We start from the raw sequence: 56922 nt of genomic DNA on the forward strand, positions 1-56922 counted from the left end.
GGTCTGGCCGAACTCGAAGGGCTGGCCCTCGACCGGGGTCACGAACTCCACCACCGGGGCGCGCGGTCCGACCAGCAGCGGCAGCGACGCCGCAGCCGACCGGCCGGTGCTGTCGGTGACCTTCAGCGTCGGCTGGTACGACCCGTTGCGCTGGTACGTCCAGGACGGGTTCGGGTCGGTGGAGTCGACCGTGCCGTCGGCGTCGAAGTCCCAGGCGTAGCGCAGCGGGTCACCGTCCGGGTCGGTGGTGCCGGCACTGGAGAAGCTGATGGTCAGCGGGGCCTGCCCGGCGGTCGGGTCGGCGCTGATCTTCGGGATCGGGGTCCGGTTGCCCCGGACGAAGTCGATCCGGGACAGCTGCGCGTCCGGGTTCTCCGCGAAGTACCCGTCGCCGTACTCCAGGACGTACAGCGCGCCGTCCGGGCCGAACTCCAGGTCCATCGGGTTGTCCACCCCCACCGAGGCGGCCACCTGCCGGATGTCGGTCACCTCGCCGCGCCGGTCGAGGCGGAACTCCTGGATGTAGTCGCGGGTCCACTCGTAGAACAGCGGCAGCCCGTCGTAGTAGGCCGGCCACTTCACCCGCGAGTCGCTGCGCCGGTCGTAGTCGTAGGCGGGCCCGCCCATCGGCCCGATCCCACCGGTGCCGAGCTGCGGGAACTGCTCGGACGGCCCGTAGCTGTACGCCACCTCCGCGGCCTTGACCGGGGGCAGCCGACGAAGGCCGGTGTTGCGCGGTGAGTCGTTCACCGGGCGGCGGCAGTCGAACGGCTCGCCGGACGTGCCGGTGGCGAAGTCGTGGTCGACGTACGGCTGGGTCGGTGACACGCAGTACGGCCAGCCGTAGTTGGCGGGCTCGTCGATGCGCATCCACCGGCCGTGCCCGGCGGGTCCGCGCTCCGGGTCGGGGTTGTTGGCGTCGGGCGAGTAGTCGGCCAGGTACACGTCGGCGGTACGCCGGTCGACCGCGAACCGGAACGCGTTGCGCAGCCCCATCGCGTAGATCTCGGCACGGGTGCCGGGGGTGCCCGGCCGGAACAGGTTGCCCTTCGGCACGGTGTACCCGCCGCCGTCGCGCGGCCGGATCCGCAGCAGCTTGCCGCGCAGGTCGTTGGTGTTGGCCGAGCTGCGCTGCGCGTCGAACGCCGGGTTCCGGTCGGCGCGCTCGTCGATCGGGGTGTACCCGTCGGAGAAGAACGGGTTGGTGTCGTCACCGGTGGACAGGTACAGGTTGCCCTTGCCGTCGAAGTCGATCTGTCCGCCGACGTGGCAGCAGATGCCCCGGTCGGTGGGCACGTCGATGATCTTCTGTTCGGTTTCCAGGTTCAGCCGCGCGCCCTCCAGCTTGAACCGGGACAGTCGCAACGCGCCCCGGAACCGGGCCCAGTCCGCCTCGGTGCCGACCAGCGGCGCGTCCCCCTCGTTGACGTCGGGGGTGTCCGGGTCGTCGACGGGGGTGTCCATCGGCGGTGAGTAGTACAGGTAGACCCACTTGTTGCGGGAGAAGTCCGGGTCGATGGCGACGCCCTGCAGACCCTCCTCGTCGTGTTCGTACACCGGCACGTCGGCGGCGAGGGTGTTGAGTCCGGTACGCGGGTCGTGGATGCGGACCTCCCCGGTGCGGGAGGTGTGCAGCACCCGCAGGTCGGGCAGGACGGCCAGGCTCATCGGCTCGCCGGGGTGGTCGTTGAGGGTGACCTTCTGGAAGCTGTCGTCCGGTGGTGGGGTGGGTGCCGGTGCGGCGGTCGCGGTGGTCGGCGCGCCGGCCAGACCCCCGACGGCCAGCACCAACGTGCACAGCAGTGCGGTCCTACGCATGGTGGTTCCCCCGTCGGTTCGGGTGTCAGTAGCGGAGGGTGTCGAGGTACGTGAAGCCGACCCGGGCGGTACGCAGGGCGTCGGCCGGGGCCCGGGGCGGGGTGCCGGCGTCGTCGCGTTCGACGATGTACTCGTCGATGCCGGCTTCCTTGGCGTGCGCGAAGATCCGTCCGAAGTCGACCAGGCCGTCTCCGAGGTCGGCGAAGCTGCCGTTGACGTCGAGGTCCTTCACGTGGACCTGCCGGATGCGGCCCCGGTGGGCCCGGATCACGTCGACCGGGTCGTGTGCGCCGCGCCAGGTCCAGAACAGGTCCAGTTCGAAGTGGACCAGCTTCGGGTCGGTCTGCTCGGCGAGGATCGCGAAGCCGGTCCGTCCGTCGGTGAGCGGGACGAACTCCAACTGGTGGTTGTGGTACCCGAAGCGGATACCGGCCCGGGTGGCCAGTTCGCCGGCCCGGTTCAGGTCGCGGGCCAGGTCGCGGTAGCGCTGCGGGTCCCGGATGGGGTTGCCGTCGGCGTCCAGTCCGAACCAGGGGTGGACCAGGTACCGGCAACCGACGACGGCGGTGTCGGCGAGGGTCTGCCGCCAGGCGTCGGCGTCGAACGGTTGGGGGATGCTGGCGTGCCCGGAGGTGGCCCGCAGTCCCGCCTGGTCGAGCGCGGCCCGGAACTCGGCTGCCGTCCGGCCGACGAACCCGGCGTGCTCGACCCGGCGGTAGCCGATCCGGCGCAGCTCGGCGAGGGTCCCGGGCAGGTCGACGGCGAGCTGGTCGCGGAGGGTGTAGAGCTGGATGCTGATCCGGTCCGACGGTACCCGTCGCCGTCCGGTCGGGCCGCCGGCGGGCGCGGCGGTGGCCGGCGTGCCCAGCAGCCCGGCCGTGCCGAGCGCACCGGCCGACACGCCGGCCGCCCGGAGCACGCCACGCCTGCTCAGCGACCCGGAGCGGCTGGCGTCGGGTGGGGTGGTGCCCTGCTCCATCGAGGTCCTTTCCCGCCGGACCGGGGGTCCGGCTGGTCTCGATCGATCCACGTCGGTGACCGGGCACGCGGCGGTCGCCGGTCCGGTCCTGCCGGTCGGCTGTCGGAGACGGGTGGCGTGCGGGGACGGGTCCCGGTCCGGCGGTCCCGCAGGGGCACGGGACAACTCGTCCGAAGATCGACCAATGGGCAAATGTCTATCTCATTGGCACCGTACCTTAGATCGCCGCGAGCGCAAGCTGGCTTCCGTCCGACGAAAGTTCGGTCCGCCAGGACAAAAGCCGGCCCCCGTCCGGCCGGTCCGGTGCGCCGGCCGTCCCGGCCGCCCGGCCGGTGCCGTGGTGGCCGGACGGTGTCGGGGTGGCCGGACGGTGTCGGGGTGGCCGGACGGTGTCGGGGTGGCCGGACGGTGTCGGGGTGGCCGGGCCAGGCGTGGCCCGCCGCCCGGGGCGAACCGCCCGGCGGGGGCCGTCGGGGGCGGGACGGTACGCGGACCCCGGTCGGGCGACGCCCGGACGAAGAGTGGGCCACCGGAAACTGCGCACCAAAACCGGAATTGCTCCGGGCAATTACCGGGCCGGATTCGCCGGAAATTGCGACAGTGCGCGGCAGGCGCTGGCGACAATGTGCCGGAGGGGAACCATAAACGGGGGGAGCATCATGGAGTTGAGGCGGCGGCTCACGCTGTCCGCGGCGACCATCGCGGCCACCGCGCTGGCGCTCGGCGGTTGCACGACGGATCGGACACCCGGGGAGGGGAAGGCGGCGGCCCAGACGCCCGTGGAGTTGACGGTGACCCCCGCCGACCGGGCCCGGGACGTGCCGGTCAGCGCCGAGGTCGGAGTGGCGGTACGCGGCGGAAAGGTCACCGACGTCCGGATCCGGGACGACAAGGGCGGTCAGGTCCGCGTGGAACCCCGCGAGGACGGCTCGGCGTGGGTTCCCGCCGAGCCGTTGGCGCACCGCAAGACGTACACCGCCGAGGTGACCGCGACGAACGACAAGGGAAAGACCGCCACCCGCAGGACGACCTTCACGACGGCGAACAAATCAGACGCCCCGACAATTACCAGCACGCTCTACTTCGGCGACAAGCGGACGTACGGAACCGCGATGCCGGTAACGGTGGCGTTCGACCCGCCTATTCCGAAAGAGGCCAGGGACGAGGTTCAGCGTCGATTGTTCGTCAAGACCGATCCGCCCCAGCCGGGCGTCTGGTCGTGGCTGGACGACGGCAGCCAGGTGTACTACCGGGCACCGGACTTCTGGCGGCCGGGCACCAGCATCAGCGTCCGCTCGGCGCTGGAGGGGCTGCCGATCGGTCGGGACCGGATCGGCGACGAGGACCGGCGGTCCACGTCGAAGATCGGCCGGCAGGTGTCGTTGGAGATCGACAACGCCACCAAGCAGATGTCGGTGTTCCAGGACGGCAAGCTGGTGCGCAAGATCCCGGTCAGCCTCGGCAAGCCGAGCACGCCCAGCTCCAGCGGCAAGATGGTGATCATGGAGAAGCACGAGCGGACCACCTTCGACACCCGGGGCGAGCCCGACGGCGGCTACGTGGTCGACGTGGACGACGCCCAGCGCTACACCTGGGGCGGCGAGTTCATCCACTCCGCACCCTGGTCGGAGGGGGACCAGGGCAACACCAACGTCTCGCACGGCTGCGCCAACGTCTCCGCCAGCGCCGCCGACTGGCTGATGGGCGTCACCCAGGTCGGTGACCTGATCACCGTCAAGGGCACCGAGGTGCCACTGCGGCCGGGCAACGGCTGGACCGCCTGGAACGTGAGCTGGGACGAGTTCGTCCGGGGCAGTGCCCTGCCGGTGCCGGCGAACCTCGCGCCCGCCCCCGCCTCCAGCCCGGCCGCGCCGGTCACCGGCGGCACGCCCGAGCCGGCCCGCTCCGGCGGTGGTGGCTGACCCCTCTCGTGCGGACGGCAGCGGCCGACCCTTCTCGTGTGGGGGTGGTAGCGGCTGCCCCTCCGCGCGCGGAGGGTGCGATCCGACCCGGCGGTCCACCACCCGGATCCGGCCCGCAGTGGCCCGACCGGGTGGTGGACTGCGGTGTTCCCGCTGGTCAGGCATGATGATCTCGTCGAGTGACCCCCGGGGGGAGCGAGTCATGAGTGTCCGTGCCGTCGGTGCCGTCGACCTGATCTGGGACGAACAGCCGCCCTACGACGACCGGCCGGGCGGCCGGCTGGCCCGGGTCGTGGTGACCAAGGAGTTCCAGGGTGATCTCCAGGCGTCCAGTGTGGCCCACCTGCTGACGGCGGAGTCGGCGCGGCCCGGCTCCGGCGGGTACGTCGGCCTGGAACGGGTGGTCGGCACGCTGCACGGCCGGCCCGGAAGCTTCGTCCTCCAGCACTGCGGGGTGATGAACCGGGGCGCTGGCGCGCTCACCATCGAGGTGGTGCCGGACACCGGGACGGGGGACCTGACCGGCCTCACCGGCACGATGGAGATCCGGCTGGTCGACGGGGAGCACGGTTTCACCTTCGACTACACCGTCGAGCGCTGACCCGCCGTCCGGTCCGGACCGGACGGCCCGGTCCGCTGTCGACTTTCCGCCGTACGGCTGCCGCCGGCCGCCGGACGTCCGCCCGGGGAGGGTCGGTGGTCGGTGCGGATCCACCCCTGGGCGTACCCGGGATCGGTCCTGGGCAGGACGAAAGTCTCACCCCCACCGCCTAGATTCGACGGTATGAGGCAGCACGGTGACCAGCTCCAGGTCGAGGTGCGCGTCGACGACCGGGCGGTCGACGTGCGGGTGACGGGCGAGATCGACATCGCCACCGTGGCGCAGTTCCGGTCGGTGCTCTGGGCGCAGCCGCCCCGGCCGCTGCTGCGGCTCGACCTCTCGGGCGTGTCGGTCTTCTCCGCCACCGCGATCCGTACCCTGGTCGCCGCGCACCTGGGCGTCCGGGCCCGGGGCGGTGAGCTGGTGCTGGTCGACCCGCATCCCATGATCATCCGCGTGTTGCGCGGCACCGGCCTGCACCGGGTCATCCCGATCCAGTCCGGGAGCACGCCCCGGGTCACGCTGCCGCCGGAGCGTCCGCTGACCGAGGTGGCGACCCCGCAGGGCGTGGTGACGGCACCAGCCACCCGGATCACCCTTCCGGCGGAGCGTCCGGTGACCGACGCCGGGGCGTGGGCGGGCAGCGCGTGGCACCGGCCGGGGACGCTGGCCGGCGTGCCGCGCGTCGGGTTGCCGACCCGTCCGGCCCAGCCCACCGCCGGGGTCGCACCCCGCCGTTTCGTGGCCGTCTGACCAGACCTGTCCCCGCCGGCGACCGGCCGTTGTGACCGGCCGCGCCACCCGCCGGACCGGCCGTCCTGACCCGCCGCGCCATCCGCCGGACCGGCCGTTCTGGCCGGCCGCGCCATCCGCCGGACCGCGTCCGGGCGGTGAGGGCCGCATCGGCTCCCACCGCCCGGACCGGATCGGCTCGGGTCAGCGGACGCCGAGCAGGTCGACGACGAAGACCAGCGTCTCGCCGGGCTTGATGACCCCGCCGGCACCCCGGCTGCCGTAGCCCAGGTGCGGCGGGATGGTCAGCTTGCGCCGACCGCCGACCCGCATCCCCACCACGCCCCGGTCCCACCCGGCGATGACCTGCCCGCCGCCGAGACGGAACTCGAAGGTCTCGCCCCGGTTCCAGGACGCGTCGAACTCGCGGCCGGTGGAGTGGGCCACGCCGACGTAGTGCACGCTGGCGAACTGGCCCGGCTCGGCCTCGGGGCCCTCGCCGACCGTGATGTCCTCGGTCACGAGGTCGGCGGGCGGGTCGCCCTCGATCGGGCCCACCTCGGGCTTGTTCATCTGGCTCTCCTGCCTCACGGGATCACTGTCCCGACCGATCCTGCCGGATCGTGGAACGCCGATGTCCGGCAGGACGGCCGTCGGCCCCCCCACCGGCCCCGGCACGGTGGCCGGACCGTTCGAGAGGGCGGACACGACGCGGCGGACGCCACCGGGTGGTGACGTCCGCCGTGGTGCCGGTCGCGGGTCAGCGCAGCCAGGGGAGACGCTGGACGATGGGGAGCTTCGCCCAGGCCCGGCCGAGGCCGAGGGTGTCCCCGGCGGCGACCAGCGCGAGACCGGCCAGCAGGGCCGCGTTGATCAGGTGCTCGTCCATGAAGGGGTTGTTCTCGGGAGGCAGCACGACCGTCCACATCATCACGTAGAGCAGGCCACCGGCCACCGCCGCGATCCGCATGCCGATGCCGAGCAGCAGGGCCACGCCGAGGCCGAGCAGTCCGGCCATGAACAGCCAGTCGGCCCAGGCCGCGCCGGCGATCCCCTGGTAGAAGCCCTGGAACGGACCTTCCGCGCCGAAGGCCAGGAAGCCCTTGGTCGGGCTGCCACCGTTGATCCAGGCGTTCTTCGCCTCGGTGGCGTGGCCGAGGCCGAACGTCTTGTCCAGGAAGGCCCAGAGGAACGTCCAGCCCAGCGCGATCCGGATGCCGGCGAAGACGTACCGGGCGGCGCGGGTCCGGGTGGTGCCGGTCACCGGGACCCCGTTGGTCCGGGTCGCGGTCGGCGCCGCCGGGGTGGTGGTCCGGGCGGTGTTCCGCTCGATCGTCGCGGTCATGATGTCCACGTCCTTCCTTCGTGCCTCGCACCGCTTCTCGGTGGCATCTCCATTCCACGCCGCCGGGGACGTCGGGAGCAGGGCCGACCGGTCCCACCGGGGCCGGGACCTTCGCCCCCTTCCGTCGGGACCTGAGGGGGCCGGAGGTCCCGACGCCCGACGGTCCGTTCGCCTCTGCCGGGGCCCGCGCGGCGGTCGTAGCGTCACCGGCGCACCCTCGGAACAGGAGGACGAGATGAGAACCTGGCAGGTGGGCGACGTGATGACCGTGGACGTCGTGACGGTCGGGGAACAGACCCCGTACCGGGACATCGTCGATCTGCTGCTGCGGCGGAGGGTCAGCGCGGTCCCGGTGGTGGACGGGTTCCGGCGGGTGCTCGGGGTGGTCTCCGAGGCGGACCTGCTGCACAAGGTCGAGCACTCCGGACACCCGGACGAGCGGCGGGTCTTCACCCGTCCGCGCCGGCGGGCCGCCCTGGCCAAGGCGGACGCGATGCTGGCCGGGGAGCTGATGACCGCGCCCGCGGTCACCACGTACCCGCAGGCGTCCCTGCCGGCGGCGGCCCGGCTGATGGACCGGGAGCAGGTCAAGCGGCTGCCGGTGCTCGACGACCTGGGCCGGCTGGTCGGCATCGTGACCCGCTCCGACCTGCTGCGGGTGCACCTGCGCAGTGACACCGAGATCCGTGAGGACGTGGTGGGGGAGGTGCTGCGCCGGGTGCTCGCCGTCCGGGACGGGCTGGTCACCGTGCAGGTCCGGCAGGGCGCGGTGACCCTGGACGGGCGGCTCGACCGTCGTACCTCGGCCGAGTTGGCGGCCCGGCTCGCCGGGCAGGTCAGCGGGGTGACCCGGGTGGTCAGCACCATCGGGTACGACGTGGACGACGTGGTCGCCCCGGTCCGGGGCCCGGGGGTGACCCCGGTGGCCTGAGCGGTCCGGTCAGCCGGGGTGGGTGAGCCGGCGGGCCAGTTGTGCCCCGAGCACCTCGGGGGCCTCGGCCAGCGACGGGCCGTACCAGGTCAGGTGCCGGCCGGAGAGCAGCGCGCAGGGCACCCCGGGGAAGGCGTCCGGCCCGTCGTCGGCGGTGAACCGGTACGGCTCGTCCGGCAGCACCACCAGGTCCGGTCGGCGTCCGCGCAGCTCGGCGAGGTCCGGGCGGGGGTAGCGGTCCGGGTGGTCGGCGTAGAGGTTGCGGACGCCGAGCCGGTGCAGCACGTCACCGGCGAAGGTGTCCCGACCGAGGACCACCCAGGGACGCCGCCAGACCGGGACGACCGCCCGGTGGGGGCCGGTCGGGGCGGGCGGTGCCGCCCAGGCCCGCCGGGCGGCGGTCAGCCAGTCCGGTTCCCGGTCCGCGCCGAGTTCGGTCAGCAGCGCGGCCAGTTCGTCGAGGGCCTGCGGCACGGTACGGGGGTAGGTGACCCGGACCGGCACCCCGGCGGCGGTGAGCGCGTCGGCGTCCTCCCGGCGGTTCTCCTCGACGTTGCACAGCACCACGTCCGGGCGGAGCGCGCGCACCCGGGCGAGGTCGGGGTACTTGCTCCCGCCGACCCGGGCCACGTCGAGATCCGCCGGGTGGGTGCACCAGTCGGTCGCGCCGACCAGTACGCCGGGCAGGGTGACCGCCACCGCCTCGGTCAGCGACGGCACCAGCGAGACCACCCGCACGTCGACCTCCTCTCCCGTTGCGCCGGACGGCACCGGTCGATGATGCCCGATCGCCGGTGGTAGCCGTTGCGCCGTCTCTACAACGTTGTAATACTCCCGGGTGTCACCCGAGGAGGCGGTATGGCACCCGACCACGACAGCCCGTTCACCACCACCCCGACCGGCGACTCCGACGACACGGCGGTCGGGGCGCTCGGTGACCTCTACCGGGACGGGATCACCGCCTGCCGGGGCGCGTTCGGCACCGACTGGGTCGACCGGGCCCGGGAGGACGTCGAGGCCGCGTACGCCGAGGCCCGGTCGCGTCCGGACGGCGCGGTCGGCCGGGGCCCGCAGCGCTGGTACGTGGAGATCCACCCCGAGCAGTTCCGGGGCTTCGTGGACCTGGTCACCCACCCCTGGGTGGTGTCCGTCTGCCGGGCGGTGCTCGGCCCCCGCTACGAGATCGTCGAGCTGGGCTTCGACACCCCGTTCCCCGGTGCCGCGTACCAGCCCTGGCACCGAGACTTCCCGATGCCCGACGAGACCCGGCAGCAGCGCCGGCTCACCTCCCTGGCGTTCAACCTGACCACGGTGGACACCGTCGAGGAGATGGGTCCGTTCGAGGTCGCCCCCGGCACCCAGTGGGACGACCACGCCGACTTCGACCACGGCATGTTCCCGCCGGCGTCCCGCCACCCCCGCTACCAGGAACGGGCGGTGCGGAAGTACCCGCAGCGCGGCGACATCTCGGCCCGCTCGGCGCTGACCATCCACCGGGGCACCCCGAACGTGTCGACGGTGGCCCGTCCGGTGCTGGTGCTCGGCGTCGACGCCCCCGGCGCGGGCAACGCCGATCGGCACGACATGGCGGTCACCCGCGCCTACTGGGAGAGCCTGCCGCCCCTGGTCCGGGACCATCTGCCCGTCCCGGTGGTGGACACCCTCACCCCCATCCGGCAGAAACACACCATCGAAGGGCTGGTGATGGGCGTCTGACCCACCCCGTCCGCCCGGCCGGGCGGCGCACCGGCACAGCAGGCACACCCGGCACAGCAGGCACACCCGGCGCAGCCGGTCGGGCGGCACAGCCGGCCGGCGGCAGGCTCCGCCCCGTCGGCCGGGGGTCGGCGCGCGGAGCGCAATCGGCCGGGTCGCGCGGCGCAGTCGGGCGGTGGTGCGGTCAGAGCAGCCGGCTGGGCGGTGGCGGGTCGCTCTCGTCGCCCAGCGCCGCGATCGGTACCCCCTCCCGGGCCGCCCAGCGCACCGCCGACCGCAGGTCCGCCAGCGGCAGCGGTCGCCGGGTGGTCACGGTGACCGCCGCGTGTACCGCGTACTCGACGAACGGGTAGGACCGGGCCAGCCCGGCGACCCCCTCGGTGACCCGCTGGGCGACCGCCACCGCCTGCTGTTCGGTCAGCGCGGGCAGCACCAGCAGGTACTCCTGCTCGTCGAGGCGTACCGCCCGGTCGACCGGGCGCAGGGGAGCGGTCACCGCCGCGAGCACCGCCTGCGTCTCCCGGGCGGCGGTCCGGCGACCGATGCGTTCCGGCGCGCCGGCCGGCTCCTCGAGGCGGACGCCGACCAGGGCCACCGGCAGGGTGCCCGAGGCGGTGACCCGGCCGGTCCACCCGCCCAGCGACGTCTCGTCGAGCACCGGCGGTTCGGCCGGGCCACCGTGTCGCCCCGGTGGCGTACCGCCGCGTTCCGCCCGGTCGGCCAGCAACCGCAGTGCGGCTTCCGCACGTGCCTCGCCGGGCGTGGCGGGCAGGTCCCGTACCCGGGCGACCACGTCGTCGATGACGGCCAGGGTGCCCGGGGCCAGCCGGTCGGCCAGCGCCGCGCGCAACCGGAGCACCTCGTGCAGCGCCTCGTCACGGCGGAACCCCCACCAGCCGTCGAACAGCCGGCCCGCCTCGAGGTCCGTCGCCGCCGGATCCACCTCGACCCGGTCGTGGGCCACCAGCGCCGCGCCGAAGCGGGGCGTCAGCACCACCACCGTCCACTCCCGGGCCAGCTCCTCGGCCTCGTCGAGTGGTACGCCCGCCAGCGTCGCCGGCAGGTCCGGTGCGGTGGGGGACACCACGCCTACCACGGTGGCGGCCGCCACCGCCGCGATCCGCTCGTAGAGCGCCCGTTCCCGCGCGAAGTACGGCATCCGCTGGAACAGCGCGACCACCACCAGCGGGCCGTCCTCGGCGGCGGCCAGCGCGGCCCGCTCCATCGCGTGCGACACGGTGACGAGGTTCCGCTTGGTCAACCGGTCGAGGGGGCGGCCACGGTGCAACATCCGCCGAGCCTAGAAGATCACCGACCGTGCCGGGTGGCGGGTGGGACCGGCGTCCTAGACTCTGGCCGGCACCGAAGGATGGAACACCGATGCTGACGATGACGACCACCGGACCCGACGACAGTTCCGGGCTGCGTCCGTTGCCCGCCGCCGGCCGTGCTCCGGTGCTGGAGCGCGCCGGTCACGTCGTGCACGCCGCCCGCCGGCTCGGCGAGCTGGTGTCGCGTCGTCCCGCCGGGATCACCGGTCACCAGTGGAGCACGGCCGGTCGGGCCACCCTGGACTTCGTGGTGTCCGTCGCGGACACCGGTCGGCCCGCGTTCGCCGTGGAGATCGGGCCGCCGGTGGTCACCCCGGAGGCCCGCCGCGAGGTACGGATGCGGGAGGCGGTCTGCGCGGCGGTCGGCCTGCCGGTGCTGCGGATCGAGTCGACGACGCTGCGGCCGGGCCCGCACGGGCGACGGGTGGTCGAGTACCTCGTCGACGCCCGCTGCTACGCCGCCGGCACCGTGGAGCGGCTCGATCCCACCGATCCGGAGGATCCGACGGCGGAGGCGCCGGTCGGGTTCCGGGACATCATCGGACGGCTCCCGGACGGTCGACGCGGTCAGGTCAACGACCTGGGCGCGATCGCCCGCGCCGCCGCCGTCGAGGCGTACGTGGCCCGCCAGCTCGTCGATCCGATCCTGCGTGGTCTGCACGTGCGCTGGACCGACGGCCCGGCCGAGGGGTGGGGCTGGGTGGAGGTACGCCCCGGCCACTGCCTGGTCGAGCGGGTCCAGCTGCGACAGCAGCGGTTCTCCTGCGGGGTCGACCCGGCCCGGCTGGCCCAGGACCTGGCCGCCGCCGCCGTCGGTGAGCGGCTACGGACGCTGGACGCGGAGGAGCCGACCCTGGTGCCCCGCGCCGAGCTGGGCCGGGACGTCGACCGGTTACGGGCCCGCCGGGACGAGATGGCGGACGGGTTCCCCTTCGACCACCTCACGTTCGACTGACCGGTCCCGGTCACCTTCTCCCACCGGGCCCCGCCCGTTCCCACCCGGCACCGTCGACCCGCCGTTGAACCTTCCGGGCCGTGGGTCCGTACTCACGCGGGAACGGACAGGATCAGCTCGCCCGTGGTGGGCGGGGGCACGGTGGACCGAAAGGGAGAACCCAGCCATGCGCAGGTTCACACGCGCGCGCCGGTCGACGGGCGGCGCACGGAGTACGAGAGTGGTGGCGGTGGTCGGCACGCTCGCGGTGTTCGGGGGCATCGTCGCGGTGACCCAGATCTCGTCGGCCGAGGACCGCCGGACCGTCCCGGCCGCCTCGGCCGCCTGCGTCCCCCCGGCTCCCGGCGCGACCGCTCCGGACGGCCGGGGGACCACGGTGACCCGGCAGAACGGCCGGGACGTCCGCAGCCACTGGGGGGACGGCCAGATGTCGGTGCCGGAGTGCCGGTCCGGCGGTACCGCCTCGACCCGCGTGGTGAGCTGCCCGGACGTGGCCGCCGAGCTGCCCGGGGTGCCGGAGCGGGCACGGGCCGAGGTGGACCGGAACCTGGCCCTGCTCCAGACGCAGATCGCCGAGGCGGACCGGCGGCTGGCCGCCGACGGCGACCGGGGGGAGGAGTTCGTCCGGAACGCCGTCCTGCGGCCACTGGCCGACAAACGTCGGGCCACCCTGGACCGGATCGCCCTGGCCATCGCCCGGGAGGCCGCCCGGCCGGAGGGGCTGGACCGGCTGGCCGAGTGCCGGGTCACCACGGCCGGCGGTGACGGCAGCACCGGCGGCGACAACGGCAGCGGCGACGACGGTGGGGGCACCGACAACGGGCTGGACGTGCTCGCCGACGACTGCGACGACAGCCGGCTCCAGCCGCACGACGGTTTCCAGAACGGCCGGCGGTGCGTCAGCACGGCGTTCGGTGAGGTGGGCAGCGCGGCCGACAACCCGTCGCTGCTGATCACCCGGTTCCCCGACCGGGTCCGCGCCGGCCAGGCGTTCAGCCTGCGGGTGTCCACCCGGAACCTGGTCCGGGACCGGTTCCTCGCCGCCGGGCAGGGCGGCTACTACGTGGAGAGTTCCCTGCTCAACGAGGCGGGGCTGGTCCGGGGCCACTTCCACACCGCGTGCCGGATGCTCGGCAGCACCCGGACGCCGCCGGACCCGGCGGCCGTACCGGCGTTCTTCGTGGCGACCGAGGACGGTGGCGGCGGTGCCCAACCGGACGAGGTCACCATCCAGGTGCCGGGCCTGCCGGAAGCGGGCATCGCCCAGTGCGCGGTCTGGGCCGGTGACGGATCGCACCGGCTGCCGATGATGGAGCGGGCCAACCAGACCCCGGCGTTCGACGTGGTGCGGATCCGGGTCGGTCGCTGAACACCACCCGTGCCCCGGTCGGGTCGCCGTGCTCCCCGGCGGCCCGACCGGACCACCGCCGCGCGGATCCGCACCGACGCTGGTCCCGGTGCCGACGGGCCACCGGGGGAGCCCGTCGAGCATCGGATTCGGCCGTGGTCGCCGCCGGGCGCGGCGTGGAAGCAGGCGTGCGGGCCGTGGTGGGGGGTAAAGAGTGGCCCGACCGGCGTGGCCGATTTCCCAGCGTGACGCGCGGGCTCCCGTTGGTAATCCCGGCAGGCTGGTCAGCGGTTCTTGTACGCCTCGACGACCGACACCGGGATGCGGCCGCGCTCGGAAATCTCGTAGCCGTTCTTGGTGGCCCATTCGCGGATGGCCCGGTTCTGCTCACGATCCATTCCGGAGGTTGCCGGACGGCTGGGGCGACGGGCCCCCCGGTTGCTCTCGACCACGCCACGACCGATGCGCCGGCCAGCGTTGATGTACGGGTCCAGGGCCTTGCGGAGGACCCCGGCGTTTTCGTCCGACACATCGATGGTGTACATGACGCCGTCGAGCCCGAACTCGACCGTCCGGTCGGCCTTTCCGCCGTCGAGGTCGTCCGTGAGAACTGTGATTACTTTCCTGGCCATCGTCGATTACTCCTTGTGTGGCGCGGGGTGTGGCTAAGAGTTTGACGTATGGCACCGCAAATCCGCAACAATACGCGGCGATCGGCAATGTGTCGGCGCGCCGGAGGGCGGCGGAATCCGCCCACGGGCGGGAAATCGCCGGTCACGGCCATGCTCCGAAGGTGGGCCGACCAGCGCGGCGAGTGGGTGGCGTCGGGTCGCTTCGTGCTCCGGAGTTTACGCAACAAGGAAGACGTGATCCCCTTCACGTTCCCGTTATGCAAAACGTGCCACTCCCGTCACCTGTCGCGGTGTCGGTCACTCCGTCGGGTGCCGGTGCGGCGGGAACGCCGGCCGGGCCGCACCCGACGGGGTGGTATACGTGTCCTGGGTCACAGCCCGGAACAACGCGCCCCGTCCGGGACTTGAGTCAGGCACGCTCAAGTCAACCTGATGGCAGGTGTTCGATGGCAACCCTTCCGGTACTTCCCCTGACCGACGCCGTGCTGCTGCCCGGCATGGTCATCCCGGTGACCCTCGACCCGACCACCCAGGCCGCGGTCGACGCGGCCCGCGCCACCGGCGACCAGAAACTGCTCGCCGTGCCCCGCATCGACGGCGAGTACGGTCCCGTCGGCGCGGTCGCCACCATCGAGAAGGTCGGTCGGCTGCCCAGCGGCGAACCGGCCGCCGTCATCCGGGGGCTGGCCCGCGCCCGGATCGGTTCCGGTGTGCCCGGTCCCGGAGCGGCCCTCTGGGTCGAGGCGACCGAACTGCCCGAGCCCGAGCCGGCCGGCCGGGCCCGGGACCTCGCCCGCGAGTACCGCGCCCTGATGACGTCCGTCCTCCAGCAGCGCGGCGCCTGGCAGGTCATCGACGCGATCGAACGGATGACCGACCTCTCCGAACTGGCCGACTCCGCCGGATACGTCTCCTGGCTCACCCTGGGTCAGAAAGCCCAACTGCTCGCCGCCCCGGACGTCACCGCCCGGCTCGAACTCCTGGTCAACTGGGTCCGGGACCACCTGGCCGAGCAGGAGGTCAGCGAACGCATCAACAGCGACGTCCGGGAGGGGCTGGAGAAGTCCCAGCGGGAGTTCCTGCTCCGCCAGCAGCTCGCCGCGATCCGCAAGGAACTCGGCGAGGACGAGCCGGACGGCTCCGCCGACTACCGGGCCCGCGTCGAGGCCGCCGACCTGCCGGAGCCGGTCCGCGAGGCGGCGCTGCGCGAGGTGGGCCGGCTGGAACGGGCCAGCGACGCCTCCCCGGAGGCGGGCTGGATCCGTACCTGGCTGGACACCGTGCTGGAGATGCCGTGGAGCACCCGTACCGAGGACAACACCGACCTGGCGGCGGCCCGCGCGGTGCTCGACGCCGACCACGCCGGCCTGGCCGACGTCAAGGACCGCATCCTGGAGTACCTGGCGGTCCGCAACCGCCGGGCCGAACGTAACCTCGGCGCGGTCGGCGGACGCGGCTCCGGTGCCGTCCTCGCCCTCGCCGGCCCGCCCGGCGTCGGCAAGACCAGCCTCGGCGAGTCGGTGGCCCGCGCACTGGGCCGGACGTTCGTCCGGGTCTCCCTCGGTGGCGTCCGCGACGAGGCGGAGATCCGCGGCCACCGCCGCACCTACGTCGGCGCGCTGCCCGGCCGGATCGTCCGCGCCCTGCGCGAGGCCGGCTCGATGAACCCGGTGGTGCTGCTCGACGAGGTCGACAAGCTCGGCGTCGGGTACGCCGGCGACCCGGCCGCCGCGCTGCTGGAGGTGCTCGACCCGGCGCAGAACCACACCTTCCGGGACCACTACCTCGAGGTCGACCTGGACCTGTCCGACGTGCTGTTCCTGGCCACCGCCAACGTGGTGGAGACCATCCCCGGACCGCTGCTGGACCGGATGGAACTGGTCACCCTGGACGGCTACACCGAGGAGGAGAAGGTCGCCATCGGCCGGGACCACCTGTGGCCGCGCCAACGGGACCGGGCCGGACTCACCGCCGACGAGGTGACCGTCACCGACGCCGCGCTGGCCCGGATCGCCGGCGAACACACCCGGGAGGCCGGGGTACGGCAGCTCGAACGGGCCCTGGCGAAGATCCTCCGCAAGGTCGCCGTGGCGCTCGCCACCGACCCGACCCCGGTCCGGGTCGACGTCGACGACCTGGCCCGCTACCTGGGCCGGCCGAGGTTCACGCCCGAGTCGGCGGAACGCACCGCCGTACCGGGGGTGGCGACCGGCCTGGCGGTCACCGGGGCCGGCGGCGACGTGCTGTTCGTCGAGGCGACGGCGATGGACGGCGAGCCGGGGCTGACCCTCACCGGCCAGCTCGGCGACGTGATGAAGGAGTCCGCGCACATCGCGCTGTCGTACCTGCGCTCGCACGGCCGCAAACTGGGGCTGGACCCGAACGCCCTCGCCGGACGGCGGATCCACCTGCACGTGCCGGCCGGCGCGGTACCCAAGGACGGCCCGAGCGCCGGCATCACCATGGTCACCGCGCTCGCCTCGCTGGCCAGCGGTCGGCCGGTACGCCCCGAGTTCGGGATGACCGGCGAGGTGACCCTCTCCGGCCGGGTGCTGCCCATCGGTGGGGTGAAGCAGAAGCTGCTCGCCGCGCACCGGGCCGGTCTGACCGAGGTGATCGTCCCGGCCCGCAACGAGCCGGACCTGGACGACCTGCCGGCCGAGGTACGCGAGGCGCTCACCGTGCACACCCTCGCCGACGTCGCGGACGTGCTCGCCCTGGCGCTGCGCCCCGCCGACGCCGACACCCTCACCGGCCCGACCCTCACCGCCGCCTAGGAACCGTGGACGGGCACCCCGCACGAGCCGGGGTGCCCGTCCACGCGTCGGCGCGGCACCGTCAGCGCCGGTCGCGGTGACCCCGCCGGCAAGCGCCGGTCGATGCCGACCCGCCGGTCAGCGGCAACCCCGCCGACGCCGCTGGTCAGCGGCGGTCGCGGCGGTCCCGCCGGTCGCCGCCGTCGAACCGGCGTTCGGTACCACCGTCGAAGCGGCGTTCGCCGCCGCCGTCGTACCGGCGCTCGGGAGTGCCGCCGTCACCGTCGCGGTCCCGGCGTACCGTCGCCTTGCGGCCCTTGATGGTGCTGTTGCGCAGCCCGGCGATCACCTCGTCGGCGACCGCCTGCGGCACCTCCACCAGCGAGAACCGGTCCGCGATCTCGATCGAGCCGATGTCCCGCCCGTTGACCCGGGTCTCGCCGGTGATCGCCCCCACCAGGTCCTGCGGGCGTACCCCGGCCCGCCGGCCCAGCCCGATGAACACCTGGGTGGTGCCCCCGGTGCGGGGCCGGGCCGGACGACGCTCCCCACCGCGTCCCTCGTACCCGGGCCGCCCCTCGCGGGGGGCCCGGACCGGGACCTGCGGGATCTCCTCGACGTCGTCGGCGCCGGGCGAGGTGGCCTCGTGGGCGAGCTTCACCGCGGCCAGGGCCACCTCCATCATGTCGAACTCGTCGGAGAGCGACTCGACGATCACCCGGAACGGCTCCAGGTCGTCCTCGAGGAGACTCTCCCGCAGTGCGGCCTGGGTCAGCTCCAGCCGCCGGGTGCGCAGGTCCGCCACCGTCGGGATCTTGTCGATGGTGATCCGCTGCCCGGTGACCCGCTCGATGGTCTTGAGCATCCGGTGCTCGCGCGGCTCGGCGAGGGTGATCGCCACCCCCTCCCGCCCGGCCCGGCCGACCCGGCCGATGCGGTGCACGTACGACTCCGGGGCCGACGGCACGTCGTAGTTGACCACGTGGGTGAGCTGCTCGACGTCCAGCCCTCGGGCGGCCACGTCGGTGGCGACCAGCAGGTCGGCGGTGCCGGCACGCAGCCGCCCCATCACCCGGTCCCGCTGTTCCTGGCTCATCCCGCCGTGCAGCGCCTCGGCCCGGTAGCCCCGGCCGTTCATCGTCTCGGTCAGCCGGTCGACCTCCTCCCGGCTGCGGCAGAACACGATCGCCGCGGTCGGCGACTCGACGTCCAGCACCCGGCCCAGCGCCGCCGGCTTGTGGGCGCGCGCCACGATGTACGCGCTCTGCCGGACCTTCGGCGACTCCCCGGCCACCGCCGGCTCCCGGGCGATCAGGATGCGCACCGGGTCGGTCAGGTGCTGGCGGGCCATCCCGTCGATCCGGGACGGCATCGTCGCCGAGAACAGCACGGTCTGCCGGTCGGCCGGGGCGTGCTCCAGGATCGCCTCGATGTCCTCGGCGAAACCCATGTCGAGCATCTCGTCCGCCTCGTCGAGCACCACGGTGGCGAGGCCGCCGAGGCGCAGGGTGCCCCGGGCGATGTGGTCCAGCGCCCGCCCCGGCGTGGCCACCACGATGTCCACCCCGGTGTCCAGGGCCCGCAGCTGCCGGCCGATGGGCTGGCCGCCGTAGATGGGCAGCACCCGTACGCCCAGTTCCCGGCCGTACCGGTGCAGCGCCTCGGAGACCTGGACGGCCAGTTCCCGGGTCGGGGTGAGCACCAACGCCACCGGGTCACCCGACTCGCGGTCGACGGGCAGCCGGTGCAGCAGGGGCAGCGCGAACGCGGCCGTCTTGCCGGTACCGGTCGCGGCCTGGCCCAGCAGGTCACGGCCGGTCAGCAGGGGCGGGATCGCCTCGCGCTGGATCGGGGTGGGCTCCTCGTAGCCGAGCGACGACAACGCGCCCAGCAGCTCGGGACGCAGCCCGAGATCCGTGAAGGCGACCGCCTGGTCGAGGTCGTCCGGAACGGTCGGTGCGGAGGTTGGTTCTGGCCGTACAGGTGCGGAACTCATGGGACAAGCCTTCCATCACCCTGCCGGAGCCGTCGCGGCGACCGGGCACATCGGCTCTGCCGAATGTCCCGGGCCGGCGGCGCTGCGGTCAGAGCAGCGTCAGCAGGACGGTGACGCCGACGGCGATGTCGAACACGATGCACCATTCGGCGTACCCGCGCGGCACCACCCGGTCCCGCCGGTGGTGCCACCCGTCCCAGGCCGCGTGCGCCAGCCAGCCGGCGGCCACCAGAACGGTGGCCAGCGGGTCGGCCACGTGCGCCGCGACCGCGGCCAGCGCGGTCCAGCCGACCGCGTGGGCCAGTTGCGCGGCCAGCACCCGTCGGTCGGCGAACTGCCGCCGGTACGCGCCGATCAGCAGGTAGCCGGCCGGCAGGACCAGCAGGAACCACGGGTCCGGCACGGTCGGGGCGAACCACAGGTCGGCCGTCACCAGTACGGCCAGCAGGGTCGGCCAGCGCTTCCGCAGCAGCGTGCCCAGTCGGCCCGCCGGCGCGTCGTGGCGCACGTCGGCATCCCGCCGTCGCCAGGCCACGGCGACCATCGCGGGCACCATCAGCAGGTGCGCGCCCAGGGTGAGGGCGTCCGCGTCGATCAGGCCGGCCCACCACGGTACGACCAGCAGCACCAGCGGCACCGCCATCGCGGCGTTCATCTCGGCGACCCCGGTCCACGGGTGGCCCCGGTACCGCATCCACACCGTCATGCCGACCGCCATGTCGACGGCCATCACCAGCGCGCCCACCCCGGGGCGGGCCAGCACGTCGGACCGGCCGAGGCGGTCGGCGGCCACCGTCCACAGCGGGTCGAGCAGCAGCATCCCGGCCACCATGGCGGCGAGCATCTCCAGTACGTGCCGGAGCAGCCGGCGGCGGTCGGTCGGTGGGTTCCTCACGAGCGTCGTGTCGGTCATGCCGTCGAGCGTCCGGCGTACCCGCGCCCGGACGGCACCCGTACCCGGTCACCGGTCGACCGTGCACAACGCCCGGCGTACCCGTGCGTTCCGGGGTACGCCGGGCGGCGCGGGGCTTGCCTACCATCGGGACCGTGCCCACCGACCCCACCACCGCCGACCCGGACCGGTGGCTGCGCCGGGCCCGCACGGTCACCCTGCTCTCCCTGGCCAGCGGCCTGTGGGCGAGCCTGTTCCTGCCCGGCGTCGGGCTGCTGCGGGAACCCGACCCGCTGCGGCTGGTCGCCGGCGCGGTCGGCATCGTGCTGTTCGCCGCCACCCAGGGCGCGGCGGTGCACGCGGCCGTCACCCCCTGGCTGGCCGACCGGGTCCGCCGTCGCCGCCGGCTCGCCTTCGTCGGCGCGGCGGTGCTCAGCGTTCCGCTGGTGGCGCCGCTGGCCGCCGCCCCGCCGTCGGCGACGACCGGTCCGGGCTGGCCGAGCTGGGCGTGGCTGGGGGCCAGCGTGGTCGGGACCGCGCCCCTGCTGGGGCCGGTACGTGCCCTGCTGCCGGTCACCGCCGTGACGGTGGCCGTGGCGGCGGGGGTGGCCACCTGGACGGGTGGTTCGGTGGGCCGGCAGGTGGCCGTCGCGGGAGGTGTGGGGCTGGGCATCGCCGCCGTCAACGGTCTCCAGTTCTGGTTCTGGGACCTGCTGGTGCGGGTCCGGCAGGGACAGGAGGCCCGGGACCGGCTGGCCGCCGCCGAGGAGCGGCTGCGGCTCGCCCGGGACGTGCACGACGTGCTCGGCCACGCGTTGACCGTCATCGCCCTCAAGGCCGAGCTGGCCGCCCGGCTGGCCCCGGTGGACGCGGTGCGGGCCGGCCGGGAGGCCGACGAGGTACGCCGGCTGGCCGCCGCCGCCCTGACCGAGGTACGGGAGGCGGTGCACGGGTACCGCGCCGTCGACCTCGCCGACCAGGTGGAGGCGGTGGGGCAGGTGCTGCGGTCGTGCGGCGTACGGCCGACCGTCGTCCTGCCGGACGGGGACCTGCCGCCGGGTTCGGCGGTGCCGTTCGCCGCGGTGCTGCGGGAGGCCAGCACCAACGTGCTGCGGCACAGCCGGGCCGGCTGGTGCCGGATCGAGGTGACCGTGACCGGCGGCACGGCCCGGATGACCGTCGCCAACGACGGCGTCGTCAGCGGTGGCCGGACGTCGACCGGCGGCCCGGCCTCCAGCGCCCGGACGCCGACCGGCGGCCCGGCCTCCGGTGGCCGTACCGTGGCCGGCGGCCCGCACCGGCTCGGGTCCGTTGACGGCCCGCACCGGCTCGACTCCGGCGGCGGCCCGGACCGGCGCGGCCACGGCCTGACCGGGCTGGCCGAACGACTGGCGACGGTGGGTGGGAGCCTCGCCGTCCGGCACACCGACGACGTCTTCACCGTGGAGGCGACGGTGCCGGTGGCCGCCGCGTGAGCCCGGTGAGCCCGGTGACCTCCGCGATCCGGGTCCTGCTCGCCGACGACGAGGACCTGATCCGGGCCGCGCTCGCCGCTTTGCTGGACCTGGAACCGGACCTGACGGTGGTGGCCCAGGCCGCCGACGGCCGTACCGCCGTGGACAGCGCGCTGGCGCACCGGCCGGACGTGGCCGTGGTGGACCTGGAGATGCCCGGCCTGGACGGTTTCGGCGTCACCACCGAACTGGCCCGGCTGCTGCCGGACTGTGCGGTGGTGATCCTCACCGGCCACGGCCGCCCCGCCCACCTGCCCCGGGCGTTGACCGCCGGGGCGCGGGGCTTTCTGCCGAAGGGTTCACCGGCCGGGGCGCTGGCCGACGTGATCCGGCGGGTGCACGCCGGTGGCCGGTACGTCGACCCGGCGCTGGCCGCCGACGCGCTGAGCATCCCGCCGTGCCCGTTGACGCCCCGGGAACTGGAGACGCTGCGGCTGGCCGAGTACGGTGCGCCGGTCGCGGTGGTGGCCCGGCGCGCCCACCTGTCCACCGGTACGGTGCGCAACTACCTGGCCTCGGCGGTGCAGAAACTGGGCGCGGACAGCCGCGCCGAGGCGGTCCGGATCGCCCGGGACAACGGCTGGCTGTGACGAGGCGCGCACCGTGATCAACACCGTTTGCGGCATATCGGGCCTTCACCCTGGCCGGGGACACCCGGATGCCGCACATCGGGCCGGGCACCCCGCGCGGGGACCGCACTAACCTGGACCGGGTGCGGACCGTCGAGCTGCTCTGCTCCCCGCCCCTGGAGAACGGCGTCCGGGATGCCTGGCAGCGCCTCGCCGCCGTGGGGCTGCCCAGCCTGGCCGGCAACGTCCATCCCACGAACCGGCCGCATCTGACGCTCGCCTCGGTGGACGGGTTCCCGCCGGGTGTCGAGGGTCGGTTGTCCGCCCTGGTCGACGCCGCGTTGCCGGTGCCGGTGCGGGTGGACCGGGTCACCGTTCTGGACGGTAGCGCCCCGCTGGTCTGGCTGTTGCGTCCCGAGCCCGCGCTCACCGCGCTGCACGCCGCCGTCTGGGAGACGCTGGTGGACGCCGGTACCGACGGGCTGCTGCCCTGGCACGCGCCGGGACACTGGATCCCGCACCTGAGCCTGGCGTTGCGGTTCCGGGACGCCGACCGGCGGCTGGCCCGCGCGGTGGCCGCCGTGGACCGGCCGTCCGGCGCGTTCGTCGCCGCCCGCAGCTACGACAGCACCACCCGTACGGTCACCGCGCTGGGGCGCATGGCGCACTGATCCGGTGTGCTCCTCAGCGGTGCGGGGTGCGGTGGGGGCGGCGGGCCCAGGTCAGGAAGCGGTCGGTCAGGTCCACGTCGGCCGGTAGCTCCCTGGCGGCCTGCTGCATCAGCCCGCCGAGGTACATCAGCAGCGCCAACCGGTCGTCGGCGTGCAGCCTGAGCAGGCGGGACCGGGCCGGCTGACACGGCCACGGCGCGCCGTCGATCCGGCACCGCCACACCGGCCGGATCGGCAGGTGCGCCCGGGAGGCGGGAACCCGGGTCCAGTGGCCGGCGTTGCGGCCGGGGCGCGGCGGCCGGTACGCCGGGGACGGCAGCACCCGCCGCTCGGCGCAGGTACCGGTCGGGGCGGCGAGCGGGCCGGGCGGGGTGGGCGTGCGGCGGTCCGGGCAGCGCCACCAGGACGACAGGCCGCACGAGCAGGCCAACCGCCAGCGCCGCAGCACCGGCCGATGACGGGGAGCGAACGGAACCGGCGTGAACTTCCGTGACCAGAACATGACTCCACGTTGCCGGGCGGCGCTGTGCTTGTCAAGGTGGCAGTGCCACTTGGTAAAGTTCATAAAAAGGCACTGCCGGTTTGTCAAGTGTTCACACGGCTAGCCTAACGCCGTGCCACGACACCTGTACGGAAGTGGTGAACTCCAGCGCCGGTTGGGCGTCTCGCGCCAGCGGGTACGCCAACTCGTCGCGCGTCCGGAGTTCCCCAAGCCGTACGACGTCCTCGGGATGGGTGCGGTGTGGCGGATCGACGAGGTGGAGGCGTGGATCCGGCAGTACCGGCCGCACCTGGACGCCCCCGACGACCCGGAGTGACCCGGGTCCCGTCCCGCCCGAAACGGCTCCCCGGATTGCGGCCACCGAGCACCAGGCGTAGAAGTTAACCAATTGATCCGTCCGTAACCGGATGCGCGCGGGGCGTGGTGATCCGTGCTGCCTCCGGGCCGAAACGGGGGTGGGATCCGTGGTGCTACGCCGAACCGTCCGGGCCGTCGCCGGCCTCACCCTGACCGTCCTGGCCGCCGGTTGTGCGCTCACCGGGGGGCCGTCCGACGGGGGCCGGACCACTCTCGACTTCTTCCAGTTCAAGCCGGAGGCGATCGCCACCTTCGACCGGATCATCGCCGGCTTCGAGCGGGAACGCCCGGACATCCGGGTCCGCCAGAACCACGTACCGGACGCGGAGACCGCGCTGCGTACCCGGCTGGTCCGCGACGACGTGCCGGACGTGCTGGCCCTCAACGGGGACGGTGACTTCGGTGAGCTGGCGAAGGCGGGCATCTTCCACGACTTCGCCGACGACCCGGTGGTGGACACCATCGACCCGGGTGTTCTGGAGATCCAGCAGGCCCTCGGCGTGCGGGCCGACGGCGAGGTCAACGGCCTGCCGTTCGCCGCCAACGCCAACGGCATGCTCTACAACCGGCGACTGTTCGCCGAACACGGGGTCGCCGTGCCGACCACCTGGGCGGAGCTGATCGCCGCCGCGCGCACCCTGAAAGCGGCCGGGGTGACGCCGTTCTACTTCACGCTCCAGGAGGCGTGGACCGCGATGCCGGTGTTCAACGCCATCGCCGCCAACACCGCGCCGGCCGACTTCTTCGACCGGCTCCGCGCCGACCGGACCACCTTCGCCGACGGGTACGCCGAGACCGGTCGTCGGCTGCGGCAGCTCACCGAGCTGGGCCAGCCGGACCGGTTCGCCCGCGACTACGCGGCCGGCAACCAGGCGTTCGGCCGGGGCGAGGTGGCCATGTACGCGCAGGGGAGCTGGACGCTGCCGCCGATCCGGGACGTCGGCCCGGACCTCGACATCGGGGTCTTCCCGATCCCGGCCGACACGCCGGAGGCGACCCGGCTGGTGTCCGGGGTGGACGTGACCATCACCGTCGGCCGGCAGACCGACCGCCGGCCCGAGGCGTTGGCGTTCGCCCGGTACCTGCTGCGGCCCGAGGTGGTGGCGGCGTACGCGAAGGAGCAGAGCGCGGTGCCGACGTTGCGCGGCAGCGAACCCACCGATCCGGTGCTGCGCGAGGTGCTGCCCTGGTTCCGCCAGGGCCGGGTGGCCGGCTTCGTCGACCACCAGGTCCCGCTGGCCGTGCCGCTCGCGCCGGTCACCCAGCAGTACCTGATCGACGGCGACCTGGCCCGCTGGCTGCGCACCCTCGACCGGGAGTGGGAGAAGGTGGCCCGCCGTCGCTGAGCCGCCCGTACCAGCAGAAAGGGTCGCCGCCCGTCCCGCCCCGAGGAGGTACGCCATGGCCGTCCGCACCGCCCATCCGCCGGACACCGTCGCGGCCCGGCGGCCCCGGCGGGTCCGGCGACGACGGAGGGTGCCGGCGGCCTTCTACGCGATGGTGCTGCCGGCGTTCCTGCTGTTCTTCGTCTTCCACACCGTCCCGGTGCTCCAGGGCGTGTTCTACAGCTTCACCAACTACGCCGGTTACGGCGAGTGGGACTTCGTCGGGCTGGACAACTACGCCGCCATGCTGCTCGACGACCGGATCCGGGCGTCGTACCTGTTCACGTTCCGGTTCGCGATCGTGGCGACGATCCTGGTCAACGTCCTGGCATTGGCGATCGCGCTGGGGCTGCACGCCCGGATCCGGTTCCGGACCACTCTGCGGGCGGTGTTCTTCCTGCCCAACGTGCTCGCCGTGCTGGTGGTCGGGTACATCTTCAAGTACCTGTTCGGCACCTCGCTGCCGGCGCTCGGCGAATCCCTGGGGATCGACGCGCTGTCCACCAGCATTCTCGCCGACCCGGAACTGGCCTGGCTCGGCGTGGTGGTGCTCGGGGTGTGGCAGGCCACCGCGTTCGCGGTCATCCTCTACCTGGCCGGTCTCCAGACCATTCCCGGCGACCTGTACGAGGCCGCCGCGATCGACGGTGCCGGGCGCTGGCGGCAGTTCCGCAGCATCACGTTTCCGCTGATCGCGGCGTTCTTCACGATCAACATGGTGTTGTCGCTGAAGAACTTCCTGATGGTCTTCGACCACGTGGTCGCGCTCACCGAGGGAGGTCCGGGCACCAGCACCGAGTCGGTGTCGATGGTGATCTACCGGGGTGGCTTCCAGGGCGGCGAGTTCGCGTACCAGACCGCCAACGCGGTGGCGTACTTCGTGGTGATCGTGGTCGTCTCCGTGCTCCAACTGCGCGTGCTGCGCCGTCGGGAGGTGTCGCTGTGACCGCCGTACCGTCGATGCCGCCGACCCCGGTGCCGCCATCGCCGACCGGCGCTGCCCCGGGCGGCGGCCCCGACCGGGCCGGGTCGCCTGGACGCCGACGGAGGTCGGGGGTCAACTGGTGGCTCACCGCGTTGATGGTGGTCTGCTCGCTGACCGTGCTGGTGCCGCTGTACTTCACCGTGGTCACCGCGCTGAAGTCGCCGGAGGACCTGGGCGGGGCCGGGTTCGCCCCGCCGACCGACCCGCGCTGGGCGAACTTCGCCGACGCCTGGCGGCTGACCGACTTCCCGCACGCCGCGCTGAACAGCGCGCTGATCACCGTCGGGGCGGTGCTGCTGACCCTGCTGACCAACTCGATGGTCGCGTACGCGATCGCCCGGAACATGCACCGGCGGATGTTCCGGTGGCTGTACTACTACTTCGTCTCGGCGCTGTTCGTGCCGTTCCCGATCATCATGCTGCCGGTGGTGAAGCAGACCGCCTGGCTGAACCTGGACAACCAGCTCGGCCTGATCTTCCTGTACGTCGTCTACGGGTTGGCGTTCAACATCTTCGTCTACGTCGGGTACCTGCGGTCGGTGCCGCGTGAGCTGGAGGAGGCGGCGCTGACCGACGGGGCCGGGATCTGGACGACGTTCTGGCGGATCGTGTTCCCGCTGCTCGCCCCGATGAACGCCACCGTCGGCATTCTGACCTGCCTGTGGGCCTGGAACGACTTCCTGCTGCCGCTGGTGATCCTGTCCAGCCCGGACGCGCAGACGCTGCCGCTGGTGCAGTACGTCTTCCAGGGCCAGTTCGACACCAACTACACCGTCGCGTTCGCCTCTTACCTGATGGCGTTGAGTCCGCTGGTGGTGGTGTACCTGCTGGCCCAACGCTGGGTGATCTCCGGCGTGATGCGCGGCTCGGTGAAGTGACCACCGGGCCCTCACGCGGCCTGCGTGAGGGCCCGGTGGCCGGTCCGCGTCGCACCCTCGCGGACCGGCCACCGGCGGTACGGACCGGCCGTGTCGCGCCCCGCGCGGACCGGCCGTCAGCGGGTCAGCGGTGGAAGCGCAGGTAGTCGAAGCGGGCGGTGACCGCCGGCTCCGCGCCGCCGTGCGCGACCAGCCCGATGCGGGGCGTGGTGTCGGCCGGGAAGGTCCACACTCCGCCCCAGGTCCAGGTGCGACCGTCCCGGCTGGAGCCGGCCCGGAACTCGTGCTCACCGGTGGCCGGGTCGACCCGGTGCGCCAGCCGCAGCCAGGTGGTGGTGGCCGGGGTGCCGACGATGTTCCCGCCGTACACCGGCTGACCGGCGAACGGCAGCTCGTAGCCGTACTCGACCTGCCGGGTATTCCAGATCGCCACCTGGCTCAGCCGGGCGAACCGGTCGTCGTCCACGTACGCCACCAGACCGGCCTGCTGGTAGTTACGGACGGTCTCCTCGCCCAGGTCCAGGGTCACCTTCGTCTCGACCACGTAGTTGCCGGTCGGGGCGTCGCGCAGCAGCACCCCGGCGGTGTTGCCGGTGCCGGTCAGGTCGGCCGACTGCACCGGCCAGTGCAGCGCCCCGTCGCGTACGGTGGCCGCCGGGTCGGCGCGGACCCACTCCCAGCCGGCGTCGAGGCCATCGCTGAACTCGTCGGAGTACCGCTTCAGCAGTCCACCGGCCCGGGGCTCGGGAACGGTCTGCCGGACCGGCCGGTGCAGCCGGGCCACGCTGACGTTGTCGAACCCGGCGGTCCCGCCGGTGGCGGCCAGCCCGAGCGGGCCGGTGACCGGCCGGTCCAGCCGCAGGCTCACCTCGGCGAGCTGGTCGCCCAGCCGGGCCGGGCTCAGGTCGGCGGTCAGCCGGTCACCGCGTACCTCGACGGCGAGGTGGTGCCGGTGGGTGGGGTCGAAGCCGGCCGGCAGCGGCGCGACCGCCGTCCGGCCGCCGGCGGTCCGGGCCACCAGCCGCCCGGCGGTCACGTCGACGCGTACGTCGGCCCGGTCGCCGAGGGTGAGACCGGCGGTGTCGGCGTCGGCCGGGCGCAGGTCGGTCTCGACGCGCACGTCCCCGCCGAGGACCGGGCGGCTGGTCAGCGTGCCGCTGCCGGTCGCCGCGCCGCCGGTGACCCGCCAGTCGCCGGTACGCCGCCAGTCGGCCGGCAGGGCCCGGTCGAAGCGCTCGTCCAGCTTTCCGGTGGTGACCGGGGCGGGACGGTCGCCGTCGGACGGGCCGGCCCCGGCGTTCACCACCGGCCAGCCGCCGACCCAGTCGAGCCGGTCGATCAGCATGGGTCGCTCGTTGATGCCGAACGGCTCGTCCAGGTACGGGTCGGCGCGGTCGATGCCGTGGTAGACGATCCAGTCCTGCCCGGACAGGTCGGTGAGGAAGCCGTTGTGCCCGACGCCGATCCAGCGGTTGCCGTTCTGGGTGAGCACCGGTGTGCCGCCGGCCCGGGACGCGGTCAGCGAGATCCCGTCGGCGTCGACGAACGGCCCGCGTGGGCTGCGGGACCGGCCGACGTGCACGGAGTAGCCGGTGGCCGGCCCGGCGCAGCAGTTCGCGGTGGAGGCGAAGAGGTAGTACCAGCCGTCGTGGCGCAGCACGTAGCTGCCCTCGAACTTGTTGTCGATCGCCACCGGGGTCGGTTCGCCGACCGCGCGCAGCCCGTCGGCGGTGAGCTCGGTGACCGAGACGCCGCCGTAGTAGCTGCCGTAGTAGAGGTAGTGGCGTCCGTCCACGTCGGTGAACTGGCTGGGGTCGATGGTCCACAGCCAGCCGCCACCGCCGCCGGGGCGGGGCGCGACGACCGGCTCGTCGACGAACGTCCACGGGCCGGTGGGGGAGGGGGCGGTGGCCGCGCCGACGGCGAAGTCACCGCCGTCGGGGGAGACGGTGGTGTCGGTGACCGTCACGTACATCACCCAGCGGCCGTCGACCCAGCGCACGTCGGGGGCCCAGAAGCCGGCCCCCTCGGCGGCGTACGCCGGGCGCTGGCCGGGGGTGAACGCGTCCCCGACGTACGTCCAGTCGACCAGGTCGGCGGAGCGGGCCATCGGGATGCCGTGGAACGTCTTCTCGCCCTCGCGGAGCGGGTCGGTGGTGCCGTAGGCGTACCAGAGGCCGTCGGGGCCGCGGACGATCACCGGGTCGGCGAAGGTGTCCGCGAAGGACGCGGAGAGCGGGTTGGCGTAGCGGGCCGGCTGGCCGCCGGACGCGGTCGGCGTGTCGGCGGGGCGGAGCGGACGGTCGTCCGGCGCGGCGAGGGCCGGCGCGGACGCGGTGGTGGCGAGAAGAAGCCCGAGTACGGCGCTGCACGCGCCGCCGCGGCGGAGGTGTCCCATCGGACCTGCCTTGGGGGTCTTGGCGATGTGTCGAGGGTGGTCGCTGCGGTGCGGTGCCTTTCTACAACGTTGGATACAACGTTGTAAAGCCTCCGGCCGCGTGCCCCCGCAGGTCCGACGCATCGGCTCGGGAGGTGCCGAACCGCCGACCGGGCTGGGCCGTGGTCCACCTTCCGCCCGCTTTACCGGCAAATCGGAGCGATCCTCGCACAAACCACCGAAATGGCCGTTACCGTCGGAATCAGGCTCGGCCTGCCGGCCCATGGGTCGACAGCGCACCTGGATCAGCGCGACGTCCGTCCCGTCGTCGTACCGGGAGAGAGGACCGCCCATGCGAACGCCCAGTCGAGGTTCCGGCCCGCGCCTGGCCGCCGCCCCCGGCCCGGCCCGCGTCCCGGACGAACCGGTGCCGCCGGGGCGTAGAGACGAACCGGTGCCGCCGGGCCACCGGGCCGAACCGGTGCCGCCGGGGCGCAGACCGGCCGAAGCCCTCCCACCGGCCCGCCCGGTGCCGGCCCGACCCGACCTGGACGCCTACCGACCCGACCTGGACGCCTACCGACCCGACCTGGATGCGTACCGGGCCGCCGTGGCCGACCTGCTGGTGGAGGTGGGCGCGCTCGCCGACCGGCACTGCGTCCAGGCCCGCCAGGCGCTGCTCACCGACCGGCTCGGCGAGCCGGCGCTGGCCGACGTGCTCACGGCCACCCCGCACGGGCTGGTCAGCGCCCGGGAGACCCTGCTGCTGGAGGTGGCCCGGCACCGGCCCGACCCCCGCCGTCGCGGTGCCGACCTCACCGCGCTGGTGCGGTTCTTCCTGCTCACCCGGATCGACGTGGCATGGTGGGCGCGGAGCGCCGCCTACCGCACCGACGACCAGGTGCGGCACGACGCCGACCTGGTCGACCTCGACGCGCTGCGGCGTCGCGGGCTGCTGCGCTTCCGGTACCGGGCCCGGCCCGCCGGCCCGGCCGGTCGGTTCGCGCACGCCGTCCGGCGGCGGATCGACCCGCACCGGACGCCGCACCCCGCCGGGATGCCGCTGCCACGGGCCCGTCCCGAGGTGGTGGCGCTGCTCAACCAGGTCGCCGCCGAGTTCGCGCTCGCCGCCCCGGCCGGTACGCCCCCGCTGCGGGTCACCGGCCTGACCCGCAGCCTGGAGGCCCAGCACCGGCTGCGCCGGCTCGGGGACGCGGCGATCGGGCCCGGCGCGCACTGTCTGGGCTGGGCGGTGGACGTGGCGGTGCCCCGGTCCCGCCACGACGGTGCCGGGGCGGTGCTGACCACCGTGCTGCTCGGTCGGCAGCACGCCGGTGAGATCAACGTCGTCGCGCAGGGGCCGGGGTGGCACCTGTGCGTCGCCCCGGCTGCCGTACCCCGGCTGCGCCGGGCGTACGAGGCCGGTCGGGGTCACTGACCGGCGACGGTGGGCGGGGCACCCTGCGTCACGCAGCGTGCCCCGCCCGACGCTGTCTAGCGCAGGTACGGGCCGGTGGCGCCGACCTTGCCCGGGGCCGGGTTGCCCGGCAGGGCGAGGACGTAGACCCGCAGGTTCCCCTGGCCGCTGACGCTGGCGGTCAACGTGCCGTTGCCGACCGTCTTCACGTCACCGGTGACCACGTCGGTGTACGTGCCGTTCGGGATGCCGGTGAACGTCGCCCCGGCGGAGACGGTGACCAGCGCGAAACTGTCCACGCCGCCGGCGGTGTACCGGCGCTTGAAGGCCATGTTGCCGCTGACCCCCTCGGTGGAGTACTGCCCCTTCTGCAGGGCCGGCACCGCCCGGCGGATCTGGTTGAGCCGCTGCACGTGCTTGACCAGCGGCTTGTCCAGGGTGGCCGCGACCGGGCCGGTGGCCGAGCCGACCACCCCGAAGTCGGTGGCGGTGACGCTGCCCTCCAGGTGCGCGCCGTAGTAGGCGCGTCCGGTGGTGGCCAGCGGGCAGGTCGGCCCGCAGTCGATCTTCGCGCCCTTCTGGAACTCGATCTCCGAGCCGTAGTAGAGCGTCGGGATGCCGCGGAACGTCCACATCAGGCTCATGTTCTCGGCCCACGCGTCGGTGCCGCCGGTGTACCGGGTGTTCGACTTGTTCGGCCCGTAGTCGTGGCTGTCGACGTAGACCACGTTGTAGGTGGCGTCGTTGTAGCTGTCGTCGGAGTCCTTTCCGTTGTGGAAGGCGTTCGACGCGTCGCCGAAGTTCATGTGCATCCGCATGTCGATGACGTTCATGCCGGAGAACTTCGAATGGTCCGGGGCGTGGTAGGTGTTGCCGCGTAGGAAGGCGTTGTCGCTGGTCGGCTGGTTGCCGGTGCCGAGGAGCTGCTCGTAGTCGTACTGCTCGATCGCGGCGCGGACGTCGTCCGGGCTGTACTCCTTGCGTTCCTTCCAGGTGAAGAACTGCGCGGAGTGGTTCACCGAGCCCCGGTTCCACTTGTCGTTGACGAACGCGGCCACCTCGCCGAAGACGTAGAAGTCCCTACCCTTCTCGCCGTGTTTCGCCACCGCGTGCGCCTGCAACGCCGGCAGGAACCGGCGGTTCCAGGTGACCCGGGGAATGTGCACGGCGGTGTCGACCCGGAAGCCGTCCACGCCCATGTCGATGAACCGGTTGTACGCGTCGATCAGGTACTTCTGCACCGTCGGGTTCTCGGTGTTGAAGTCGGCCAGGTCCTCGTGCAGCCAGCAGCTCCGCGAGTCCTCACCCTCCCAGTTGCCGATCCAGCACTGGTGGTACAGGTCGGCCGGGAAGAGTTTGTTCGTCGGGGACGGCCACTGGCAGTCGTAGAGGGTGAAGCCCTCCGGGCTCCGCCCGTTGGGGGTGCCCCAGCGCGGGCACTGGTTGCCGGCCGGCGCGGCGGTCGACCAGACGTCGCCGTTGTACGGGCGGCCCTTGGCGAGCGCGTTCTGCGCCGGGGTCAGCTCCGGGTCGTTCCCGGCGTGCTCGACCATCGGGTCGTACGACCGGCCCGGCTCCTGCCGGCTGTACATCCACTTCCACTGCTCGTCCCGTACGCCGTAGACGGTGGGGGTGAACAGGCCCTTCGCGCCCCACCGGGAGCTGTGGTTGTAGACCACGTCCTGGAAGATCTTGATGCCCTTGGCGTGCGCGGCGTTGATCAGCTCCTGGTAGTCGGCCCCGGGGCTCTCCAGTCGCGGGTCGACCCGGAAGAAGTCCCAGCCGTGGTAGCCGTGGAAGTCGTAGTCGGAGCGGTTCAGCACCACCGGGGTGATCCAGATGGCGGAGAAGCCCAGCCCCTTGATGTAGTCCAGCTTGTCGACGAGTCCCTGGAAGTCGCCCCGGAACATCGGGTCGTCGTTGGCCGCGTTGCCGGACTTGACGTGCTGGCTGCCGCCCCGGTTGTTGCTGCTGTCGCCGTCGGCGAACCGGGCGGTCATCACGAAGTAGATGGTGTCCTCGCGCGGATCGCCGCCGAGCGGGCTGCCGCCGGGCGGGGCCGGGGGAGCGGTGCCGGTGGTGGCCGCCGCCGGGGCGCTCGCCGCCGAGGTGTTGCCGGCCGCGTCGTACGCCCGGACGGTGTACTCGTACCGGGTGGTCGGGCTGAGGTTGCCGTCGACCAGGCCGGTGCCGGTGGTGGTCAGTGTGACGGTGCCCTGGCTGCCCCCGGTCCGGGTGACCCGGTAGCCGGTCACGCCCCGGTCGTCGGTGGACGCGCCCCAGGCCAGGGTGACCCGTACCCCGTCGGCGGTGGCGGTCAGGCCGGTCGGGACGCTCGGCGCGGTGGTGTCCGGGGTCGGCGCGGCGCACGGGGCGGTGGCGTTCGGGGTGACCACGCCGGCCCGTACGGTGCTGATCCCGGCGCCGATGCCGTAGTCCGCGCCGTTGTTGTTGTCCCACTGTCCGGAGCCGTTGTTGAACGCCGCCCGCAGCCCGGTGGCGGTGCCCAGGTCGACGGTCCTGCGGGCCCAGCCGGCGCAGACGGTCTCCATCGGCACGCCGGGCACGGCGGTCCAGCTTCCGCCGGTGGGCTGGTAGTGCAGGTTGGCGGTGGTCCAGCCCCGGGTGCCGGTGTGGTACCAGACCTCGGCCGACCGGGCGGCCGGTGGCTCGGTCGCGACGCACGGGTCGCCGGTGCCGATCACGCCACCGGAGACGGTCACCACGCCGGTGCCGAGCCGGTAGTTGGCCCCGTTGTTGTTGTCCCAGGTGCCGGTGGTGTTGGTGAAGACGACCTGCGCGCCGGTGGCCGCGCCGAGGTCGATGGTCCGTTTGCGCCAGCCGGTGCAGGCGGTGTCCATCGGTACGCCGGGCACGGTGGTCCACGCGCCGCCGGTCGGGGCGTAGTGGATGTTGACGGTGCTGCCCCAGGCGGTCGGGGGCCGGTAGTAGACGGTGACGCTCTGGGCTGCCGACGCGGCGGTCGGCGGAGCCAGGCCGGCGACCAGGCCGGCCGCGACGGCCAGGGCGGTCCACCGTCGTCGGGGGTGGTGGGTCCTGCTGCTCATCGACTCTCCTCGGGGGAGGCTCCCGCCCGGCGGGGGACGCGCGGGATGAACGTTCTTGCGGAGGCTGACGCCATGCGCCTGCTTCTTGCTGCAAGAACTTGAAAGGTTGCAGGGAAGTTACCAGTATCGACGTTTGGACACCAGATGTTCGACCGGCGGACCGGCGGTTACGTCCGGGGACGTCCGGTGTGTCCCCGCCGCCGTCGGGTAAGTCCTCTCGGCGTCCGGGTAGGGCTGCTCGCGGTGGTCGGCGACGACGAGGTGGGCCGACGGCTGGTCGCCTGCGCCCGTGCCGACGGCATCGACGTCGACCCGGTGATCCACCGGGCCGGCGCGACGACCGGCCTGATCGTGGACGTGGTCGACGCCGCGGCCCACTGGCGGTACCTGGAGGACCTACCGGAGGCGACCCTGCTCACCGGTGAGCGGCCCGCCGACCCCGCCGCCGGGCTGCTGCGCGACGAACCGTACGAGCGGGTGGCCCGGCAGGCGGTGGCGGCGGCCGGCGCGACCGTGGGCCGGCCCGGCGGACGACCGGAACTCACCGCGACGGCGGTCGCCGAGCAGCTCGACCGCATCCCGTCCCGCTGACCCGCCACGACGACCGGCGGCCTGCCGAGACCATCGACGCTGATGGCTTCGGCAGGCCGCCGGAGTTCGGGGCGGGATCAGCCCGCCGGAGGGTACGGGTCGTCCCGGTAGGTGTACTCGGTCTCGATCCGGCCGTCGGCGGTGTGCACGACGAGCTGGCTCGGCTCGTTGCCGTGCGCCACCTTGCGTCCGGCGTCGACCGCGTTCTGCTTGGTGTCGTACGTGCCGATCTGGTTGCCGCCCTGCTCGACCTTCCAGCCCTCACCGCTGGGCACCACGTGGTACTCGTTGCGCGTCATCGTCACCCACCTTCCCTTCGGTCGTCGTGGTACCCCGACCCGGGCGGGTGGAAACGGTCGCCATCGGCCACCATGGACAACCCGCCGCCGCTGACCTAGCGTCTTGCAGCTATGCGGAAACCTGCGCTCGTCCTCGGCCTGGCCGTGCTGCTCACGCTGACCGGCTGCGCGACCTCGACGCCGGCCGGCGGGGACCCGGCCCCGGACCCGACGGCCACCCCGCTGTCCTCGCGGCAGAGCCCCGCCGAGGCCGAGCGCACCCTGGCGAGCCTGCGTCGCGTCGACGACCTGCCGCTGTACGAGATGACCTACGTCGGCGCGTACGACGCGCAGGCCGGCCTGGACCGGCCCACCCCCAGCCCGGTCGGCTGCTCGCTGTTCGCCGCCCTCGGCGACCCGGACCGGCCGCTGTTCGCCCGCAACTTCGACTGGGAACCCAACCCGGCGATGGTGCTGCGCACCGACCCGCCCGACGGGTACGCCTCGATCTCCCTGGTCGACATCTCGTACCTGGGTGTGGGTCCGGACCCGGCCGGCGACCCCCGGCTGCTGGACGCGCCGCTGCTGCCCTTCGACGGCATGAACGAGCGGGGCCTGGCGGTGGGCCTGGCCGCCGACGACAACGCCCGCGCCGAACCGGTGCCCGGCCGGCCCCGGGTGGGCAGCGTCCGCATCCTGCGCCTGGTGCTCGACCAGGCGGCCACCGTCGCCGAGGCGGTCCGGGTGTTCGAGCGCTACAACCTCGACTTCGAGGGCGGCCCGCCGCTGCACTACCTGCTCGCCGACGCGACCGGCGCGTCCGCGGTGGTGGAGTTCGTCGACGGCCGGATGCGGGTGCAGTCCGGCCGGGAGAGCTGGCGGGCGCTGACCAACGTGCCGGTGATCGACGTGCCGGAGCAGCGTCGCCGCGACGACCACCGGTACGGCGTGCTGGCCGAGGCGCTGACGAAGGCCGGCGGGACGGTGGACGCGCCGGCCGCCCTGGAACTGCTCGACCGGGTCCGCCAGGGCCACACCCGCTGGTCGGTGACGTACGGGCTGCGCAGCGGCGAGGTCCGGGTGGTCACCGCCGGCGGCGGGCGGCGGGAGTACCGGCTGCCGGTGGCCTGACCTGCTCCGGCCCGGCCTCCCGCGTACCGGGACCTGGCCCGGCCCCCGCGTACGCTGTGGCCCGGCCCCCGAACACGGGGGCCGGGCCGATGACGCCGGCGGCTACCGGCTGCGGTAGCTGGGCTGGGTCTGCGGGTTGAGTTCCTGGTACCGGGTCAGGTTCGCCGACCAGGTGCGCGGGTCCTTCAGCTCCAGCACGTCCAGCCCCTTGATGGTGTCGCTGGAGTAGATGTAGCCGTTGTACCAGTACGCCGACCAGGTGCCACCGAAGGTGAGCTGGTCGGTCGCCAGCGGCCCCCGCTCCCAGTAGGCGATCTCCTTCGGTTTCGCCGAGTCGGTGAAGTCCCAGACCGACACGCCGCCCTGGTACCAGGACTGGACCATCACGTCGCGGCCCTTCACCGGGATCAGCGAGCCGTTGTGCGCCACGCAGTTCTCGGTGTCGGCGTTGGCCCGGGGGATCTTGTAGTAGCTGCGGAAGGCCAACAAGCGGGCGTCCCCGGCCCCGGTGACGTCGTAGATGGCGTTCGCGCCCCGGTTCGGCCCGACGGTCGCGTTGCAGGTCGCCGCGCCACCCCCGCCCAGCTCGTCGACGAAGACGACCTTGGTGCCGGCGTTGTTGAACGTGGCCGAGTGCCAGAACGAGAAGTTCTCCGTGTCCCGGACCCGGTTGATCACCCGGGGGGCCTCCCGGTCGGCGATGTCCAGCAGGATCCCGTCACCCATGCAGGCGCCGGCCGCCAGGTCCTTCGTCGGGTACACGGTGATGTCGTGGCAGCCGCTGGTGGCCGAGCCGCCCGGACGACCCGGGTAGCCGCCGTCGGGGAACAGGTTGGGCGTGGCGATCACGGCCGCGTCGGTGGGGGTCCGCAACGGCACCTTGACGATGGAGATGGAGTCGTGCGGCGGGGGACAGCCGAGGTACGTGCTGGACGGGCCGTACGAGGAGATGTAGAGGTAGACGGTGCCGCGCTTCTTGGCCGGCACCAGGGTGTGGGTGTGCGAGCCGCAGGCGGTCTGGACCGCCTTGATGTAGCGCGGGTTGGCCTTGTCGCTGATGTCGAAGATCTTGATGCCCTCCCACGCGGTCGCCTGCGGGTCGACCCGGGTGCTCGTGCACGAGTCGTCGCTGCGGGGCGTGTCGGTGGAGAGGAACAGCAGGTCACCGTGGACGGAGATGTCGTTCTGTGACCCGGTGCAGAACACCTGCGACACCAGCTTCGGCCGTTCCGGTTTCGCGATGTCGTAGATCTGGAAACCGTCGTAGTTGCCGACGAAGGCGTACCTGCCCTGGAAGGCCAGGTCGCTGTTGATACCGACGTCCAGGGGCGCGGACCGGGGCAGGTGCGCGACCTGCCGGAGGTTGGGGCTGCTGACGATCTCGTCGATGCCCGGGATGCCCTGGTCCACGGTGGCCGCCGGCCCGCTGGCCGTGACCTGCGCGATACCGGGCGTCGCCGGTGCGAGGGTGGCCAGGAGGAGGCCGGCGGCGGCCAGGCCCAGGTATCGGAGTTGGCGGGCGGCGGGAAGTCTGCTCATCGGCGACGTCCTTCGCGTGGTGAGGCTGGTACCGGAAGAGGCGCTCCATGACGATAGCAGTCGATGTGATCGGAGTCGGGGCAGTTAATCTCCTGGATACGATCTGCCGGACCGCGAGAGAGGAGGGGCCACCGATGACCATCCTGCGTGGACGCATCCTGGCCGTGGCCACGGTGCTGCTTCTGGTGGTGGTGGTCGTCGTGGTGCTCAGGACGCCCCGGGAGCGTCCCGCCCCGTCGGTCGCCCCGACCCCCGCCGCCGCCACCTCGGACGGGCCTGCGGTGATCGTGCCGGGGCGTCCCGGCGAACCGGCGGTGACCCGCCCCGCCGACCAGGTGCGCCCGGACCCCTCGCCCCGGTACAACAGCCCGGACGTCTGGTTCGTACGGATGATGATCCCGCACCACCAGCAGGCGCTGGAGATGGCGGCCCTCGCCCCGGACCGGGCCGGTGACCGGGCCGTCCGGGCCCTCGCCGACCGGATCCGGGCCAGCCAGGCCCCGGAGGTCGGGGTGCTGCGCGCCTGGCTCGACACCCGGGGGCTCCCGTTGGAGGCGGCCGGCCACGACCACGCCACCATGCCGGGCATGCAGTCCCCGGCGGCGCTACAGCGGCTCGCCGCCGCCCGGGGAGCCGACTTCGACCGGCTTTTCGTGACGATGATGACCGCGCACCACGAGGGCGCGGTCAGGATGGCCACGGACCTGCTCAGGGCCGGTGCCGATCCCACCCTGTCGGACTTCGCGAACGCGGTCGCGGTCGAGCAGAACGTCGAGATCGACCGGATGCGCGCCCTGGTCGACGGGTGACCCCCGCGCCGTCCCCGCCGGGTCGGTCAGCCGCCGGCGGTGCCGGTGTCGGTACCACCGCCCCCGCCGGCCGGCGCGGTCGTGGTGCCCGGCTCGGTCGGGGCGGCGGTGGTCGGTTCCACCGGCGGGGTGGTGGTCGGCGCGGTCGGCGGGGTGGTGGTCGGCGCGCCGGTCGGGTCGTCGGTCGGCACGGGGTCCGCCGTGGGGCTCGGACCGGGGCTCGGCGTCGCGGTGACGTCGGTCGAGGGCCGCCCGGTGGGCTGACCGCCCCGGTTGGGTCGGGTCGGACCCGCCGCCGACTCCTCGACCGTGGCCGACTCCTCGGGCGCCTGGCTGGGCACCGCCGCCGACGTGGACGGCGTCAGGTCGGGAGCCCGCGCGGCGTCGTCGTTGGTGAAGCCGAGCGCGGCGACCAGGCCGGTCAGGGCCACCAGTACCGCCGCGACCGCGCCGACCAGCGTTCCCCGCCGGCGGTTGGCGGCACCGCCGCCCGGGGCGGCCGGCACGGCGGGCAGATCGGTGCGGGTGTCCGGTCCGGAGGACCGCAGCGCACCCGGGACCACCACGGTGGGCGTGCCGCCGGCCGTGGTGGTGACGCCCGAGTCGGTCGCCTCGCGGGCCGCCTCGGCCATCGCCGCACCGGTCGGGTACCGGTCGGCGGGGTCCTTGACCAGTGCCCGGGAGACCAGCTCACGGACCGGTTGGGGGATCTCGGCGGGCAGCGGCGGCGGCTCGTCGTCCAGGTGCCGGACCGCCACCTGGAGCGGGTTGTCGCCGGTGAACGGGGGGCCACCGGTGAGGCAGCAGTAGGCCACCGCGCCGAGGGCGTAGATGTCGGTCGCTGCCGAGACCGGCTTGCCGGACGCCTGCTCGGGTGCCATGTAGAGGGCGGTACCCGGCACCGCGTTGGTGCTGGTGATGCTGGTCACATTGGTGGACCGGGCGACCCCGAAGTCGACCAGGACGACCGCGCCGCTCTCCTGCACCATCAGGTTGCTCGGCTTCACGTCGCGGTGCACGATCCCGCCGCTGTGCGCCGCATGCAGCGCCTCGGCGGCCTGGGCCACCACCGACATCGTCCGGGCCACGTCGAGCCGGCCCTCGGCCTCGATCAGTTTGGACAGCGGCTGGCCCTGGACGAACTCCATCACCAGGTAGTCGGCCTTGCCGCCGTCGGGCAGCTCGTCCTCGCCGCAGTCGTAGACCTGCACGATGCCGGGATGCCGCAACGCGGCCATCATCCGGGCCTCGGCCCGGAACCGGGCGATGAAGTCGGGGTCGGACACCAGCGCGGGCAGCAGGATCTTCACTGCCACCTGGCGGCCCAGCACCACGTCAGACGCGCGCCAGACCTCGCCCATGCCGCCGGTGGCGACACGTTCGTCCAAGCGGTACCGACCGCTGAGTACGACTCCCGAAGACAACACAGCAATACCGTACCCACCGGGGCGTAAGGCTATCCGGGCGCGATCCCCCGCCGCCGTGGGCGCCTCGCAGTGGTGCCGGCACGATGCGTGACCCTCGACCGGTGGTGGCGACGGGCAATGGACCGGGGTTGGGCCGGCGCTGCCGGAGCCGGTTCCGGGCCGTCGGTCGTACGCTGGGGGAATGCCACCGTCGACGGCGGTGGCCGTGACGGCCCCGCGAATCGAGAGCGTCCGTCGGCCCGGCGGCGTTACGGCGACTCGCCGCAGCGCCAGGTTGATTTAAGTCACTTGTTTCTTCAGTGTTGCCGCCTTGTCGCTACGTAGCTTCACTCCTACCGTTACCCCGACTCGGGCTGGCCCCGACAAAAGGGGTGGTAACCCGCCAAACCGGGCGGTCCCGTCCCGGTGCGTCGTCCGGCCGCTCCGGCACGGACACGATCGAGCTCAGCGGGGGGCTGATGGCGCGGGTGGAGGTCCGGTCGGGTGGCGACGTCCCCGACCCCGACGGATCGGACCGGGGCGGGCGCGTGGCAGGATCGACGACCCGATGACCGGAGAACTGAACGCGGCGGTGAGCGCCGCGCAGGACGGAGACGAGGATGCCTTCCGCTTCCTCTACCGCACCCTGCAACCAGGTCTGCTGCGCTACCTCACCGCGCTGGTGGGCGCGGACGCCGAGGACGTCGCCTCGGAGACCTGGTTGCAGGTCTCCCGGGACCTGCCCGGCTTCACCGGCGGGGAGTTCCGGGCCTGGACGGTCACCATCGCCCGTAACCGGGCCATGGACCACCTGCGTCGCCAGCGTCGCCGCCCCACCGTGCCGGTGCCCGTGCAGTCCCTGAGCGAGCTGCCCGGCGACAGCGACACCGCCGAACGGGCCAGCGAGACCCTGGGCACCGAGGCGGCGATCGCGCTGATCGCCACACTTCCACCCCGGGAGGCGGAAGCGGTCCTGCTGCGGGCCGTGATCGGGCTGGACGCGGAGACCGCCGCCCGGGTGCTCGGCAAGCGCTCCGGCGCGGTCCGCACCGCCGCGCACCGGGGGCTGCGCCGGCTCGCCGCGCTCCTCGACCAGAGCGCGGACGCCCGGCCCGCGGCCACCGACACCGCCGCCACCGGCACCGGGCCCACCCCGCCCCGGCCCCGGACCGGCCGCGGTCGCCCCGCCCCGGCCCCGCCCCACGCCGAACCGGCGGACGGTTGACGTGAGGGAGTTCTGGATGCGCTTCCGTCGATCCCGCCGCCCGGACGAGCAGGCCACCGAACGGCTCCTCGCGGCGGCGGCCGCGCCGCACGCCGACGAGTCGCCCGACCCGGTCGTCCGCCTCCTCGCCGCCGCCTCGGCTCCGGCCGGCCCCGGTGACCTCGCCGGCGAGGAGGCGGCCCTCGCCGCCTTCCGGGCGGCCCGGACCGAGCGGCCGGCCCCCACCGCCGGTCGGCCCCGCCGCCGACGCACCGTCGGCACCCTGGCCTGGGTGGCCGGTGTCGCGGTGACCGCGACCGCCGGGGTCGCCGTCGCCACCGTCGGACTGGACCGGCCCGACCCCGCCTCCACCCCGCCACCGGCCACCGGCACCCCGGGCACCCCGCCGACCGGACAGTCCACCGACCCGTCCGGTCCCTCGCCGTCGGCCGGAACCGCCGCCCCCACCCCGACGCCGACCTCCGGAACCGCCGGGCCGGGCCGTGACGCCGGCCGGGCCACCAGCGCCGTACCGGCGTCCCTGCCCGGCCTCTGCAACGCCTACCTGGCGCAACCCGACCGGGCGGAACGCGGCCGTTCCCTGCGGAGCCCGGCGTTCCGCGCCCTGGTCGACGCGGCCGGTGGCCCGGCACAGGTCGAGGAGTACTGCCGGGACCTCGCGTCCGAGCGGACCCCGCCGGCGGCCCCACCATCGGCCGGGCCACCCACCCGCCCGTCGACCGTGCCGTCCGCCCACCCCTCGGCACCGGGCCGGCCCACCGGGCCGCCAGGTTCCACCCACGGGCCCGCCGGTCGCCCGTAACCTGCGCGCCCACCGATGTTGCCTCGCGCCGGCCGGGCCGCTCTGCTAGGAAGGAGACGAAGGGGCACACCGGAGCCCGACCCGGCTCCGGTGTCCGCCGGAGCGCGCAGGAGGAGGCCACCTGTGGTGACGTCGCCGGAACTGGACCGGGGGGCGATCCTCGGGGAGGCGGAGGCCGCCGCCGGGCACATCGCCCGGATCTGCTTCAAGACCGGCCCACCCCGGTTCACCGGTGTCGAGCTGGAATGGACCGTGCACGACGCCGCCGATCCGGCCCGTCCCGTCGACCGGGACCGGCTGCGCGCGGCACTGGGGCGCCACGCCCCCACCACCCTGGACCACACCAGCCCGGCCGAGCGGCTCCCGCACGGCGGTACCGTGACGGTGGAGCCCGGCGGGCAGATCGAACTCTCCACCGCGCCGCGACGCTCGTTCGTCGCGCTGCACACCGACACGGACGCCGACATCGGCGAGTTGACCCGGCTGCTCGCCCCCGCCGGGCTCGTCCTGGGCGGCAGCGGCATCGATCCGTACCGGCCGCCCGGCCCGGTCGTCGACACCCCGCGGTACCGGGCCATGCGGCACTCCTTCGACCGGGGCGGGCCGGCCGGGCGCACCATGATGTACAGCACCGCCGGCCTCCAGATCTGCCTGGACGCCGGTTACCCGGACGACCTGCCGGCCCGGTGGGCGGCGGCGCACGCGGTGGGCCCGCCGCTGCTGGCCGCCTTCGCCACCGCCGGTCGGCACGCCGGCCGGCCCACCGGCTGGGCGTCGGCCCGGATGGCCGCCTGGCTCGCCATCGATCCGACCCGCACCAGGCCGGCCTGGTCACCGACCGAACCGCCGGCCGACCCGGTGTCGGCCTGGACCGGGTACGCGCTGGCCGCGCCGCTGCTCTGCGTCCGCGCCGACGGGCCCGACTGGACGGTGCCGCCGGGGATCACCTTCGCCGACTGGATCGACGGCGCGCTGCCCCGGCCACCGACCACCGACGACCTCGACTACCACCTGAGCACCCTGTTCCCGCCGGTACGACCGCGCGGCTACCTGGAGATCCGCTACCTGGACGCGCAGCCCGGACGGGACTGGGCGGTGCCGACGGCGGTGCTCACGGCGTTGTTCGCCGACCCGGCCACCACCCGGTCGGCGGCGGAGTGCGCGACCCCCGTCGCCGACCGCTGGTACCGGGCCGCCCGGTACGGGCTCGCCGACGTACCGCTGGCCCGGGTCGCCGCGCAGTTGCTCGACCTGGCGCTGGCCGCCCTGCCCCGGCTCGACCTGCCCGCCGGGGCGCACCAGGAAATCGTCCACGGCGTACGGCGGCGACGGGCCGCCGCGGAGAGGGGTGCACGGTGACAGCCACCGGATCGGACGCGGAGACGCTGCGCGGCCGGATCGCCGCCGAACTGGCCCGGACCCGGGCCCGGACCACCGCACTGACCGAGGCGGTCGACGACGCCGACCTGCTGCGGCAGCACTCGCCGCTGATGTCCCCGCTGGTCTGGGACCTCGCCCACGTCGGCAACCAGGAGGAACTCTGGCTGGTCCGGGACGTCGGCGGCCGGGAACCGGTCCGGCAGGACATCGACCACCTGTACGACGCGTTCCAGCAGCCCCGCCGGGACCGTCCGGCCCTGCCGCTGCTGCCGCCGGCCGAGGCCCGCGTCTACCTGGCGACCGTCCGGGACAAGGTGCACGACCTGCTGGACCGGGTGCGGTTCACCGACCGGCCGCTGGTCGCCGACGGGTTCGCCTTCGGCATGATCGTCCAGCACGAACAGCAGCACGACGAGACGATGCTCGCCACCCACCAGTTGCGTTCCGGGCCGCCGGCGCTCGGTGCGCCGCCGCCGCCCGAACCGGCCGTCCGGGTCGCCGACGAGGTGCTGGTCCCGGCCGGACCGTTCACCATGGGCACCTCCACCGACCCGTGGGCGCTGGACAACGAACGCCCCGCGCACCGCGTCGACCTGCCCGGCTACGCCATCGACGCCGCGCCGGTGACCAACGGCCGCTACCGGGAGTTCATCGCCGACGGCGGGTACGACGACCCGCGCTGGTGGACCGGCGAGGGCTGGGCGCACCGGCAGGCCGAGGGGCTGACCGCGCCGCTGCACTGGCGGCGCGACGGCGACGGCTGGGCGTACCGCCGGTTCGGCCGGTGGTCCCCGGTCCGGGACGACGAGCCGGTGGTGCACGTCTGCTTCCACGAGGCCCAGGCGTACGCCACCTGGGCCGGCCGGCGGCTGCCCACCGAGGCGGAGTGGGAGAAGGCGGCCCGCTGGGACCCGGTCACCGGCCGGTCCCGCCGCTACCCGTGGGGTGACGACGACCCCACCGCCGAGCACGCCAACCTGGGGCAGCGGCACCTGTGGCCGGCCCCGGTGGGCGCGTACCCGGCCGGCGCGTCCCCGCTCGGCGTGCACCAGCTGATCGGGGACGTCTGGGAGTGGACCTCGACCACCTTCCGGGGCTATCCGGGCTTCACCGCCTTCCCGTACCGGGAGTACTCCGAGGTCTTCTTCGGCGACGGCCACCGGGTGCTGCGCGGCGGCTCGTTCGGCACCGACCGGGCGGCCTGCCGGGGCACCTTCCGCAACTGGGACTACCCGATCCGGCGGCAGATCTTCAGCGGCTTCCGCTGCGCCCGCGACCTGCGGCCGGACGAACGGTGAACCCCGCCTGATGTGCCGGCACCTGGCGTACCTGGGCCCGCCGGTGACCCTGCGGGCGCTGCTGTTCGACCCGCCGCACTCGCTGGTGCGGCAGTCCTGGGCCCCCCGGGACATGCGCGGTGGCGGCACCGTCAACGCCGACGGTTTCGGCGTCGGCTGGTACCCGGACGGGGCCGCGCCGGTGCGGTACCGCAGCGCGCAGCCGATCTGGAGCGATCCGGCCCTGCCGGGGCTGGCCGACGCCACGGTGACCGGTGCGGTGCTGGCGGCCGTCCGGTCCGCCACGGTCGGCATGCCGGTGCACGCCGGGGCCGCCGCCCCGTTCGCCGAGGGGCGGTGGCTGTTCAGCCACAACGGGGTGGTGCGGGGCTGGCCGGACTCGGTGACCGAGCTGGCCGCCGGGCTGCCGGTACGTGACCTGCTCACCCTGGACGCGCCCACCGACTCGGCGCTGCTGTGGGCGCTGGTCCGGCACCGGCTGCGGGCCGGCGCGCCGCCGGCCGGGGCGGTCGCCGACACGGTGCGGTCGGTCCTCGCGGCGGCCCCCGGTTCCCGGCTGAACCTGCTGCTCACCGATGGCCGTACCGCCGTGGCGAGCACCGCCGGGCACGCGCTGTCGGTCCGCGCGGACACCGACGCGGTACTGCTCGCCTCCGAACCGTACGACGACGACCCGGCCTGGCGGCCGGTGCCGGACGGCTCGCTGGTCGAGGCCACCCCGGCGGGGGTACGGGTGACCCCGCTCGCCGCCGGCCGGGCCGGCACATCCACCAACGGGAAGGACCGCCGATGACCGCCGAACCGCTGGAGATCCACCTCGAGGAGCGGGACCTGGCCCGCAGCCTGCGTGACGACGTCCGGACCGGGCTGACCGCGCAGCCGAAGTGGCTGCCCCCGAAGTGGTTCTACGACGCCCGAGGCAGCGAGCTGTTCGAGGAGATCACCCGGCTGCCCGAGTACTACCCGACCCGGGCGGAGCGTGCGGTGCTGGTCGAGCGGGCCGACCTGATCGCCGAGCTGACCGGGGCGAAGACGCTGATCGAGTTGGGGTCCGGCTCGTCGGAGAAGACCCGGCTGCTGCTGGACGCGTTGAGCCGACGCGGCACGCTGGGCACCTTCGTCCCGCTGGACGTGTCGGTCAGCGCGCTGCGCCAGTCCACCGCCGACATCGCCGCCGAGTATCCGCAGCTGCGGGTGCGCGGCATCGTCGGGGACTTCACCCGGCACCTCGGCCGGTTGCCGGCCGGCGGTCGGCGGCTGGTGGCGTTCCTCGGCGGCACCATCGGCAACCTGCTGCCCGACGAGCGGGCCGCCTTCCTCGCCGCGATGCGGGCCGCCCTGGAGGCGGGGGACTGGCTGCTGCTCGGTACCGACCTGGTCAAGGACCCGGCGGTGGTCGTCCCGGCGTACGACGACGCGGCCGGGGTGACCGCCGAGTTCAACCGCAACGTGCTCCGGGTGGTCAACCGGGAGCTGGGGGCGGACTTCGTGCCGGCGGACTTCGCGCACGTGGCCCACTGGGACGCCGGGCGGGAGTGGATCGAGATGCGGCTGCGGGCCCGGCGGCCGGTCCGGGTCCGGGTGCCGGAGCTGGACCTGACGGTCGACTTCGCCGCCGGGGAGGACCTGCGGACGGAGGTGTCGGCGAAGTTCCGCCCGGCCGGGATCGCCACCGAACTGGCCGCCGCCGGCTTCGCCACCGAACGGTTCTGGACCGACCCGGACGGCCTGTTCGGGGTGACCCTGGCCCGCGCCGAGTGAGCGCACCCGGAGCGCGGGCCGGAGTGATCCGGTCCGCCGGACCGGATCGGGTGAGCCCGGCCACCCCGTCAACCGGCAGGTCAGCCGGGTGGGTTAGGCTTGTCGGCGCGAAGGGGAGTAGCCCGTAACGTCGTGGTCGACACACTGGTGCGTTCCGCACCCGGCCACGCGGCCCCGTCCCCGGGGCGGGCGAGACCTTCGACTCAGGCTGTCGAACAGCCGGGTCGAGGGCATCCCCGTTCCTCCTCCCGGCATGATCCGGAAGGATGCCCATGGAGGGCTTTCTCGTCGCGCTGGCGGTCAGCTTCGGCGTGATCTTCGTGGCCGAGCTGGGGGACAAGTCCCAGCTGATGGCCCTGACCTTCGCCACCCGGTTCCGTACCGTGCCGGTGCTGATCGGCATCACCATCGCCACCGCCGTGGTCCACCTCGCCTCGGTCGCCATCGGGGTCGGGCTGGGGGCCGCCCTGCCGACCGGGTGGATCTCGCTCGTCGCCGGCCTGGCGTTCCTCGGCTTCGGTGCCTGGACGCTGCGCGGTGACACCCTCACCGAGGAGGAGAAGCGCAAGGCCGAGAAGAGCAGCAAGTCGGCGGTGCTGGCGGTCGGGGTGGCGTTCTTCCTGGCCGAGTTGGGCGACAAGACCATGCTCGCCACCATCACGCTGGCCACCCAGTACGGCTGGTTCGGCACCTGGATCGGGTCGACGATCGGTATGGTCGCCGCCGACGCCCTCGCCATCCTGGTGGGCCGGATGCTGGGCCGGAAGCTGCCGGAGAAGACCATCAAGTACGGTGCCGCGGTCCTGTTCGCGATCTGCGGTCTCTGGCTGATCCTGGAGGCGGTCGCCGAGCTGACCTGAAGGTGACCCGCCGGGCCGCGGGCCCTCCGCGCCACGCCGGGCCGTCCGCGCCGGGCCGTCGAGCGGGCCGGGCCCTCCGCGCCGCGCCACGCCGTCCGTGCCCTTTCGGCCGGGCCGCACCCTTCCGGCCGGTCGCCGGATGACTACCGGGGCGGGGCACGGGTAACGGTGGCCGGTGGGTCCGGAGGATTGGTTGCGCCACGGTGACCAGGTCGCGGTGGGCCTGGTGGAGATCGCCGGCGCGGGAGTGATCTTCTTCGGCGCGGTCTGGGCGGCGCTGCGGTTCGTGGTCGAGGGGCTACGGCACCGCAGCGCCGCCGTGTTCACCCCGATCCGGCTCTCGCTGGGCCGGTTCCTCGTGCTGGGCCTGGAGTTCCAGCTCGCCGCGGACATCCTGCGTACGGCGGTCTCGCCGACGTTCGCCCAGATCGGTCAGCTCGCCGCGACCGCCGCCATCCGGACCGCGTTGAACTACTTCCTGCGTCGGGAGATCGCCCAGGAGCAGGCGCAGGTCGCGCAGGAGCGCCGGCCGGTCCACCGATGACCACCATCGTCGCCCTGCTCGGTGCGATGGCGCTGGGGTGCGCGGCGGTGGTGCTGGTGACCGCCCGGTCGTGGCGGGCGGCGCTGCGGATCCTGCTGGACCTGTTGACGGCGGTCGGGCTGTTCCGGCTCACCGGCGCCCAGGACTGGGGTGATCTGGCGGGCGCGGCGGCGATCGTGGGGCTGCGGAGGGTGCTCTGGGCGGTGCTCAGGCCGGCGGTGCCCGCTGTCCGGGCCGGCGACGATCCGCGCCGCGCTGCGGCGGAGACGATCACCCCCTACCGTGGATGAGAGAACCGGCAAACCGGAGAAAGCGGGAGGATCATCGCGATGAGCAGGCACGACGAACCGAACGAGTACGGCTTCGCCGGTGGCGCGACCGCTCCCGAGCCGCCGCCGGGTAACCGGCCGGACGACCTCGACCGGGCGGAGCAGGTGGCGGTGCCGGCGGACGACCTCACCGAGCCGGCCACCGACGCGTTGACCGAGGAGACCGACGAGGAACACCCGTTCCACCACCCGGACCGCTGACCGGACCGTCGCCGGTGGCGGCCCGGACCGGGCCGCCACCGACGACGGTCGTCAGCCCTGCGGCGCCGGGCGCTGCTGGTAGACGTCCGGCACACCGTCCCGGTCGGCGTCACGCTGTTCCCGTTCGCTGATCCGCCGGTAGACCTTGTTGCGGCGGCTCAGCAGGATCGACGCCACCACGGCGGCGAGCAGGGAACCGGCGAGCACACCCACCTTGACCTTCTCCTCGGCGGCGGTGCCGGTGCCGAAGGCGAGTTCCCCGATCAGCAGCGACACGGTGAAGCCGATGCCGGCCAGGCAGGCGACCCCGAGCAGGTCGGACCAGCTCAGTTCGCTGTCGAGTTCAGCCCGGGTGAACCGCGCCATCAACCAGGTCGACCCGAAGATACCGATCACCTTGCCCAACACCAGGCCGAGGGCGATGCCGATCACCACCGGGTCGGTGAACAGCCCACCCAGGTCGGTCCCGCGCAGCGACACCCCGGCGGCGAAGAAGGCGAACACCGGTACCGCGAACCCGGCCGAGACCGGCCGCCACCGGTGCTCCAGGTGCTCGGCCAGGCCCGGCCCGGAGCCCTTGCTGGCCAGCACCGGTACGGTGAACCCGAGCAGCACCCCGGCGATGGTGGCGTGTACGCCGGAGGAGTGCACCAGCACCCAGGCCGCCACCGCCAGCGGGAGCAGTGCCCACCACCAGGTCTTGCGCCGCTGTACCAGCAGGGCGAACGCCGCGATCGGCAGCACCGCCCCGAGCAGCGGCAGCAGGCTGAAGCTGGACGTGTAGAAGATCGCGATGATGACGATGGCGAGCAGGTCGTCCACGACCGCGAGGGTCAGCAGGAACGCCCGCAGGCCCTGCGGCAGGTGCGAGCCGATGACCGCCAGCACGGCCAGGGCGAAGGCGATGTCGGTGGCGACCGGGATGGCCCAGCCGCGCAGCGCGTCGGTGCCGGAGACCAGCATCACCCCGACGTAGAACAGGGCGGGCACGATCATGCCGCCCATCGCGGCCACCACCGGCAGCGCGGCCCGGCGCGGGTCGCGCAGGTCACCGGCGACGAACTCCCGCTTGAGTTCCAGGCCGACCACGAAGAAGAAGATGGCGAGCAGGCCGTCGGCCGCCCACTTGGCCAGGCTCAGGTCGAGGTGCAGGGCCTCGCCGCCGGGCCAGGGGACCCACGCGCCGAGCGCGGCGTAGCTGCCCGACCAGGGGGAGTTCGCCCAGATCAGGGCGAGCACCGCGCCGAGCAGCAGCAGACCGCCGCCGACCGTCTCGGTGCGCAGGATGTTGCCCAGGAACCGGGCCTCGGGCCAGGAGGAGCTACGGGAGAACAGGCGGCGGCGGGCCTCGTTCGGGTGCTCGGGGGTGTGGTCGTTCATCGGCGGGACTCACCTCGGGGGCTGGCGCGGGTAGGGACCATCGCCGACCAGACTTCCCGGCACACCGGATCCGACCCTACCGACGGGGACCGGAACCGGCGAGCCGGGAAGCCTGGGACGACGGTCACTCACCTGGGCAGTGGCAGCGCCGGCAGGGTGCCGGGCTGGCTGCACAGCCCCTCCAGCCACTTGATCACGTCCGCCGGGTCCGCGTACGGGTCGAGTCCACGGACCTCGTCGGGGTCGAGCGCGGGGACGGTGACGTGCGAGATGAGGGGGTGCAGCGGGCGGGTGTCGGTCTCGTCGACACCGAAGAGGTCCTCGTGCAGTTTCTCGCCGGGTCGCAGCCCGGTGAAGACGATCTCGGTCGGTCGGGCCGCCTCGGCGGCGAGCCGGCGGGCCACGTCCGCGATCCGGACCGGTTCCCCCATGTCGAGCACCAACGCCTCCCCGCCCCGGCCGATGCTCGCGGCCTGGAGGACCAGGTGCACCGCCTCCTGCACGGTCATGAAGTACCGGGTGACGTCGGGGTGGGTGACCGTCACCGGGCGGCCCGCCTCGAGTTGCGCGCGGAACGCGCCGAGCACCGAACCCCGGCTGCTGAGCACGTTGCCGAACCGTACGCTCAGGAAGGCGTTGTCGGTGTGGTGCGCGTAGTGCGCGGTGAGTCGTTCGGTGACCCGTTTCGAGTAGCCGAGCACGCTGATCGGCCGGGCCGCCTTGTCGGTGGAGATGTTGACGAACCGGGCCACGTCCCGGCACGCCTCCAGCACGGCGAGGGTGCCCAGCACGTTGGTCTGGACCGCTTCGCCGGGGTGCCGTTGCAGCAGGGTCAGGTGTTTGAGCGCGGCGGCGTGGAACACCACGTCCGGCCGCCGGTCGGCGACGATCCGCGCGATGCCCTCCGCGTCGCGGATGTCGGCGAGGATCAGCTCCGGGCCGTCCAGCAGCGCCCGGCCGTACAGGGACATCTGGAGCGCGTGCAGGGCGGACTCGTCCCGGTCGAGCATCATCAGCTCGCCGGGGTCGTACCGGGCGATCTGGCGGCAGAGTTCGGCGCCGATGGAGCCGCCGGCCCCGGTGACCAGCACCCGTCGCCCGGCCAGGCCGCCGCGCTCGACGGTCAGTTCGGCGGCCCGATGGGCCCGGCCGAGCAGGTCGGTGAGCTGGAGGTCCCGTACGTCGGTGACGGCCACCGGCCGTTCCAGCAGTTCCCGTACCGGTGGCAGCACCTTGAACTCCGCGCCGGCCTCCAGCGTCCGGCGGCGTACGTCACGCAGGAGTTCCGGGTCGCTGTCGCCGATGGAGAGGATCACGGTCTGCGCGCGGGTCCGGCGGACCGTCTCCTGGATCTCGGTCCGGCCGCCGAGCACCCGCAGTCCGTGCAGGCGCAGGGTGTGCTTCTCCGGGTCGTCGTCGAGCAGCCCGACCGGCAGGTAGCGGCTCCGGGGGTCGCCGAGCAGGGCCCGGACCAGTCGTTCGCTGGCCGCGTCGACCCCGTACACCAGGGTGCGCGTCGCCGAGCGGACCGGACGGTCACGCCGGTCCCGGTGGTGGCGGTACCCGGCCCGGACCGACACCATGACCAGCAGGGCGAGCGCACCGCCGAGCATCGGGGTGCTCGCCGGGAGCGGGCGCTCGACCATCGGTAGGAGCGTCGCCAGCATCGTGACGGTGGCGAGCGAGACGGTGGCCGCCACCGTCCAGGCCTCGTCGGCGCTGCCCACCGGATGTCGCCCACGGGCGGTGATCCAGCACTGGCTGATGCCGGCGTGCAGGACCGCGCAGACCAGCGCGCCGCCCAGCACGACGCCGGCCTGCCGGGCCGTGAGGTCGAACTCGAACCGGGTCCAGGCGGCGGCCATGAAGCCCCCGCACCAGGCCACCAGGTCGAGGATGAGCAGGGACACGGTCGCGGCCCGGCGGGTCACCCAGTCCCGAGGCGGCGTGGCGCGGCCGGGTACGGCCGAGGAAGCGTGATCCATCTTCTGCCTTCAAGATCATGAGTAATTGATCAGAGACGCATTGAGGGGAATGCGGCTGATTGTGGGGATAAATCCACTACATTCGGCGAGACAGTTCGTGCACGACTGAGCGGTCTTCATCCTGTCACGGCTTAAGTTCGGTTTGGGGGATTTCGTGCAGTTCATCGACCTGGCGTTCCGGACCCGGAGGCTCGCCTGATGGATCTCGGCAGCTACTTCCAGCTCGTCCGCCGACAGTGGTGGATCGTGCTACTGACGATCATCGTCGCCCTCGGGGCGGCGGGTTACCTCACCGTGCAGGCCCAGCCCCGGTACGTGGCGTCGGTGACCTTCTTCGTCACCAGCCCCAGCCAGGGCGTCACCGACGCCTACCAGGGCAACCTCTGGCTCCAGCAACGGGTGAAGTCCTACGCGGACCTGCTCCGCAGCGAACGGCTCGCCCGTACCCTCGCCGAGGACCGTGGGCTCGGACTCACCGCCGACGGCGTGCAGGGCCGGCTGGACAGCTCGGTCGAGACCGGCACGGTCCTGCTGCGGGCCTCGGTCACCGACACCGACCGGACCCGGGCCCTACGGGTCGCCGAGGCGCTGTCGACGAAGTTCGTCGACCTGGTGCAGGCCGTCGAGACCCCACCGGACGGTCAGGCCTCGGTCAAGCTGGAGGTCATCAACGGTCCCCGGGTCGGCACCGAGCCGGTCTCGCCCCGTCCGGCCCGTAACCTGCTGCTCGGTGGCCTGCTCGGCCTGCTCGCCGGCATCGCGCTCGCCGTCGGCCGGGGCCTGCTCGACACCCGGCTGCGCGACACGGAGACCCTTCAGCGCACCACCGGGAGCCCTCTGCTCGGCGAGATCCCCTTCGACGCCGAGGCCCGTACCGCTCCGCTCATCGTCGGTGACTCGGCCACCTCGGCCCGTGCCGAGGCGGTGCGGAAGCTCCGGACCAACCTGCGCTTCGTCGATGTGCACGAGCCGGCCCGGATCATCGCGGTCACCAGCGCGTTGCAGGGGGAGGGCAAGACCACCCTCTCCTGCAACCTGGCCATCGCACTGGCCGAGGCGGGCTGGCGGGTGCTGCTGGTCGACGCCGACCTGCGGCGTCCCCGGGTGGCCGACTACCTCGGCCTGGAGTCGGCCATCGGACTGACCGACGTGCTCCTCGGCGACGTCCCCGTCGGTGACGCGGTGCAGCGGTGGGGGGACCGGTCGCTGCTCGTGCTGCCCAGCGGCTCGAACCCGCCGAACCCCAGCGAGCTGCTGGGTTCCAAGGCGATGGCGGACCTGCTGACGACGCTGCGCGAGTCGGCGGACATCGTCATCATCGACACCGCGCCGATCCTCGCGGTGACCGACGGGGTCGTGGTGGCCGTGCAGGCCGACGGCGCGCTCATGGTCAGCCAGCAGGGGCGTACCTCCCGGACCCAGGTGGGCGCGGCGGCCCAGGCGCTGCACTCGGTGTCCGTCCGGGTGCTCGGCTGCGTGCTGAACATGGCCAAGGTGGCCAAGAGCGAGGCCTACCAGTACGAGGCGTACCGGGTGGTCGTGGGTGCCCGGCCGGTACCGACCGACCGGGCGTCGTCCCGGCGTACCGAGGGCGAGCGGGCTCCTGCCGGAAACTCCACGCAGGAACTCACCCGGCTGCCGCGATGAGTGTCCCGATGGGTGCCACCGCCCGCTCGATCTCCCCGGCGCACCGGGTGAAGTCCAGCACGGTGCCCCCGAGGGGGTCCGGCAGGTCGTCGGAGTCGGAGTCGGGGACGGGCTGCAGGCGGGCCCGGCCGCGGGCGGCGGCCTCCACCACCGCCCGCAACGGCCGGTCCCCGGTCCCGGCCGGTGGGTCGGCCACCGCGACCAGCCGGGCGAACTGGCGCAGCGTGAAGGTCCTGGGCAGGGCGGCCGGGGCCAGCGCGGCGCAGACCGACCGCTGGCGCCGGGTGGCGGTCAGCACCAGGGCGGCCCCGGTGAGGAGCCCGGCGGAGAGCCGCCGGCTGCGGAACCCGGTCGGGTCGGCGCCCCCGGACGCGACGACGAACGCCGCGTACGGGTGCATCGGCCGGCCGGCGACCGCGTCGGTGCCGGCGCTCGCCACCGACACCGGCCAGGCGGCGAGCAGCCGGCGGGCGACGTACTCCGCCATCGGTGACCGGCACAGGTTGGCGTGGCAGACGAACAGCACCTGGTCTGTCATGGCAGTCCCTCTCGTACACCGGGTTCCGGGGTCGGCCCCGCCGGGCGACGGCCGACCGGTGGGTGAGGGGGTGTCGGCATCGTATGCGGGCGGCCGGCCGGGCCGCCGGGACGCCGCGCCGGCCGGCGGGACGGTGACCCGGCGATGAGGATCGGCATCCTGTCGTACCACTTCCCGCCGGAGCCGGCGTTCGTGCCCGGCAGCCTCGCGGAGGAACTGGCCGCCCGGGGGCACGAGGTGCGGGTGGTCACCGGTTTCCCGCACCATCCGGGCGGCCGGATCTACCCGGGGTGGCGGCAGCACTGGCGGTACGAGACGCACAGCGAGCGGCTGACGGTACGGCGGGTGCCCCGCTATCCCACGGCCGACTCGTCGGCGGCGGCCCGGCTGGCCGGGCACGTCTCGTTCGCCAGCGCCGCCGCGTTGACCGCGCGGCGTTTCCTGGCCGGCATCGACGTGCTGCACGTCTGTCAACTGCCGGCGGTGACCCTGGCCGCGGCGGCCCTGCGCCGCGCGCTGGGCCGGGTCCCCACCGTGCTGCACGTGCAGGACCTGTGGCCGCGCGAGGAGTCGACCGGCGACCTGGTGGGCAGCCGGACGGCGGCGGCGCTGCGCCGGCTCTACGCCGAGGCCGACGCGGTGGCGGTCACCGCCCCGTCGATGCGGGACCTGGTGGTCGGCGCGGGCGCCGACCCCGCCCGGGTGCACCTGGTGCTCAACTGGACCGACGAGCGGATCTTCCGGCCGTCGCGGCCGAGCCCGACCGCCCGTCGCCTGGTCGGTGGGGACGGGCGCTGCGTGGTGATGCACGCGGGGACGATGGGGCCGCGTCAGCGGTTGGAGACCGCGGTGCACGCGGCGGCCGCGGTCGCGGACCGGATGGACCTGGTCCTGGTCGGCTCGGGCGCGGAGGAGCCGCGCATCCGGGCGTTGGTGACCGGTTGGAACGTGCCCAACGTACGGTTCGTCGAGCGCCGCTCGCCGGTCGAGATGGCGGATCTCTACGCCGCCGCGGACTACCAGCTCGTCGCCTCCCGGGATCTGCCCGAGCTGCGCGGGGTGGTGCCGACGAAGCTCCAGGCCGCCTTCTCCTGCGCGGCCCCGGTGGTCGCCTCGGCCGCCGGGGACACCGTGACGATGGTGGAACGGGCCCGGGCCGGACTCTCCTGTCCGCCGGAGGACTGGTCCGCGTTGGCCGACCGGTTCTGGTTGGCCGCCACCATCCCGGCCGACGCCCGAGCGGAGATGGGCCGGCGGGGTCGTGCGGCGTACCAGCGGCACATGTCGCTGCGCGCGGGGGTGGACCGGATCGAGCGGATTCTCTCCGACGTGGCCGCCGGTCAGGCGTCCGCTCCGGGCCGCTGACCGAATCCGTCTCATGAATCGCCCATAAGGCTGATTAATCTCCTAAAAGCTCCATAAGCGTACTGATTGCGATAGAAAGCGGTAGCGCAGAGTGCACGTACCCGAGTGTTGGTCCAGGAGTGTCTTGTGAGGACAGGCGAAGCGCCGCGAGCGCGCCGTGGCCGACGGAAGGGCCGGGTGCGGCTGCACCGGGGCCTGCTGGCCGGCCTGGTGGTGGTCACGCTGTTGCTGGCCACCGTCGGCTGGGTCGGGTTCCGGGCCCGGCAGACCCGGGGCTACCTGCTCAGCGCCGCAGAGCTGGCCCGCGACCTCGGCGGCCAGGTGGTCGGCGGCGATGCCGACCGGGCCCGACGGACCCTGGCGGCCCTCCAGGAGCAGGCTGCCGCCGCCCGCGCGGCCACCGAGGGTCCGAGCTGGTCCCTGGGCCGGCGGGTGCCGGTCGCCGGGGACGACCTGACCGCCGTCCGGCAGATCGCGGTGGCCGTGGACGAGTTGGCCCGGCGGGCGTTCCCCCGGCTGCTCGGCGTCGAGCTGACCACCCTGCTGCCCCGGGACGGTCGACTCGACCTGTCCGCGCTCCGGTCGGCGGAACGGGAACTGGCCGGGGCGGACGCCGTCGTGCGGGAGAACGTCACCCGACTGCACGGGGTGTCCACCGGGGGACTGGCCGCCGACGTCCGGTCTGCGTTGACCGGGTTGCGCGGCGAGGTCGACCGGCTCGCCGGGGTGACCGGCGCGGCCAGCCGGGGTGCCGCCCTGCTGCCCCGACTGCTGGGTGCCGACGAAGCCCGCGACTACCTGCTGGTGTCGCAGAATCTGGCCGAGCTCCGGGCCACCGGCGGGATGTTCGGCGCCTACACGGTGATCCGGGCGGAGGGCGGACGGGTCCGGATCGTGAAGCAGGGCACCGCCGCGCAACTGGGCCCCTTCACCCCGCCGTTGCCCGGGATCAGCCCGGAGATGCGCGGCCTCTACACCGACCTGCCCGGCATCTACCCCGCCGACGTGAACCTGACCCCGCACTTCCCGACCGCCGCCGCGCTGTACCGGGACATGGTGCGCCGCCGGACCGGTACCACCGTGGACGGGGTGCTGGCGATCGACCCGGTGGCCCTGTCGTACCTGCTGGCCGCCACCGGCCCGGTCCAGGTGCCCGGGTTCGGGCAGCTCACCGGCGGCACCGTCGTCCGGGAACTGCTCGCCGACAGTTACCTGCGGCTCGACCTGAACGAGCAGGACGACTTCTTCGCCCGGTCGGCGGCGGCGATCTTCGATGCCTTCCTCACCCGGGCGGTGGAACCTCGGGGTCTTTTGTCGGCATTCAACCGATCTATTGCCGAAAGACGGATATTGTTATGGAGTGCCCATCCGGAGGAACAGCGGGAAATCGGCGAGAGCCGGATTGCCGGGACGCTTCCGGAGCGGGAGGACCGACCGACGGTCGGCGTGTTCCTCAATGACGGCAGTGGCGCGAAGCTCGGTTACTACCTGAAGCCGAACGCGTCGCTGACGGTCGGCGGGTGCCGCCCCGACGGTCGGCGCGAACTCCGGCTGACCGTGTCACTGCGCTCCTCGGTGCCCCGGTCGGGGCTCACGTCCTCGGTGCTCGGCCTTGCCAGGGCGGGCGATCCGTACGTCGTCCGCACCCTGGTCAACGTCTTCAGTCCGGCCGCCGGAACCGTGGTACGGGTCCGGTTGGACGGCGCGGAGACGCCGGTCGGCAGTGGTACCGAACGCAGCCGGCGGGTCGTCATCGCCAATGTCGAGGTCGCGCCGGGGCGTACCCGGATCCTCGAGGCCGACCTGTTGACGGCCCCGACGGAGATCGGAGAGGCCGAGCTGTGGCTGACCCCGACCGCCACCCCATGGACCACCCACATCCAATCCGCATCACGCTGTGACCAGTAGGAAAGGACCCATCATGCGGCTATCCCGCATCTTTACGGCCATCGCGGTCGGGCTGGCCGTCGTGGCCGTGCCGACCGCGGCGGGGGCGGCACTGTCCCAGCCGCAGCCCCCGCCCAACTCGCCGCAGTACCCGCCACAGCCGCCGCCCTACCCGCCCTACCCGCCGACGGGCCCGAACCTGACGGTCACCCCGAGCACCGTGGTGGTCGGCGAGACCGTCACCGTGACCGGCACCGGATTCGCACCGAACGAGCTGGTGGAGATCACC

Annotated in this window: 51 protein-coding genes (2 of these 51 only partly in view); 33 read left to right on the forward strand and 18 right to left on the reverse strand. The window is 73.6% G+C overall.

Annotated elements, in window-relative coordinates; translation table 11 throughout:
• Both PVK37_RS21480 and PVK37_RS21485 read right to left on the reverse strand, forming a co-directional pair.
• On the reverse strand, positions 1-1818 hold the 5' portion of the coding sequence (locus tag PVK37_RS21480) for a PQQ-dependent sugar dehydrogenase (RefSeq protein ID WP_275029412.1). Its footprint begins 276 nt before the window's first position; 1818 of the gene's 2094 nt are visible here — the first part of the coding sequence; its start codon is at positions 1816-1818; the stop codon falls past the left edge of the window.
• Positions 1819-1843: 25 nt separating this feature from the next.
• Entirely contained in the window at positions 1844-2797 is a 954-nt protein-coding gene (locus PVK37_RS21485; RefSeq protein ID WP_275029413.1) for a sugar phosphate isomerase/epimerase family protein, read from the reverse strand.
• A 659-nt stretch (positions 2798-3456) separates the two neighbouring features.
• Here PVK37_RS21485 and PVK37_RS21490 point away from each other — a divergent pair.
• The 3 genes from PVK37_RS21490 (at position 3457) to PVK37_RS31910 (ending at position 6073) form a co-directional block, all read left to right on the forward strand.
• Positions 3457-4719, forward strand: a complete 1263-nt coding sequence (locus tag PVK37_RS21490; RefSeq protein ID WP_275029415.1) for a L,D-transpeptidase — start codon at positions 3457-3459, stop codon at positions 4717-4719.
• Positions 4720-4921: 202 nt separating this feature from the next.
• Entirely contained in the window at positions 4922-5320 is a 399-nt protein-coding gene (locus tag PVK37_RS21495) for a DUF3224 domain-containing protein (RefSeq protein ID WP_275029416.1), read from the forward strand.
• Positions 5321-5503: 183 nt separating this feature from the next.
• Positions 5504-6073 carry an anti-sigma factor antagonist gene (locus PVK37_RS31910; RefSeq protein WP_275029418.1) on the forward strand — a complete coding sequence of 190 codons (570 nt, stop codon included), beginning with the start codon at positions 5504-5506 and terminating at the stop codon, positions 6071-6073.
• 183 nt (positions 6074-6256) lie between these two features.
• On the opposite strand, the gene PVK37_RS21505 is transcribed toward PVK37_RS31910, so the two are convergent.
• The gene (locus PVK37_RS21505) at positions 6257-6625 is read right to left on the reverse strand and encodes an FKBP-type peptidyl-prolyl cis-trans isomerase (RefSeq protein WP_275029420.1); all 369 of its coding nucleotides are present in this window, start codon (positions 6623-6625) and stop codon (positions 6257-6259) included.
• A 187-nt stretch (positions 6626-6812) separates the two neighbouring features.
• Positions 6813-7406, reverse strand: a complete 594-nt coding sequence (locus tag PVK37_RS21510; protein ID WP_275029422.1) for a DoxX family membrane protein — start codon at positions 7404-7406, stop codon at positions 6813-6815.
• Between the two features lie 226 nt (positions 7407-7632).
• Between PVK37_RS21510 and PVK37_RS21515 the strand changes: the two genes are divergently transcribed.
• The gene (locus PVK37_RS21515; RefSeq protein WP_275029424.1) at positions 7633-8328 is read left to right on the forward strand and encodes a CBS domain-containing protein; all 696 of its coding nucleotides are present in this window, start codon (positions 7633-7635) and stop codon (positions 8326-8328) included.
• Positions 8329-8337: 9 nt separating this feature from the next.
• Here PVK37_RS21515 and PVK37_RS21520 read toward each other — a convergent pair whose 3' ends face one another.
• Positions 8338-9066 (reverse strand): helical backbone metal receptor, encoded by a 729-nt coding sequence (locus PVK37_RS21520; RefSeq protein WP_275035200.1) that lies wholly within the window; start codon positions 9064-9066, stop codon positions 8338-8340.
• 120 nt (positions 9067-9186) lie between these two features.
• Between PVK37_RS21520 and PVK37_RS21525 the strand changes: the two genes are divergently transcribed.
• Positions 9187-10044: a phytanoyl-CoA dioxygenase family protein gene (locus tag PVK37_RS21525; protein WP_275029426.1), complete on the forward strand. Its 858-nt coding sequence runs from the start codon at positions 9187-9189 to the stop codon at positions 10042-10044.
• A 184-nt stretch (positions 10045-10228) separates the two neighbouring features.
• Here PVK37_RS21525 and PVK37_RS21530 read toward each other — a convergent pair whose 3' ends face one another.
• A complete protein-coding gene (locus tag PVK37_RS21530) occupies positions 10229-11335 on the reverse strand; it encodes a DICT sensory domain-containing protein (protein ID WP_275029427.1) in 1107 nt (368 codons plus the stop codon).
• Between the two features lie 89 nt (positions 11336-11424).
• On the opposite strand from PVK37_RS21530, the gene PVK37_RS21535 reads away from it, so the two are divergent.
• Both PVK37_RS21535 and PVK37_RS21540 read left to right on the forward strand, forming a co-directional pair.
• A complete protein-coding gene (locus PVK37_RS21535) occupies positions 11425-12330 on the forward strand; it encodes a hypothetical protein (RefSeq protein ID WP_275029428.1) in 906 nt (301 codons plus the stop codon).
• 229 nt (positions 12331-12559) lie between these two features.
• On the forward strand, positions 12560-13699 hold the full coding sequence (locus tag PVK37_RS21540) for a hypothetical protein (protein ID WP_275029430.1): 1140 nt from the start codon (positions 12560-12562) through the stop codon (positions 13697-13699).
• 263 nt (positions 13700-13962) lie between these two features.
• Here PVK37_RS21540 and PVK37_RS21545 read toward each other — a convergent pair whose 3' ends face one another.
• Entirely contained in the window at positions 13963-14310 is a 348-nt protein-coding gene (locus tag PVK37_RS21545; protein ID WP_275029431.1) for a histone-like nucleoid-structuring protein Lsr2, read from the reverse strand.
• 446 nt (positions 14311-14756) lie between these two features.
• Between PVK37_RS21545 and lon the strand changes: the two genes are divergently transcribed.
• Positions 14757-17087 carry an endopeptidase La gene (gene lon / locus PVK37_RS21550; protein ID WP_275029433.1) on the forward strand — a complete coding sequence of 777 codons (2331 nt, stop codon included), beginning with the start codon at positions 14757-14759 and terminating at the stop codon, positions 17085-17087.
• A 145-nt stretch (positions 17088-17232) separates the two neighbouring features.
• On the opposite strand, the gene PVK37_RS21555 is transcribed toward lon, so the two are convergent.
• Together PVK37_RS21555 and PVK37_RS21560 are read right to left on the reverse strand one after the other, a co-directional pair.
• Complete coding sequence (locus tag PVK37_RS21555; protein ID WP_423790829.1) at positions 17233-19062, reverse strand: DEAD/DEAH box helicase; 1830 nt, start codon at positions 19060-19062, stop codon at positions 17233-17235.
• A gap of 88 nt (positions 19063-19150) precedes the next feature.
• Positions 19151-19975 carry a hypothetical protein gene (locus PVK37_RS21560; RefSeq protein WP_275029434.1) on the reverse strand — a complete coding sequence of 275 codons (825 nt, stop codon included), beginning with the start codon at positions 19973-19975 and terminating at the stop codon, positions 19151-19153.
• Positions 19976-20109: 134 nt separating this feature from the next.
• On the opposite strand from PVK37_RS21560, the gene PVK37_RS21565 reads away from it, so the two are divergent.
• The 3 genes from PVK37_RS21565 (at position 20110) to PVK37_RS21575 (ending at position 22708) form a co-directional block, all read left to right on the forward strand.
• Positions 20110-21429, forward strand: coding sequence for a sensor histidine kinase (locus PVK37_RS21565; RefSeq protein WP_275029435.1), 1320 nt, complete (start codon positions 20110-20112; stop codon positions 21427-21429).
• A 14-nt stretch (positions 21430-21443) separates the two neighbouring features.
• On the forward strand, positions 21444-22058 hold the full coding sequence (locus PVK37_RS21570) for a response regulator transcription factor (protein WP_275029436.1): 615 nt from the start codon (positions 21444-21446) through the stop codon (positions 22056-22058).
• A gap of 122 nt (positions 22059-22180) precedes the next feature.
• Positions 22181-22708, forward strand: a complete 528-nt coding sequence (locus tag PVK37_RS21575) for a 2'-5' RNA ligase family protein (protein WP_275029437.1) — start codon at positions 22181-22183, stop codon at positions 22706-22708.
• 13 nt (positions 22709-22721) lie between these two features.
• Here the strand turns inward: PVK37_RS21575 and PVK37_RS21580 are convergent, their stop codons facing one another.
• Positions 22722-23210 carry a hypothetical protein gene (locus tag PVK37_RS21580; RefSeq protein ID WP_275029438.1) on the reverse strand — a complete coding sequence of 163 codons (489 nt, stop codon included), beginning with the start codon at positions 23208-23210 and terminating at the stop codon, positions 22722-22724.
• 112 nt (positions 23211-23322) lie between these two features.
• Here PVK37_RS21580 and PVK37_RS21585 point away from each other — a divergent pair, with 112 nt between their 5' ends.
• The 4 genes from PVK37_RS21585 (at position 23323) to PVK37_RS21600 (ending at position 26815) form a co-directional block, all read left to right on the forward strand.
• Positions 23323-23526: a helix-turn-helix transcriptional regulator gene (locus PVK37_RS21585; RefSeq protein ID WP_275029439.1), complete on the forward strand. Its 204-nt coding sequence runs from the start codon at positions 23323-23325 to the stop codon at positions 23524-23526.
• A gap of 148 nt (positions 23527-23674) precedes the next feature.
• Complete coding sequence (locus PVK37_RS21590; protein WP_275029440.1) at positions 23675-24913, forward strand: ABC transporter substrate-binding protein; 1239 nt, start codon at positions 23675-23677, stop codon at positions 24911-24913.
• A 55-nt stretch (positions 24914-24968) separates the two neighbouring features.
• Positions 24969-25898, forward strand: coding sequence for a carbohydrate ABC transporter permease (locus PVK37_RS21595; protein WP_275029441.1), 930 nt, complete (start codon positions 24969-24971; stop codon positions 25896-25898).
• On the forward strand, positions 25895-26815 hold the full coding sequence (locus PVK37_RS21600; RefSeq protein ID WP_275029442.1) for a carbohydrate ABC transporter permease: 921 nt from the start codon (positions 25895-25897) through the stop codon (positions 26813-26815). Before PVK37_RS21595 ends, PVK37_RS21600 begins: the two co-directional genes overlap by 4 nt.
• A gap of 124 nt (positions 26816-26939) precedes the next feature.
• Here the strand turns inward: PVK37_RS21600 and PVK37_RS21605 are convergent, their stop codons facing one another.
• Positions 26940-29213 (reverse strand): glycoside hydrolase family 43 protein, encoded by a 2274-nt coding sequence (locus PVK37_RS21605; RefSeq protein WP_275029443.1) that lies wholly within the window; start codon positions 29211-29213, stop codon positions 26940-26942.
• Positions 29214-29721: 508 nt separating this feature from the next.
• On the opposite strand from PVK37_RS21605, the gene PVK37_RS21610 reads away from it, so the two are divergent.
• Positions 29722-30630 carry a hypothetical protein gene (locus PVK37_RS21610; RefSeq protein ID WP_275029445.1) on the forward strand — a complete coding sequence of 303 codons (909 nt, stop codon included), beginning with the start codon at positions 29722-29724 and terminating at the stop codon, positions 30628-30630.
• Between the two features lie 56 nt (positions 30631-30686).
• Here PVK37_RS21610 and PVK37_RS21615 read toward each other — a convergent pair whose 3' ends face one another.
• Positions 30687-33677 (reverse strand): carbohydrate binding domain-containing protein, encoded by a 2991-nt coding sequence (locus tag PVK37_RS21615; RefSeq protein WP_275029446.1) that lies wholly within the window; start codon positions 33675-33677, stop codon positions 30687-30689.
• 243 nt (positions 33678-33920) lie between these two features.
• Between PVK37_RS21615 and PVK37_RS21620 the strand changes: the two genes are divergently transcribed.
• The gene (locus PVK37_RS21620) at positions 33921-34268 is read left to right on the forward strand and encodes a hypothetical protein (protein ID WP_275029447.1); all 348 of its coding nucleotides are present in this window, start codon (positions 33921-33923) and stop codon (positions 34266-34268) included.
• A gap of 77 nt (positions 34269-34345) precedes the next feature.
• Here the strand turns inward: PVK37_RS21620 and PVK37_RS21625 are convergent, their stop codons facing one another.
• Positions 34346-34567, reverse strand: a complete 222-nt coding sequence (locus tag PVK37_RS21625; RefSeq protein WP_275029448.1) for a DUF2188 domain-containing protein — start codon at positions 34565-34567, stop codon at positions 34346-34348.
• A gap of 111 nt (positions 34568-34678) precedes the next feature.
• On the opposite strand from PVK37_RS21625, the gene PVK37_RS21630 reads away from it, so the two are divergent.
• Positions 34679-35677, forward strand: coding sequence for a linear amide C-N hydrolase (locus PVK37_RS21630; protein WP_275029449.1), 999 nt, complete (start codon positions 34679-34681; stop codon positions 35675-35677).
• Between the two features lie 102 nt (positions 35678-35779).
• Here the strand turns inward: PVK37_RS21630 and PVK37_RS21635 are convergent, their stop codons facing one another.
• Positions 35780-37216: an LVIVD repeat-containing protein gene (locus tag PVK37_RS21635; protein ID WP_275029451.1), complete on the reverse strand. Its 1437-nt coding sequence runs from the start codon at positions 37214-37216 to the stop codon at positions 35780-35782.
• A 134-nt stretch (positions 37217-37350) separates the two neighbouring features.
• Between PVK37_RS21635 and PVK37_RS21640 the strand changes: the two genes are divergently transcribed.
• Complete coding sequence (locus tag PVK37_RS21640; RefSeq protein ID WP_275029452.1) at positions 37351-38025, forward strand: DUF305 domain-containing protein; 675 nt, start codon at positions 37351-37353, stop codon at positions 38023-38025.
• A 26-nt stretch (positions 38026-38051) separates the two neighbouring features.
• Here PVK37_RS21640 and PVK37_RS21645 read toward each other — a convergent pair whose 3' ends face one another.
• Positions 38052-39452, reverse strand: a complete 1401-nt coding sequence (locus PVK37_RS21645; protein WP_275029453.1) for a serine/threonine-protein kinase — start codon at positions 39450-39452, stop codon at positions 38052-38054.
• Between the two features lie 547 nt (positions 39453-39999).
• Between PVK37_RS21645 and PVK37_RS21650 the strand changes: the two genes are divergently transcribed.
• The 10 genes from PVK37_RS21650 (at position 40000) to PVK37_RS21695 (ending at position 47831) form a co-directional block, all read left to right on the forward strand.
• On the forward strand, positions 40000-40656 hold the full coding sequence (locus PVK37_RS21650) for an RNA polymerase sigma factor (RefSeq protein WP_275029454.1): 657 nt from the start codon (positions 40000-40002) through the stop codon (positions 40654-40656).
• A gap of 16 nt (positions 40657-40672) precedes the next feature.
• Complete coding sequence (locus PVK37_RS21655; protein ID WP_275029455.1) at positions 40673-41458, forward strand: hypothetical protein; 786 nt, start codon at positions 40673-40675, stop codon at positions 41456-41458.
• 123 nt (positions 41459-41581) lie between these two features.
• Positions 41582-42817, forward strand: coding sequence for an ergothioneine biosynthesis glutamate--cysteine ligase EgtA (egtA, locus tag PVK37_RS21660; protein WP_275029456.1), 1236 nt, complete (start codon positions 41582-41584; stop codon positions 42815-42817).
• Positions 42814-44136: an ergothioneine biosynthesis protein EgtB gene (gene egtB, locus PVK37_RS21665; RefSeq protein ID WP_275029457.1), complete on the forward strand. Its 1323-nt coding sequence runs from the start codon at positions 42814-42816 to the stop codon at positions 44134-44136. Before egtA ends, egtB begins: the two co-directional genes overlap by 4 nt.
• 10 nt (positions 44137-44146) lie before the next feature.
• Positions 44147-44929: an ergothioneine biosynthesis protein EgtC gene (gene egtC, locus PVK37_RS21670; protein ID WP_275029458.1), complete on the forward strand. Its 783-nt coding sequence runs from the start codon at positions 44147-44149 to the stop codon at positions 44927-44929.
• Positions 44926-45897, forward strand: coding sequence for an L-histidine N(alpha)-methyltransferase (egtD, locus tag PVK37_RS21675; RefSeq protein WP_275029459.1), 972 nt, complete (start codon positions 44926-44928; stop codon positions 45895-45897). The genes egtC and egtD overlap by 4 nt, the downstream gene beginning before the upstream one ends.
• A 272-nt stretch (positions 45898-46169) precedes the next feature.
• Positions 46170-46757, forward strand: coding sequence for a TMEM165/GDT1 family protein (locus tag PVK37_RS21680; protein WP_275029460.1), 588 nt, complete (start codon positions 46170-46172; stop codon positions 46755-46757).
• Positions 46758-46932: 175 nt separating this feature from the next.
• Positions 46933-47301 carry a DUF1622 domain-containing protein gene (locus tag PVK37_RS21685; protein ID WP_275029461.1) on the forward strand — a complete coding sequence of 123 codons (369 nt, stop codon included), beginning with the start codon at positions 46933-46935 and terminating at the stop codon, positions 47299-47301.
• Complete coding sequence (locus PVK37_RS21690; protein WP_275029462.1) at positions 47298-47591, forward strand: hypothetical protein; 294 nt, start codon at positions 47298-47300, stop codon at positions 47589-47591. Before PVK37_RS21685 ends, PVK37_RS21690 begins: the two co-directional genes overlap by 4 nt.
• 39 nt (positions 47592-47630) lie before the next feature.
• A complete protein-coding gene (locus PVK37_RS21695) occupies positions 47631-47831 on the forward strand; it encodes a hypothetical protein (RefSeq protein ID WP_275029463.1) in 201 nt (66 codons plus the stop codon).
• Between the two features lie 51 nt (positions 47832-47882).
• Here PVK37_RS21695 and nhaA read toward each other — a convergent pair whose 3' ends face one another.
• Together nhaA and PVK37_RS21705 are read right to left on the reverse strand one after the other, a co-directional pair.
• Positions 47883-49211, reverse strand: coding sequence for a Na+/H+ antiporter NhaA (gene nhaA / locus PVK37_RS21700; RefSeq protein ID WP_275029464.1), 1329 nt, complete (start codon positions 49209-49211; stop codon positions 47883-47885).
• Positions 49212-49339: 128 nt separating this feature from the next.
• Positions 49340-51196, reverse strand: a complete 1857-nt coding sequence (locus tag PVK37_RS21705) for a polysaccharide biosynthesis protein (RefSeq protein WP_275029465.1) — start codon at positions 51194-51196, stop codon at positions 49340-49342.
• 198 nt (positions 51197-51394) lie between these two features.
• Here PVK37_RS21705 and PVK37_RS21710 point away from each other — a divergent pair, with 198 nt between their 5' ends.
• On the forward strand, positions 51395-52843 hold the full coding sequence (locus tag PVK37_RS21710; RefSeq protein ID WP_275029466.1) for a tyrosine-protein kinase domain-containing protein: 1449 nt from the start codon (positions 51395-51397) through the stop codon (positions 52841-52843).
• Here PVK37_RS21710 and PVK37_RS21715 read toward each other — a convergent pair.
• Positions 52824-53381, reverse strand: a complete 558-nt coding sequence (locus PVK37_RS21715; RefSeq protein ID WP_275029467.1) for an arsenate reductase/protein-tyrosine-phosphatase family protein — start codon at positions 53379-53381, stop codon at positions 52824-52826. The genes PVK37_RS21710 and PVK37_RS21715 overlap by 20 nt on opposite strands.
• Positions 53382-53525: 144 nt before the next feature.
• Here PVK37_RS21715 and PVK37_RS21720 point away from each other — a divergent pair, with 144 nt between their 5' ends.
• From PVK37_RS21720 to PVK37_RS21730, 3 genes are all read left to right on the forward strand, one after another.
• The gene (locus PVK37_RS21720) at positions 53526-54746 is read left to right on the forward strand and encodes a glycosyltransferase family 4 protein (RefSeq protein ID WP_275029468.1); all 1221 of its coding nucleotides are present in this window, start codon (positions 53526-53528) and stop codon (positions 54744-54746) included.
• Positions 54747-54923: 177 nt separating this feature from the next.
• On the forward strand, positions 54924-56654 hold the full coding sequence (locus PVK37_RS21725; protein WP_275029470.1) for a DUF4012 domain-containing protein: 1731 nt from the start codon (positions 54924-54926) through the stop codon (positions 56652-56654).
• Positions 56655-56667: 13 nt separating this feature from the next.
• On the forward strand, positions 56668-56922 hold the start of the coding sequence (locus PVK37_RS21730; RefSeq protein WP_275029471.1) for a hypothetical protein. The gene runs 525 nt beyond the window's last position; only the first 255 of its 780 coding nucleotides appear in the window; the start codon lies at positions 56668-56670; the stop codon falls past the right edge of the window.

The sequence above is a fragment of the Micromonospora cathayae genome, from assembly GCF_028993575.1.
GTDB classification, from domain to species: Bacteria; Actinomycetota; Actinomycetes; order Mycobacteriales; family Micromonosporaceae; genus Micromonospora; species Micromonospora cathayae.

Coding starts and splice junctions, on each gene's coding strand:
- PVK37_RS21485 (WP_275029413.1), bottom strand. CDS start 2,797: ATGGAGCAGGGCACCACCCCACCCGACGCCAGCCGCTCCGGGTCGCTG.
- PVK37_RS21490 (WP_275029415.1), top strand. CDS start 3,457: ATGGAGTTGAGGCGGCGGCTCACGCTGTCCGCGGCGACCATCGCGGCC.
- PVK37_RS21495 (WP_275029416.1), top strand. CDS start 4,922: ATGAGTGTCCGTGCCGTCGGTGCCGTCGACCTGATCTGGGACGAACAG.
- PVK37_RS31910 (WP_275029418.1), top strand. CDS start 5,504: ATGAGGCAGCACGGTGACCAGCTCCAGGTCGAGGTGCGCGTCGACGAC.
- PVK37_RS21505 (WP_275029420.1), bottom strand. CDS start 6,625: ATGAACAAGCCCGAGGTGGGCCCGATCGAGGGCGACCCGCCCGCCGAC.
- PVK37_RS21515 (WP_275029424.1), top strand. CDS start 7,633: ATGAGAACCTGGCAGGTGGGCGACGTGATGACCGTGGACGTCGTGACG.
- PVK37_RS21525 (WP_275029426.1), top strand. CDS start 9,187: ATGGCACCCGACCACGACAGCCCGTTCACCACCACCCCGACCGGCGAC.
- PVK37_RS21530 (WP_275029427.1), bottom strand. CDS start 11,335: ATGTTGCACCGTGGCCGCCCCCTCGACCGGTTGACCAAGCGGAACCTC.
- PVK37_RS21535 (WP_275029428.1), top strand. CDS start 11,425: ATGCTGACGATGACGACCACCGGACCCGACGACAGTTCCGGGCTGCGT.
- PVK37_RS21545 (WP_275029431.1), bottom strand. CDS start 14,310: ATGGCCAGGAAAGTAATCACAGTTCTCACGGACGACCTCGACGGCGGA.
- lon (WP_275029433.1), top strand. CDS start 14,757: ATGGCAACCCTTCCGGTACTTCCCCTGACCGACGCCGTGCTGCTGCCC.
- PVK37_RS21555 (WP_423790829.1), bottom strand. CDS start 19,062: ATGAGTTCCGCACCTGTACGGCCAGAACCAACCTCCGCACCGACCGTT.
- PVK37_RS21560 (WP_275029434.1), bottom strand. CDS start 19,975: ATGACCGACACGACGCTCGTGAGGAACCCACCGACCGACCGCCGCCGG.
- PVK37_RS21580 (WP_275029438.1), bottom strand. CDS start 23,210: ATGTTCTGGTCACGGAAGTTCACGCCGGTTCCGTTCGCTCCCCGTCAT.
- PVK37_RS21595 (WP_275029441.1), top strand. CDS start 24,969: ATGGCCGTCCGCACCGCCCATCCGCCGGACACCGTCGCGGCCCGGCGG.
- PVK37_RS21605 (WP_275029443.1), bottom strand. CDS start 29,213: ATGGGACACCTCCGCCGCGGCGGCGCGTGCAGCGCCGTACTCGGGCTT.
- PVK37_RS21615 (WP_275029446.1), bottom strand. CDS start 33,677: ATGAGCAGCAGGACCCACCACCCCCGACGACGGTGGACCGCCCTGGCC.
- PVK37_RS21625 (WP_275029448.1), bottom strand. CDS start 34,567: ATGACGCGCAACGAGTACCACGTGGTGCCCAGCGGTGAGGGCTGGAAG.
- PVK37_RS21630 (WP_275029449.1), top strand. CDS start 34,679: ATGCGGAAACCTGCGCTCGTCCTCGGCCTGGCCGTGCTGCTCACGCTG.
- PVK37_RS21635 (WP_275029451.1), bottom strand. CDS start 37,216: ATGAGCAGACTTCCCGCCGCCCGCCAACTCCGATACCTGGGCCTGGCC.
- PVK37_RS21640 (WP_275029452.1), top strand. CDS start 37,351: ATGACCATCCTGCGTGGACGCATCCTGGCCGTGGCCACGGTGCTGCTT.
- PVK37_RS21650 (WP_275029454.1), top strand. CDS start 40,000: ATGACCGGAGAACTGAACGCGGCGGTGAGCGCCGCGCAGGACGGAGAC.
- PVK37_RS21655 (WP_275029455.1), top strand. CDS start 40,673: ATGCGCTTCCGTCGATCCCGCCGCCCGGACGAGCAGGCCACCGAACGG.
- egtC (WP_275029458.1), top strand. CDS start 44,147: ATGTGCCGGCACCTGGCGTACCTGGGCCCGCCGGTGACCCTGCGGGCG.
- egtD (WP_275029459.1), top strand. CDS start 44,926: ATGACCGCCGAACCGCTGGAGATCCACCTCGAGGAGCGGGACCTGGCC.
- PVK37_RS21680 (WP_275029460.1), top strand. CDS start 46,170: ATGGAGGGCTTTCTCGTCGCGCTGGCGGTCAGCTTCGGCGTGATCTTC.
- PVK37_RS21690 (WP_275029462.1), top strand. CDS start 47,298: ATGACCACCATCGTCGCCCTGCTCGGTGCGATGGCGCTGGGGTGCGCG.
- PVK37_RS21695 (WP_275029463.1), top strand. CDS start 47,631: ATGAGCAGGCACGACGAACCGAACGAGTACGGCTTCGCCGGTGGCGCG.
- nhaA (WP_275029464.1), bottom strand. CDS start 49,211: ATGAACGACCACACCCCCGAGCACCCGAACGAGGCCCGCCGCCGCCTG.
- PVK37_RS21705 (WP_275029465.1), bottom strand. CDS start 51,196: ATGGATCACGCTTCCTCGGCCGTACCCGGCCGCGCCACGCCGCCTCGG.
- PVK37_RS21710 (WP_275029466.1), top strand. CDS start 51,395: ATGGATCTCGGCAGCTACTTCCAGCTCGTCCGCCGACAGTGGTGGATC.
- PVK37_RS21715 (WP_275029467.1), bottom strand. CDS start 53,381: ATGACAGACCAGGTGCTGTTCGTCTGCCACGCCAACCTGTGCCGGTCA.
- PVK37_RS21720 (WP_275029468.1), top strand. CDS start 53,526: ATGAGGATCGGCATCCTGTCGTACCACTTCCCGCCGGAGCCGGCGTTC.